This window comes from Flavobacterium sp. LS1R10 (assembly GCF_003968825.1).
Taxonomy (GTDB): Bacteria; Bacteroidota; Bacteroidia; order Flavobacteriales; family Flavobacteriaceae; genus Flavobacterium.
Genome location: NZ_RYDH01000006.1, coordinates 1 through 57,671 on the forward strand (window position 1 = coordinate 1; position 57,671 = coordinate 57,671).

The window sequence follows — 57,671 nt, forward strand, 5'->3', positions numbered from 1 at the left end:
CAAGCTACAATTACTTGCGGCAAAACAACAAAATATTCTGGTTTCCAAATCTTCGCGTTAGGGATAGTAGTGGAAAGTCAATAAAAAAACTGAAATTGCATCATTATTTAGTCAGTAGCATCTTCTAAAACTAGTAAAACAATCTCAACAACAAAAAATTCATGTCGTTAAAAATAATACACACCGCCGATTGGCATCTTGGACAAACCTTTTTGCAAAAATCAAGAATAGAGGAACACCAATATTTTATAGAGTGGTTGTTAAAAACCATACAAACGCAGGCTATTGATGCTATTATTATTGCAGGTGATGTTTTTGATGTTTCGAGTCCTTCGGTAGAAGCCATAAATAAATACCATTATTTTTTATTGGAGGCTTATAACTTAAATGTACAGGTCATCATTATTGGTGGGAATCATGATTCGGCGTCTCGATTAAATTCTTATAAAGATATTTTCAAAATTTTAAATGTAAGTATTGTCGGTGGAGATCTGAACAATGTGGGAGAATTAATCCCAGTTTACAAACGCGGAACAACAAATGCCGCAGCCGTTATTGCCGCAGTGCCTTACCTTCGTGATGGTGATATTCGTAAAATTATCGAGGGCGAAACCGTCAATGAAGCCCATGGTTTATTTACATCGGAAGTAAAAAAGCACTACGATAATTTGTTGAAACAGGCAAAAACGAATTATCCAGGTGTACCCGTTATTGGCACGGCGCATTTGTATGTAACCGGCTGTATTCTAAGTGAATCCGCCGAAAAAAGAATGCATTCTTTAGTGGGCACACTCGGACAAATCCCATCGAGTGTATTTTCAGCCGGATATGATTATATTGCCATGGGGCACATTCACAAACCTCAGATGGTCCAACATCCGGATAATGTGATTGCAAAATATGCCGGTTCCCCTATTCCACTCAGTTTTAACGAACGCAATGATCTTAAAGAAATAACTGTTTTGACGATTGCCGATAATAAAATAGCCCATGAATCTCTGTCCATACCTTTGCAAAGGAGTGTGATACGATTTGAAGGAAAGGCTGATGAAATTATTGAAAAAATAAAATTACATAAACCGTCACAAGTATTGCCAACTTGGGCAGAAATCATAATTACTGAAGCTGTCAATTTTATTGACTTTAATAACGAGATAAATGATTTATGTATTGATAGAAAAATAGAAATTTTGAACCGAACTACTAAGTATACCTCAATTAATAATCAATCAATAAGAGAAGAATATATTGCCGGTACCGATAATAATCCTTTGGATAATATCCCAAAAATCTTTACTATAAGATGCGAAAAGAAAGGAATGAATGAAGAAAGTATTGCCGGAATAATGCCGTTGTTTATGCAGATATTGAATGAAATTAATAACACATATTAGGTTTTCAAAAACATTTTTTGACCCAAGCGATAACCCACCGGCGAAGCATTACAGAATTCTGTCCGATTTCAATAAAAAAATAGCATCTTCTTATGAAATCGCTATGATTCCAAATCACAAACAGGAATGAAGAATGGCGATGCCATATTCCTTTAAAAAGCAAATATTATCTTAGTATGAAAATTTTAAAAATAAACATCAACAACATACAGTCTTTGAAAGGGGTTCAACCCGAAATTAATTTTACCGATGGAATTTTAGCCCATGCGGGTTTGTATGCTATTACCGGTCAAACAGGTGCTGGAAAATCGACCATTTTGGATGCAATTACTTTGGCGTTATACGGTAAAATAAATCGATATGGTAATGACAAACCGAGTTCTGAAATAATCACCCGCAATCAAAAAGAAGCTTATGCAGAGGTTACATTCGAAGTAAGTGACATCGTTTATTTGGCCAGATGGGCAGCTTCATTCAATAAAAATAACAAAATAAATGCGACGGATGACAGAAAACTGTCTAGAAAAGAGAATGGTGAATTTCGGTTAATTGCCGAAAAAGTATCAAACGTCAATCCAATGATAGAAGAAATTATTGGGCTAAAATACGAGCAATTTACCAAATCCATTTTATTGGCTCAAAATAATTTTTCAGCGTTTTTAAAAGCAAAACCGGATGAACGTGCCGAAATGTTGAGCAAAATAACGGGAACACAAATTTATGAAGAAATCTCGAAGAAGGTTTTTGAGCATACAAAAGCCTTTGAAACTGAAATTAATAACCTAAGAGCCACCATAAACGGAAATATTTTAAATGAAGAAGAATTAAATGCTATTGCCGTTTCATTTGAAGAAAAAGAAAATACGATTAAGGAAATAGAACCGAAATTAACCCGAATTCTGGCGGAAATTGCTTGGTTGGCGGCTGTTGAAAACACGAAAACAGAAATCAATCAGCATAAAAATTCGCTTGAATTGGTGAAGCAACATTTTTTAGATAATATCGAATTATATCAAAAATTAGAGCATTACAGCAAAGCAACACTAATTGAAAAAGATTGGCTAGCTTTTCAAAACAGTGAAAAGGAGTGCACTAAAAATACCGTAAACACGCAAAGAACGACTGATGAAATTGAAAGTCTAAATAAAAATTTGGCTACCATTGCACCCGAATTAGAATCTGCAATCAAAAAACTAGAAGAAACTCAAAAAGAGCAATTACTTAAAAAACCATTAATTGAAAGTGCCAAAACAACTTTTGGAGCGATTGCAAATAATAATGAAACCCTAAAACAAAATGCTAAAGATTTAGTAACAGCAAAAAGCAATTTCGATTCAAACCTAGAAGATTTGAAGGCTCAAACAGCCAAAAAATCAATCTTAGATTCTGCAATTGAACAGAACCAAAAAACCATTGTACAACATGAAAAATATGGCTCATGGGAAACAGAGAAGGGAGCTGTGATTTTAAAACGGCAGGATATTGAAAAATCTCAAAAAGAAATTGAATCGTTTAATATTGAAAGTTTACAAAAACAGATTTCTGATTATGATACAAAAAATATTGGGATAGAAAAGTTATTGCAAAACACAAGACACGAAAACACTACATTAAAATCGGAAGTTGATTTATTAGAATTACAAAAAAAGGATTCAGATACCTTAGAAAATTTATCGAAACTAAAAGACAATACAAAAACCGATTTAGAAAACTGGAAGAAATTATTAGAGTATTTTCCAAAATTAGAAAGTCAAAATGATCAATTAAGACTAAATTCTGCCGAATTAATTACCGCTAATTTATCCAGGGAAACTTTAGAAACAGCAATTTTTGACAAAAAAAAATCGCTGGGGATCTTACATGAAAATAAAAACTTAAAACAGTTATTGGCGAGTTTTGAGGAACACCGACACAATTTAAAAGAGGACGAAGATTGTCCGTTATGCGGTTCTAAAGAGCACCCTTATGCCATGAATTTACCTGAAATATTTTCTAAAAATGATATTGACGATAAAATCAAAGATCTAGATTACGAAATTAAATTAAAGGAAAATGAAAAGGAAGAAGCTGTAAAAAAAGCGGCAAGTTCCAGTCAACAAATCATAAACACGAATGCAACTATTGCTGAAATTCAGGAAGCTATTGCTAAATTAAAATACGTTTTACAAGTTGAAAAAGAGTTAAAAATGGAGGATATTGAAGCTGCAATTCTCAATTTGGAAGCTGAATTTGACTTTGTTCAAGCCCGGATTAATAAACTATCGGAATTGAATGCAGCTTATGACCGTGTTAATAAATTGTATTCCAATAAAACCAGCCATTTAAATGAAATTCATTTGTCCGATACTGCCTATCAAACTGCCAAAAAACAAATAGACGAAAAGGAAGTTAACATAGCCGAAAATTTCGCTTTTATAAAAAAGATATTCTATTCCTTTGATGAGAATTTAGAAGAAAATGACATCGCAGCCGTTTCTGAAATCGGCAAGAAACTAGGGGACAATTTAAGAAAACTGAATGCCGGTAATGAAATTTTAAAAGCCAATCAGACTGAAATTGTAACCGTAAACAATGCCATAACGGCGTTTTCAACAAAAAATACCAGTTTAGAAGAGAGTGTTTCAAAGTATATAAAAGAAGATGAAGCGCTTAACACTAAAAAAGGTTTGCTAGAGAATGAATTTAGAAATCAAACGGCCAATTTTGAATTGAAATCACCACAAGAGGAAGAATACCGTTTGCAAATTAAAGGTAAAACGGAACAAGATTCGGTAACCAAATGGAAAGGTAAAAAGGAAATCACCTTGGCTTCTATCAAAAACAAACACGTTGATGTAGGGCAATTGGTTGCCGAAAAATCAGAACTAGATGATGTATTTCGTTTGGCTACAGCCCAATTGAATGATAAGCTGACTGAAAATGGTTTCGAAAACAGTGTCCAATTACAAGAAGCATTAAACTTAGAAAACAGTGCTTTGTTAATTGCACAAAAACAAACATTCGAGACTAAAAAACAACAAATTGAAGGAGCATTGAATGCTAATTTACTCAAACAAGAGGAACTCAATTCCAATCCTTTAACAACTAAATCAGTAGAAGATTTAAATGTCGAAAAAGTGGCTTTAGAGGAAGACAAAACCAAAATAAACCAAGAAATAGGGCAACTTAAGGAGCAAATCAATAATAATAAAAAAATACAGGAGGAAAATCAGCTGATAATTGATGTAATCAAAACAAAAAACAATGTATTCCAGAAATGGGATTTATTAAATAAAACGGTAGGTTCTTCCGATGGCAAGGCTTTTAAAAAATTCGCTCAAGATTTCACCCTTTCCTTATTGGTGCAACACGCCAATAAGCATTTAGAAACCATGTTCAACAGATATGAACTTTTTAAAGATGACACCTCAGATGAAATGGAATTGCAAATAAAAGACAATAATTTTTTTGGTGAAATTCGCAATATTAATTCGCTTTCTGGTGGTGAAACTTTTTTGGTAAGTTTATCGTTAGCGTTAGGATTATCCGACCTTGCGAGTAAGAATACTAAAATCCGTTCCCTTTTTATTGATGAAGGTTTTGGTTCACTCGATCCCGAAAACTTGAATAATGCATTAGACACGCTCGAGTTGCTTCGCCAAAATGACGACCGCCAAATTGGGATCATCTCACATGTGGAAGAATTGAAAAAAAGAATTACCACTCAAATTCAAGTAAAAAAATATACGAGTGAGTTTAGTACTATTGAAATTGTGGATTAACAACGACGAATTAGCACCAGTATAAAGTACCATTTTGTCGCAAATATCTCGTATTTTGCGACAAAATAAAACGATTTAAAATACTGCCAATTCGCATTCTTTTAATTAATCCTCTGCTTCTGTTGTTTTTGAAATCCACTGATTCTCGATTCCCCACTTTTTATTTGGTACAGCAGCAGTTTCAAGGATCAGAGTTCCTCCTTTGCTAATCTCCTCTTGTGTCAACCAATTTCTGTATATTGGCTGGCTGTTTAATTGAGCTGATTGAACATAAAAGTACTCTTTATTATAATTAGACACTTGTATGTGAAATGATTTTCCATTTTCCCAATTTAATTTTACGGACTCAAAGATTGGAGCTGTCAAATAATAAATGGGGCTGCCAATATTTGCCGGAGACAGACCTATACTTCGCATTACAAACCAAGAGGACATCGTACCGGCATCATCATCCATAGTGCGGACATAGGCTTGGGGTTCGTTTTTATAAATCTTTTTTATATTCTTTGGTGATTTTTAGGATTTCAAACTATTTATTGAACAAAAAAATGGTGTCTTAACATTTAAGACACCATCTTTACTTTTATATTGTAGGCAATATTATCTTTTTACTCTAACTACTCTTGTAAAATTAGGATAGTTATATTTCCCCAAAACAGATCTTTCCATTTCTAGTTTATAAACTCCCCATGGTAACTTTACTTCAGTTTTAATTAGTTCAATCTTAGCGGTAAGTGGAACATTATTAGAAACTTTTTCTGTTAGCAACTCATACATAACCCGACCGTCCATTTGTTTAGGAATTGTTAAATTATGTAGATGGAGAACAGTGGGAATTATATCTACATTTGATGTAGGCAAATTACCTTCAAACTTGTTCTTAAAACTAGGGCCATTAGCCAGTAATGCAATATGAATTTCATAAGGGCTAAATCCACCATGACCTGCAACACCTTTTGCGAAACTTGTACCTGCATATCCAGCATCATTTTTGTTATCATTCCAGTTCATGTCTACAAGAACATCTCCTGATCGGCCATGATCCCAATATATTGATTCGAAAGAAAGCGTCCCTTCTACAAAACCATTTACATCTCCTTCTTTTAAAGCTTTTGTATAAATACCCCCTATCCAGTTCTGTTCCTGTAAGGCTGCAACAATATTTTTTATGGTCTTTTCATCATGATCCTTTACATAAACTGCTCCTTCAGCAACCACTACTTCTGTTGATTCCTTGTCTTTTTTTAGTCCTTGCTGGATTAGGAAATCTGCAAGGCCAAGTTTTCCAATATGTGTCACAAAACCATGATCGGAAGAAATGATAACATTAAAGTTTTGATCAAGTCCTTTTAATTGAAGTGATTTTATAATCCTTCCAAACTGCTCATCTACATATTTGATAGACTCAATTGCTTCGGGCGATCCTATTCCGTTTTTATGAGCAGCCGAATCTGGGTCGCCATACCACAATGTACTAACTAAAGGACCATCTAACGTTAATCCATATTTTATAACGGCATCTGTTAACCATTTGTGTTTTCCAAGACCGCTTGGAACTGTTCCAATTTCACTTAGTATTTTAGATTTCATAGTCTCTGGTAAAATCATAGTGGTATTAATGATTGCGCCTCCACTGACCTTATGATTTTGCATTAAAGCTTGTCCTGTAGAACCTGAGCTAAAAACAAAAAGACTTTTACCATTTTGTTCTAAAACTTCTCCCAGCGAAACTGATGTTAATAAATGGTTGTCTGTAGCTTTAGTAATTTTATTTAATTCTTCAGCTTCTCCCGTATTTAAACCTGCAGTTTCATTTATCTGCGGGAAATACACTGTATTCCCCATTAGTCCATGACTTCCAGGGTAACATCCTGTAGATAAGGAGGAGGCATTTACCCTAGTTACAGTAGGAAAAACACTATGATGTTGTTTGCCGTAACTTCCTTTTTTACTGAATAAATATACATTCGGCATTAATTCAGGGGTGATATAATCCGGTCTTAAGCCATCAAAGAATACAACTAATGTTCGAACATTAGATTTTTCAACCTTTTTTTGCGCTAGACTAGTGGTACTAACAAGCAAAGTCAATGATAAGATTAAGAAACTTTTATTTACGATTTTCATAATAGAATGATTTGGTTTTAAATTTAATCCAACTGGAACGCCTAGGTCTTTCTGGCTCTTAGAAGTATTTCCCTGTTTCTATTTCTGTTTTAGTTTTATATTTAAAAATGTAAAATAGTTTTACTTTTTATTTAATTATTTAGCCCACCAAACTTTACTAACGGTATTATCTCCTCCCATTGCTGCTGAGGCTGCTGCAAGATTTTCAGGATTAAGCGATTGTAGATATGTTGGATAAGGCACCCGATTTGGAAATACTCTTTCTGCTGGTATACCCGTTCCTCTTGGCAAAATCGGATATCCCGTTCTTCTTTTTTCAAACCATGACTGATAGTCAACAAAAAACGAAGCGTAATATTTCTGTGTAATGATTCTCTCTAATTGCGCTTCTACTGATGCATTGGTATCATAAACTACGCCCGCTTGTGTAAGATAATTTGAAGGCATAGTTGCGCCCCATTGGATCATTGATGCAGTTATTGCTGAATCATAATGCTGCTTAGGCGATTTTCCGGTATTAAATCCTTTTAATGCTAATTCTGCTTTAATAGACTCTACCTCAGACCAAGTCATCATTATACCCAATTGGGGTAAAGTTTTTATAAGATCATTATAGCTTGTATTGGCTCCGACCTGGTATTCAGTAGTTATAGGATAACCACTTTCTATACCTTGGTATACATTTTGACCGCCAACCATTACTGTTCTAAACCATATAGTTCTTCTTGGATCGTTATCTGTATTCATTTTATTGATGAAGTATTTGGTAACATAGGTACCATCTCTCCACTCCAATTGTCGTGTATTAAAATACGGATTGTAATAAGGGTATATTCCTGTATATTTAAAAATAGCATCATCAGTATTACTAGTAAACACAGGGTATTTTACAGGGTCCGCTAATAGTGCCGTAATTTGTTCATTGATATTAATCTCGCCATTACGTTTCGATAATCGTAGTAACAACCTCATTTTTAATGAATTACAGAATTTTTTCCATTTTACAATTCCCGGATTTGCACCTCCTGAAAGGCTATTGGAATTGTATAAAAGATCACCACCATAAGTCAGCGCTTTAGAGGGATCAAGCAAAGCATTGGCTTGTTCTAAATCACTCAGGATTTTAATATATATATCCTTTTGTTTATCGAATGCAGGTTTAAGGTTGCCTTCAGTTGCTTTAACGGCTTCTGAATAAGGAACATCTCCATACAAATCTGTGATAATAGAATAAGCCCAACATTTATAGATCATCGAGATCGCTTTATAGTTATTCTCTCCTAATGCTTCGGATGTTCTATTAATATCCTCTATGTCTGCCATATAACCATAGAAACTTGTCCATATTCCTGCACCAGGATTAATTACATATCGATGCACTCCCTCTCCCGAGGGACTAGATCGTGGTGCATCAACTTGCATCAACTCATGGGTAAGATTTCGAGAAGCAGTGATACTAGAGTTAACAATTCTATATTGCAACTGTCCCAACATAACTCCCGGTGTGATCTGTTTAGGTCGGTTTGGATCGGTATTTATATCCTCAAAATCTTTGGTACAAGAGGATAGTAGTACTACAAACAAAAAAAGAAAATTATATATTTTATTCATTTTTATCATGATCTATTGATTTAAAATTTTAGAGTAAGATTAGTTCCTATAGTTCTCGTGGAGGGAAATTGAGCTAATTCAACTCCTGGTGTCAGTGTCCCATTATTTAGATTTCCTCCTTCAGGATCAAAACCAGGAAACTTAGTAAAATTAAACAGGTCTCTTCCGAAAAAAGCAAGACTTGCCGATTTCATTCCTATCTTTTTCAAGAGGGTTTTCGGTAAGTTAAATTCGATCCGAACCTCTCTAATCTTAATAAAAGAAGCGTCAAATATATTGGTCTCTCCATTACCGATGTTATAATAATTTTCATAATAGGAACTAGCGGCTACTCTTACAGTGTTTGGAATATAAGTTCCGTCCGATTGTAAAACGACTCCTTGTCCTACAATTCCGCCATCACGACCTGGAAGCGTTACTCGGGTTTTCCCTAAGGTATTATTCTTATGATTGGTTTGCGAATACATACTTCCTCCTTTTTGTCCGTCTAGAAGTACACTCAATCTTACTTTTCCAATGGTAAACTCATTCATGATTCCTGCTTTCCAGTCAGCAAATGCATTTCCTCTTATTTTCAACACTGGATCCAATGTTGCAGGCAAACCAGCCGAAGTATATATAATCTGCCCGTCAGGAGATCTCTGGAAACCTCTACTGTACATATCTCCCATTCTTCCTCCAACTCTAGCTTCTATGCTTACATTATTCTCGTGGTTATAAATAACTTGGTTTGTAATCCCTGGAGCCAATTCTTTTACATAACTTCTGTTTCTACTCCAAGTCAAGGTGGTATTCCATTTGAAATTATTTTTGGCTATTATTTTTCCTGTTACAGCTAGCTCCATTCCTCTACTGTTTATTAAACCTGCATTTACGGTTGCATTAGAATAACCCGTAACTGGATCTAATGGAATTGCTAAAATCTGATTGCGACTATTATTATTGTAATAGGCCATATCAATTGATAATCGGTTTTTAAACATCCTAATATCAATTCCAGTTTCTATACTTGAAGTTATCTCTGGTTTTAAATTTGCATTAAATAAGATCGAAGTATTCGTAAAGCTATTGCCATAAATCCTGTCATAATACTTATCAGTTTGATACGGTCTTGTGTCATTACCAACCTGGGCCCAAGACAATCTAAATTTAGCAAAAGAGAAAATAGAGGGAAGATTTGTCATTTCGTGAATCAAGAAACTGGAACTGATAGAAGGGTAGAAAAAGGAATTGTTACCATATGGCAAAGTGCTTGACCAGTCATTCCGTCCCGTTACATCTAAAAATATTTTTTCCTGATAGGAGATTTGTCCTAAACCATAAAAACTGTTAATCGCTTTCTTTGTTTTTAAAGGATCTGCAACAGCTTGATCCAAGCTATTTGAAATTTGGTATATTCCAGGCTGCGATAACTGATCTGCATAAAGTCCTACAAAATCATAGTTTTGCCTCATTGAATTGGCACCTGCAATAATGCTATAATTGATATCCTTATTTAGCGCATTCTTATAAGTTAACAGTGCATCTGTATTTATTTCATAACTAAATACATTTTGTTCTCTATACATTCCACGAGCATATTTAGTCATACTAAAAGGACGTTGTTGTGATCTGAACTCATTTGACATATCTAGTCCAGAACGGACCATCAATTCAAGTTTATCATTAAACTGATAGGTAGCGGACAAGTTTCCAATTACCCCGTTTTTATTCATTTTGTTTAGCATTTCATACATACCTAGATAAGGATTATCAGGTCCCGTATTAAAAGGATTTTTTTGTTTTACACCTACTAGGCCAGGCTGCCAATAAGGTTTAAACCATTCCGGCTTAATGTTTGGAGCGGTACCAATCATTAGAAAATACATTATGGATTGATTGTTGTAACCTGCAGCTGGTAGATTATCACTTTTCTTATTCGTATAATTTACTTTACCATTTATTTTTAACTTCTCAGAGATTTTTTGATTTATAGATAAGGAGGCATTTAATCTTTCGAAACCCGTATTAGGAAGAATCCAATCATTTTTTAGATGAGTAATCGATAATCGAGTAGAACCGTTTTCATTCCCACCTTCTAATGCGATACTATTTGATTGTGTCGTTCCTGTTCTAAAAAATCCAGAAATATAATTTTTGTTGGCAACCCATGGTGAACGTTCAGTAGGTTTGCCATTTGCAGCATTAGGATTATATTGAAAATAAGATTGACCATCAAATCTTGGCCCCCAGGCTCTTCCTGCTCCTACATTTGTACTTGTATTTAGTCCGTCAGCACTATCTAAATAAGAATAGTATTTATCAGTTCGACCTTCTCCATATTCAAATTGATAATCCGGCCAACGATTCACTTGATCAAAACTAAAATTACTACTTATTGTTACTCCTATTCCTCCACCTTTAGTTTTGCCAGACTTGGTAGTAATAATAATTGCGCCACCTGCAGCTCTTGTTCCATAAAGTGCCGTTGCACCTGGCCCCTTCAAAACTGTTATTTTCTCAATATCTTCAGGGTTAATATCTGATAATGTTGAACCAAAGTCAACTGGACTATCCTGAGAAAGGTGTGATGAAAATCCTGTGCCGGTGATCTTACTACTTACAGGTACTCCATCCAAAACAATCAAAGCTTGATTGTTATCAAGGTTAAGTGAGGATTCTCCACGAAGAGTTATTCTAGAGGACCCCATTGGACCAGCTCCGCTTCCCTGAATATTTAAACCCGCGACTTTGCCAGATAGAGAATTCACCCAATTATTTGATTTGGAGTCAGTTACTGAATTTGCACTAAGAGATTGTGCTGAATATCCTAGCGACTTTTCTTCTCGTTTTATCCCTAATGCTGTTACAACCACCTCTTTTAGAGCCGTTTCATCTTGTCCTAGTATTACTTTAATTTCAGTCTTATTTTCTATATTGATTTCTTTCGTTTCAAATCCTACATAACTTATAGACAAGACTTTTGTATTTGCTGGAACACTAATCGTAAATTTTCCGTCAAAATCAGTTGTTGTAGCTATAGAAGTCCCTGATACAAAAACAGATGCCCCAGGAATAGGTAAATTAGACTCATCTAAAACCAAACCTGTAATTTTTCGATTTTGCTGATTCTTTTTCGGAATACTTTTCGGGATACTTTTCGGGATACTTTTTGGAGTAATATCAATAAGCTCTTTTACCAGAACTCCATTTTTTGTGACTTTAAAATCAATATTTGCCTTGGTTTTCAAAACCGTTAAGACTTGATTTAAATCTTGGTTATTTATCGTAATTGAAATTTTCTTTTGAAGAAAATTTTGGTCTGACATATAAATAAACTTATTATTTATTTGCTGTTCTATAAGAGTAAAGGTTTGCTTTATGGAAACGTCTTTTAGATTTAAATTGATTTGTTCTTTTTTAACTGCAATATTTTCAATAGCATTTGTATTTGAAGTCTTTGAATAAGATATCCCATTACCAAATAGAAGCAATAAGGATACCGTTAGAATAATTTTTTGTTTCATTTTACCTGTGATTATTTATTGTTATTTTTTACAAACCAAAACTGATCTTAAAATAGCTGGTTTTCTACTAATTATTAAATGGAGTTCAGCAAACCTCTTTTTTTATAGGATTCTAAAGCCCTACTAATATACTTTAGAGCAATAGCGATATGATTTTCAACCGTTTTAGGAGTGACGTTTTGGATTTCAGCAATTTCTTTGTATTTTAAACCATCTATTCTACTGAGTTCAAATGCCTGACGTGATTTTTTAGGAATAATATCTAATATTTCACGTATCAAATTAGTTTTCATTTCTTTTTGTTCATTTTCAATAATCTCCTGCTCCCTACTGGGCGAAAATATAGAGTTTATAGTTTTTGTTTCTTCGATTTGTTGGTGAAATGGCTCTGATTTTCGTACTTTTTTTAAACTATTTTTCACAATTACATAGATATAAGATTTAGGGTTTTTAATTGTATCAAGAATATTTCTATTGGTCCACAACTGAATAAAAATATCAGCCACTTTTTCTTCAACAAGGCACGAGTTCGATTCATAACTCATTCCAAAACGGCACAGAGGCGTGTAATACCTTTTAAAGAAAAGTTCCATCGCCTCGTATTGACCGTTCTGAATTTGCTTAAATAAATAATCGTCTGAAAAACAATCACTACTACCCATTTTTGTTGCATTAATTTTCATGGTACTTGGATATCTCGATGTTGTTTTGAATAGTTTTTGTGATGCTTACCTCTGAAATAAACTCCAGAGACGTTATAAATTCATCAATTGTCTGGTTTTTAAAAGCTCCTTTTATATGCTGATTTGCAATGTCAGCATCCTTAATGATAAAATTTACTCCATAGAATTGATTGATTTTTGGGAGTGCATCTTCAAATTTTTCATCATCCAATATAAGTATATTGTCTTTCCAAGCAGCAACCTTATTCACATCAAAATTCCTTTTGATCACTAACTTGGTTTTAGAATTCCATACTAATTCTTCATTTGGCAATAGGTTAATTTCATCCTTACTTTCTTTAAGCAATACGTTTACTTTTCCTTTTGCCAAAGAAACAGTTTGATCAATGGTATTGCTACTGACATTAAATTCTGTTCCTAAAACTTTCACATCAAAACCATTTGTATGTACAACAAAAGGAGAATTAGTATTCTTCGTAACTTTAAAGAAAGCTTCCCCTTGCAACCAGATGGCTCTTTGTGTACTGAAATCACTGGAATATTTTATTTCACTGCCTGAGTTTAAAATAACGGTGCTGCTATCCGGTAACTTAAAAGTTAGCCGCTGCCCATTAAGTGCAATTTTATGATTGATATACCCCGAAGGAGTCATTCCTATGAAATAAAAACTTAGACAAAAAACCATAAGGAAAGCCATAGAAAAAACAACCTTCTTTTTTATGGAAACTTTTACCGATTTTGTCTTTTCTGGTTTATTATATTTTGTGATGATTTCCTCAAACGAAATAGTTCGCATAGGCACTTCACTATTGGGATAATTCATCCAAATGGTTTGAAAATTTTCAAAAACAGCAAGGAGATCATTATCTAAAGAAAGCTCAATTTCAAACACAGATCGCTCTGCTATAGACATTTCGTTGGTAAGATACCGCACACATTTTTTTTCTTTCTGACTAACATTCAACATAAAAAATTCTCTTTACTAATAGGAGTCAAAATAAGAGAAATACCCCTAGTTTTCAATACCATCAAATCGACACGATATCGTTAATGAATTGTTAATCGTCCGGTTTAAATCAGCTTCGAATAGCTGAGCTTGAGAGAACACGCAAAGTCACAGTACTAAAAGAGATATCAAAAAAAAAGCAATAACCTTCATTTATAAAAAAAGATCCATGATTAATACTTTCAAAAGAAACAACGAAAAGATATTTCCCATTGAAAAAAGCCTATAGTATTGCAACTGGGACAATGAATTTATCACCACTGGAAAAGCCAAGTCTTATTAGCGTGGAAAATAGTAAATAAGGGACTTACGTACTATTAGATACATTAAAAAATACTTCCATTTCATAAAACGGAACAACATAATAAATAGGGTTTTAACAGCAAGACATTCATTTAACTTCTTTTTTTATCGGACAATAATGGTTACTTTTATAAAAATTATTCAGGCTAGCCTACCACCAAAAAAAATGAAATGAAATTAACCAACCTGTTTTTCACACTGCTGATCGTATTTACTAATACCAGTTTTAAACCGGTACCCGCGCAAACAATTGTACCAACACCTGTTCAAAAACCTAGGGAATTGTATCAACTCAAAACCTATATTTTCAAGACAGAACAACAAGAACAAACAACTGACAAGTACCTAAAAGAAGCTTATTTGCCGGGATTAAAAAAACTAGGAATCAAAAATATTGGGGTGTTCAAGTTAAAACCAAACGCCACAGATACCTTAAAAAAAATTGTGGTACTGATTCCGTTTTCCACTTTGGAACAATTCCTTGCACTTGACGATAAACTAGCTAAAGACAAAACCTACATAACTGCCGGAGCAGCCTATTTGAATGCGGTTTACAATGAACCTTCATACTTAAGAATAGAATCCGTTTTGTTACAGGCTTTTTCAGACCATCCTTTCCTGACAAAACCCGCTTTGAACAGCACAAGATCCAGTCGTGTATACGAATTGAGAAGCTATGAATCAGCCACAGAAGCAATTTACGCCAACAAAGTAGCCATGTTTAACGGAGGAGGAGAAATAAAACTCTTTGATCGATTAGGTTTTAATCCTGTTTTTTATGGCGAAGTGATCTCTGGTCCCAAAATGCCAAACCTTATGTACCTCACTACTTTCGCAGATCAAACAAGCCGAGAAGCACATTGGAAATCTTTTGTAGATTCGCCGGAATGGAAAGCCCTAATTGCCATGGAAAAATATAAAAATAATATTTCCCACATCGACATCACTTTTTTGTATCCAACTGAATATTCTGATTATTAGTTTTGCTTCTGGAAATCTAGCAAAACCAACTACAGGTAGTTTTCTTTTAATCCTACATAGAAACCAAAAAAAAATAAAATACCTCTCTTATTTTCTGTTGGAATTTGGTTTAATGTTCAGAGGTCTTTCCTTTATGAAAACGGCTATGGAAACTCAGGTACAAGACCTAAAAACGGTTAATGAGCCTTAAATTTATATCAAAAATTTAATGCCATATTTTTTTGATTTTATACTAACTTTCCTTTTTTTAATTTTGAACTTTGTTTACTTATTCCATTTGTACTTGAAATTGCAATTCTGATTTAAATTGGTTATTTTTAGCCACAAAATAAAACCACTTTTGAAAAAATATTTAAAGAAAAGTTTAAAAATTTTCCTTTGGATAATAGGATCCCTAATTCTATTGTTCTTAGTCTTGGTTGTGGCCATCCAAACTCCGTCTGTTCAAAATTATGTCAAAGAAAAAGCAGTAACCTATCTGGAAGGAAAAATCAAAACTAAAGTTACTATTGACCGAATAGAAATTGGATTTCCAAAAAAAATAATGCTGCAAGGTGTTTATTTTGAAGATCAAAAAAAAGACACCCTTTTTGCTGGAGAAAAACTAGCTGTAGATATTAGTCTTTTTCAATTGATGAATAATAAAGTCGAAATTAATTCCGTTCAGCTCGAAGGCATCACCACTAATTTGAGTCGAGATTCAAAAGCAGTTTTTAATTTTGATTATATCCTGAATGCATTTGCCTCGTCAGAGGAACAAAAGAGCGATTCGCCACCCATGCAATTCTCTGTATCCGAAATTAAGCTCGACCGAATCCAGTTAACGTATTCCGATGCGATTACCAAAAATTATCTATCTACCAATCTAAATCACTTTGAAACGAAAATTAAAACTTTCGATTTAGAACAAATGAATTTCGAAATTCCAAAGGCTAAAATCAATGGACTACACTTTAAATTAAAGCAAGGTTTGGTTCAGAAATCCGCTGCTAAAGAAGTTCCCACAGGAAATACACCGGAACCCGTTTTCAAATTAAAACTAGGAGAAATTGATTTTGCAAAAATTGATTTTGATTACCAAAGTGAGGGAACAAAGTTATCTACTGCTTTTTATTTGAAAAAACTAGTAGCTAAAATTGACCGGTTGGATATCAATAACAAATTTGCACTCCTTGAAAGTATTGAATTATCGGGTCTAAAAGGAGCTTTGGCTTTTGGTAAATCAGAACCCGTTAAAACTAAAAAAAATCCTGCTTCGGAAGAAGGCAATAACTGGCAAATCAAAATCAAGAATACGGAAATCAAGCGAGTAGATTTTAGGTATGACAACAACAATGTTGCGGCTGTTGCCAAAGGCATGGATTACAACCATTTGCATCTTACTAACTTAAACCTGCAAATTGATGCCATAAATTACGGCTCAACTAACATATCCGGAGTAGTAAATTCCTTAATCGTTAAAGATCATAGTGGTTTGAATATCCAATCCTTCAACGCAGAATTTTACTATGGCAAAAAGAATGCGTTTCTCAAAAAACTGTATTTAAAAACACCGCAGACAGAATTGAGAAATGAAATCAGAATTGGATATCCATCTCTTGCCGCTTTGGCTGATACTCCGGGAGAATTGGGTCTGATTGCTTACTTGAAAAAAAGCAAATTGGGTGTCAAAGATGTGCTGCTCTTTGTACCAACTTTAGCAAATACAGACCCATTTAAGAGTAATCCCAATGCCATCTTGCTAATCAACGGTGACATAACCGGAAAATTGAGTGCTATCACATTCCCATCTATGGAGATTAGCGGCATTGGTACTACAAAAGTAGCAGCAAGCGGCAGCATAGTAGGTTTGCCAGATGTAAATAAAGCCTATTTTGACTTGAATATCAAAAACTTACAATCAGGATCCAAAGATTTTATTGGTTTTTTACCCAAAGGAACAATCCCAAATTCGATCCAGTTGCCTCCGCAGTTCAATGCCAAAGGAACGTTTAAAGGAACCATTGCTAATTTCAATACGAACCTGAATCTGTCAAGTAGTTTTGGTACCGCCAAGATTAAAGCGGCGTTGAATCAAAACAGAAAAAATTACGAGAAATATGATGTTCAAACCGAGTTTACAAATTTTGATTTGGGACGCTTTATCAAAAATGATTCTATTGGAAAAATCACTCTGAAAGCAACCCTAAAAGGAACTGGATTTGATCCAAAAACAGCCAATGCCTCTTTGAATGGCAACATTCTAAAAGCAAATTACAACAAATACACCTATCAAAATTTAAGCTTAAAAGGAAACGTTCGCAACGGAAATTTCAATGCTACTGCCTACGCAAAAGATCCTAATTTAACGTTTGATTTAGTGAGTAACGGAAGCTTTAGAGACAAATATCCTACCGGAAAATTAAAACTGAATGTGGATATTGCTGATTTAGAAAAACTAAATCTCCATGCAGGACCACTAAAAATAAGAGGCGTTGTAGATGCTGACATTCAATCCGCAAATTTAGATTATCTCAACGGAAGTGTAAGTGCAAACCGCATAAGCATCACTAATGCAACAGAACAATTTGAGATAGACTCGATCACTCTTGTTGCAATATCTACTGCTCAAAAGAATACATTATTGCTGAGTTCCTCGCTTGCAAATGCAGAAATAAAAGGAAAATACACGCTGTCTAAAGTTGCTACAGCATTAACAAACTCGATTGCTAAATATTATGACAAGAATCCTACTGCTAAAAAAACAGTGGTAGGAAAGCAACAATTTGCTTTTCAAATTGGTATCAAAGACAGTCCTCTTTTAATAAAATTAATTCCTAGCATAAAAAGTTTGGAACCCATTAGCATCAGCGGAAGATACAACTCTGTCAACGACTCAATTGTTCTTAATGGCGCTGTTCCAAAATTAATTTATGGAGAAAACACGATAACCAATGTAATTTTCAAACTAGACACACAAGCAAATGCACTTGTTTACAGCTTAATTATAGACGACATTCAAAACAAACAAATTCAGCTCCCACATACGAGTATTACAGGTAAAGTAGCGCAAAACATCCTGGATTACACCTTACAGCTGAAGGATGCAAAAGACGCAGAACGATATGGCATAAGCGGAACACTAAAAGCGGCAAACGGAAATAACGAAGTTCGTCTTGACCCCGCTAAACTACTGCTGAATTATGAATCTTGGACAATAGCGGATGCTAATTTGATTCGGTTTGGCAAAAAAGGAATTTACGCAGATAATTTCGAATTAAACAAGAACGGCAGCACCATTCGCATTCAATCACATTCTGAAACTCCTAATGCGCCGATCACTATTGATTTCAAAGATTTTGACATTAAAACGATTACGAGTTTTGTGGAGAAAAAGGATTTACAACTGAGTGGTAAGATCAATGGAAACGCAGTGGTGAAAAACACAACCACATCGCCCATTTTTACTTCGGATTTAAATATTGAAAATTTTACGTTCAAAAAAGATACCATTGGAACTATCAGTATAAAAGTAAATAATGCCATTTCCAACCAATACGATGCTGTTGTTGCTATTACAGGTCAGGGAAACCAAGTCAAATTAGAAGGAAACTATAAAATAAACAACAGTAGTTTTGATATGAATCTGGATATTGAAAAGCTGAATTTAAAAAGCATTCAAGGTTTTACGTTAAGTAATATTACTGAAAGCACCGGTTTTTTGAATGGGAATTTTAAAATCACTGGGAATACCAGCCAGCCCAAAGTAATTGGAGAATTACAATTCAATGAAATTGGTTTCAAAGCCACGCCGCTCAATTCTAAATTTAAGTCGTTAAATGATAAAATTATCTTTACTGAAAACGCTATTGTTTTTGACAATTTCATTATCAATGATGAGAGAGACAATGATTTAGCCATCAACGGAAAAATTGACAGTGCCAATTTTAGTAATTTTGGGTTCGATTTAGCCCTGGATGCGGATAACTTCAAAGCGGTCAATTCTAAAGCGAAAGACAATGATTTGTATTATGGAGAGCTGTACTTAGACAACCATTTAAAAATAACAGGAAATTTAGACAATCCTATTGTCGAAGGAACCATACGTATTAATAAAGAGACTAAATTCACTATTGTTTTGCCCCAATCAGATCCTTCAATAGCTGATAGGGAAGGAATTGTAGAATTTATTGACCAAGACAATCCAAAATTAATGGAGACCATTGTTCTGGAAGAATTCAGCAGTGAATCCACTATAAAAGGGGTTAACGCATCCGTAAACATTGAGGTAAACAAAGAAGCTGAATTATCAATGGTAATTGACAAAGCCAACGGGGATTTCTTGAAATTAAAAGGCGAAGCGCAATTAAACGGAGGAATTGATCCTTCAGGAAAAACAACGCTGACCGGACGCTATGAATTGTCCGAAGGGAGTTATGAAATGAACTTTAACGCCATCAAAAGGAAATTTGACATCAAAAAAGGCAGCTACATTCTATGGACAGGAGAGCCCACAACTGCTGATATTAATATAACTGCAATTTATAAAACAGAAGCGGCTCCCATTGATTTAGTCAATGACCAATTAGGAAGTGTTACCACCGAAGTGAGAAATACCTACAAACAAAAAATCCCTTTTGAAACCGCATTAAAAATGAATGGTGCTTTGCTCAAACCCACTATTTCATTTGATATAGTTTTGCCGGAGGGGAACAATAGTGTTTCAACAGAGATTATAAATACCACTCAGGCTAAACTGACCCAATTGCGTCAGCAACCTGATGAGCTGAACAAACAGGTTTTTGCCTTACTGCTCTTGAATCGTTTTATTGGAGAAAACCCATTTGCCAGTCAATCCGGCGGAGCAACCGTTTCCTCACTGGCCAGAGAAAGTGCCAGTAAAATTTTATCCCAACAACTGAACAACCTCGCCGGTGATTTAATTCAAGGAGTAGAGCTGAATTTTGATCTGAATACGTCCGATGATTATACTACCGGGCAACGCGAGAACAAAACAGATCTGAATGTAGGCATTTCAAAAAAATTGCTGAACGACCGATTGAAAGTTACTGTTGGCAGCAGCTTTGGGATTGAAGGGCCCCAGCAAGCCAATCAAAATACCAATAATATTGCCGGCAATGTTTCCTTAGATTATCAACTCTCAAGAGATGGAAGGTATAAAATGAGAGCCTACCGCATAAACAAATACCAAGTGGCGCTGCAAGGGGAAGTCGTCGAGACTGGAATTGCCTTTATAATCACTTTAGATTATAATAAATTCAAAGAATTATTTACAAAAAGTGAAGCGAAGAAAGCAAAGTAAAAAAAATAAATAAAAGTTTTTTTACCATTAAGAAATTAGACCAATTAATTTTCCTTAATAAAAACCTAATCTCTTAGTGGTTTAATTTTTTTTAATAAATAATAAAATTAATGAATAATAACCATTTAGTATCTTTTCTTTTCTTTGCAATGTTGGCTTCATCGTGCAGCAACACTCGCTTTTTGCCAGAAGGAGAGCTGCTGTATACCGGTGCTAAAGTAACCGTAGAAGGAAAAGAAACCTCTAAAAAAGAAAACAAAGCATTAAAAACCGCTCTTGGAGAAGTGGTAAGACCAAAACCCAATTCCTCGATTTTAGGATTGAGGCCTAAGCTATACATTTATAACTTGGCTGGGACGCCAAAGAAAGAAAAAGGATGGCGCTACTGGTTAAAAACTAAAGTAGGCGAAGCCCCTGTTTTATACAGTCAAGTAGACTTAGAATACAACAAAAACGTTTTACAAAATTTCACAGAAAACAATGGCTATTTCAATACAAAAACAGCGGCTGATTCAACACGACACGGAAAAAAAGCAACTGCAGAATATCTTGTAAAACCCGCAAAACAATACAAAATCAGAGCCGTCAAATTCCCTGTAGACTCCGCAGTGATTTCGATTGCTGTTCGCAATACCAGACTTAGAAGTTTGTTAAAAAAAGAAGAAGGATACAGCCTAAATACCATCAAAGAAGAAAGAATCAGAATCGATTCTAGGCTAAAAGAAAAAGGATTCTTTTATTTTAATCCTGATTATTTAAAAATACAAGTAGACTCAACGGTTGCAGATCATCAGGTCGATCTTATTGTAAAGATAAAAGAGGAAGCTCCGAAACTAGCCGAAACTCCGTACAAAATTAATAAAATTATTGTATATCCAAACTATTCTATTAGTTCTGACAGTTTAAAAATCAGTATCGATACCATTACAAAATATAATGATTTAACCATTATAGATCCAGAAAATTTATTCAAACCAAGGATTTTTGATCGGGCTTTATATTTTAAAAAAGGGGATCTATACAACCGTAGCGATCATAATTTATCATTGAACCGATTGGTAAACCTAGGTACTTTCAAATTTGTGAAAAATCAGTTTAAAGTTTCTGATACACTCGGAAATTATTTAGATGCCTATTATTACCTGACGCCATTGCCTAAAAAATCGCTTCGGATGGAATTATTGGCCAAAACAAATTCTGCTAATTACACCGGAACCGAACTCAATTTAAACTGGAGCAATCGCAATGCGTTCCGGGGTGCTGAATTATTAACAATCTCAGCTTTTGGGGGTGTAGAAGTGCAAGTTTCGGGACAAAATAATGGTTTCAATGTGTACAGAGTTGGTACCGAAGCTAATTTAATTTGGCCCCGATTTGTATCCCCTTTTAAGCTAAACCCGTCAAGTGGTTTTGTTCCAAAGACAAAAGCAACATTGGGATATGAATTTCAAAACAGAACCAATTTATATTCCCTACAAACATTCAAAGGTTCTTTTGGTTATTTATGGAAAGAAAACGAACGAAAAGAACACCTTTTAAATGTTACCGAAATCACATACGCCAGTCCGCAAAACATAACTAATTTGTACCATGAACAAATTGCAAACAACCCTTCTCTGGAGAAAGTGGTTGAGAAGCAATTACTATTTGGACCATCCTATTCCTATACGTACACTAATACTTTACAAACGAGAAAGAAAAACACTTTTTACTACAAAGCTAGCCTTGATCTGGTGGGAAATATAGCAGGATTAGTTTCAGGAGCAAATATTCGAAAAGGAGATACTATCAAATTATTTGATGTTCCGTTTAGTCAATTTATCAAAATAGAGCAAGATTTCAGACATTATTTAAAATTAGGAAAAGAGTCTCAATTAGCCAGCAGAATCATTGCAGGAGCCGGATTTACGTATGGAAATTCAAATGAAATGCCTTTTATCAAGCAGTTTTTCATTGGTGGGACCAATAGTTTGCGAGCCTTTAGAGCCCGTTCCTTGGGACCTGGAAGTTTTGATGGAGCTGCAGCTAACACCGGCACTTTTTTAGCAGATCAATCCGGTGATTTAAAACTAGAGTTTAATACCGAATACCGAACTAAAATATATGGACTGGTAAAAGGAGCTTTGTTTCTAGATGCCGGAAATATTTGGTTACTGAATGAAAATCCGGATAAACCGGGAGCAAAATTTTCCAAAAAATTCCTGAATGAACTGGCCGTTGGAGTTGGAGCCGGATTACGCTTTGATTTCTCTTTTCTGATTCTGAGAACAGATCTTGCTTTCCCGTTACGCAAACCGTATTTACCAAATGGAGATCGCTGGGTTTTAGATCAAATCAGTCTGGGAAATAGTGCCTGGAGAAAAGAAAATTTAGTTTTCAATCTCGCAATTGGTTATCCTTTTTAGAAAAACAATGAAACAAAAAAAGAGCTCGATACCTCGTGCTCTTTTTATGTAACCTATCTTGTACACTCTTTAATTGACTAAGAACAATGCATTGCTGAACAATAGATTTCCATTTTCCCAAAAACCTCTGAATAATGGATTATCTACCATATAAATTACAGATCCATCGCCTTTTTTATCAACTGCAAAGCTCACGGTATTGTTCAGTTTCTTTTTGATTTCATTACCTACAAAACCATAACTCTTATAATCTTTAGGAACATAAGCAACATTTATGGCTTTTTTCAATAGTGAATAATGTCTGTCATCCGTTTTTAGACTGAAATATGTATCGCCTAAACCAAAAGACATGGGATGTGTTTTATTCAATAGGTTTTCAATTATGGCTCCGGGAATCGATTTAGAAATATACCTGCGTTCTGAATCCTGAAAATCTAAGAAGCGTTCTTTTAGTTCCTCTTCTTCAGCGGCTTTCTCAGAGCTTAATTTGTCTTCTTCAGTTGCAAAAGGACTTAACGCATATCCTTCTTTTGCTTCAAAAAGGGTAAGCGCACTATTCATTGCAATCACTTTTCCACCGTTTTTAATCCATTCGCCAATTTTCTTTTGTTGGTCATCTGAAAAATCATAATATCCGTCTGCTAAAATCAGTGTGTTGTAGTTAAAAAGATTAAATCTATTGAAATTATTTACTTCAACCACACTCACCGGATATGCAATAGTTTCTTGCATATAATACCAAGCGGCACCAAACTCTGTAGAGCCCACCCCTTTTCCGGATAATAAAACTACTTTAGGCGCTTTCAATAAATTAAAATTTTCGCCGCCTACATCTTTAGAATTAGACGAAAAACCTGTAAGTATGTAATTATAATCGGTTTTTATTTTTACGAGTTCACTAATCGTTTTTTCAAAATCAACCACTTTGGGATTATCCGCTTTGGTCACTAACAGTCCACCCGGCTCTACAATCACATCTCCAAAAATGGCTTTTTTCATCGCAGACCTCACTTTGATATTATTTTGGTGCAACAAAGACAACACCTGAGCTGAAATTCTGTTATTCCAAGGAATATGAAACGCATAAGCATTTTTAGGAACGATCTTTTCTTTCACTTCAATAGTTGCTTTAGTCTTTATGTCCAGACTATTTTTTAACGCATAACCTTCAACACCGTACGCCAAGGGCAAAGCCCAAGAGGTAATATCATACGATAAACTGTCATTCAACTTTTGGTCCGGTTCAAAAAGCACTTGTGCTAAAACAGCTTTTTGTTGATCTACTTTTACAATTAAATCATTGGGTTCAATAGTAAAACCTTTATCTGTTTTTGTATTGTAATTGAATCCGGATACTTTTTGACTGGCATCAGCGTAACTGAATTCTACATTATTTTTTTTCAATAAATCCGCCATTTGAACCAACTTCGGATTATTTTTCATCACATACATTTTATAATTTCCCTTCACTGTTTTTCGGGAATTATTCATAAAACCTCTGAAACCTTTCAGCAAAACATCCGCTTGTGCGGCGGCTGATTCTACCACCGTCAGGACTGCCGTAGCGTGATGTGTCAATCGGTCTTGTATCGTCAAGGTGATTCCGTTGCCCATAGTAACGGCTCTCCCCGCACCTATTCCACCTTGTTCCATCGTCATACCAACCGCGCCATTGTATGTAGGATACGTATCCCCATAACTTGGATAAAACAAATCAAAACGTTCACCGGTGTTATACATCCAGTTTTGAGCATCAAATTTTTTAGAAATATTTTTACCTAAAGTGTAGTGAAAATCTTTCTGGTATTTCTCAATATATTCGTGCAAAGGTTCCGCTGAGGGTGGAAAAAAATATGGAGAATCGTATCCCATTTCATGCACATCTGTATGAACTTGTGGCATCCATTGGTTGTACAGCGCAATACGCTGTTGGGTTTCCGGTTGTGTTTGCCACGCCCAGTCTCTGTTTAAATCAAATATATAATGGTTGTATCTACCGCCCGGCCACACTTCCATGTGCTCTCTGTCTGACAATTCCGGATGCGTTTTTTTACCTGAAATTTCTCTTAACCAATTTCCGTATCTGGAATATCCATCGGGATTGATGCATGGATCCAGTATTACAATGGTATTCTCTAACCACTTTTTAGTATCGGCATTCGAAGGATTTACTAATTCGTACGCCACGGTCATAGCACTTTCGGTTCCGGCAAATTCATTTCCGTGCACATTAAAACTCAACCAAACAATTAATTTATCGCCAATCATTTGTGATTTATTTTCGGATAAACCAATGGCTGCCAAATTGTTATTCCTAATTTGTTCCAAATTAGCCAAATTCTCCGGGCTCGATATAAAGTATACATTCAAATCCCTTTGTTCCGGCGTTACACCATATTTCTGGTGTTTGATAAAAGTAGACTTTTCCGTAAGATGCTTAAAATAATTTTCAGTCTGATGGTAATAGGTTATTTGTTTTCCGTAATTGGGTATAAATTCAGAAGGACTTTGCACTTGCGAATGAACACTCAGCACCAAAGTTAGCAGTAGATAAAAAGAAAAAATAATCTTTTTCATATTGTTTTGGGTTAGTTAAGCTTCAAAAATAGCCATTTACAAAGTATTGCACAAGCTAAATTTTGGATTAAAGAAATATTGATTTTAACAAAGTATTAGTTTTGCTAAATCCTTTTTTTTGAAGAATACTAACAATACAGCAATATTAATTATTAAAAAAACAATATTATTCTATTTTCAATTCGTATCCTTGCTACATTCTATTATATTTGCAGGTAACAAAAATTTACACTTAACATGGAAGAATGTATCTCCGTTTTTGATATGCTAAAAATTGGTGTTGGACCTTCGAGTTCACACACACTTGGGCCTTGGAGAGCTGCCGAACGCTTTCTTAGTGAATTGCGAAACGAAAATTTACTTCATGCGGTCAACAGGGTGAAAATAGATTTATACGGTTCCCTTTCCTTAACTGGCAAAGGACACGCCACGGATTTAGCCGTAATGCTGGGTTTGAGCGGACAAGATCCAGAATACATTCCCATAGAAAATATTGATGCAATTATCAAATCCATTGAATCAAAAAACAAAATCAACTTAGGAAACGAAAAGCCAATTGCTTTTTATTTCCTCCAAGACATCGTTTTTAATAAAAACTTCCTTCCCTTTCATGCCAATGGAATGACTTTCACAGCCTATATGACTGATGATCGTCAATACGTTTCTACCTTTTATTCTATTGGTGGCGGATTTGTAGTAAAAGAAGAACGCATCAACGCTAAAAAGAAAATTAAAATAAAATGTGCTTTTCCATATCCAATTGAGAAAGCGGCAGAACTACTGGATTATTGCATAAAAGAAAACAAATCGATATCGGAAATCATTTATGAAAACGAAAAATCAATGCGTTCCGAAGCCGTTATCGATCAGGAACTAATACGCATTTGGCACACGATGCTCGAATGCATGTACATTGGTTGTCATTCCGAAGGGATTCTTCCCGGCGGACTAAACGTGCGTCGCCGTGCTTTTGACATGCACCAAAAACTAATTGGTTTATCCAATTATAATTCCCCTCAAACCTGGCTTGAGGAGATCAGAAAAACAGAAGTGAAATTCCGCCAAATCCTGAAATGGGTTTCCTGTTTTGCCCTTGCGGTAAATGAAGTAAATGCCGCTTTAGGACGCGTGGTCACTGCTCCAACAAATGGAAGTGCAGGCGTAATTCCGGCCGTTTTAATGTATTATTTAGTGATTGAAAACCACAATGCAGGAGAAAAAGAAATCAAACAATTCCTGATGGTTGCCGGTGAAGTAGGCAGTATTTTCAAGAAAGGTTCTACCATTTCTGCGGCAATGGGCGGTTGTCAGGCCGAAATAGGCGTTTCATCTTCCATGGCTGCTGCCGCTTTATGCGAATTGATGGGCGGAACTCCTGCACAGGTTTTAATGGCTGCCGAAATTGCCATGGAACATCACTTGGGGTTGACCTGTGATCCTATTGGCGGTTTGGTTCAGATTCCCTGCATCGAAAGAAATACTATGGGTGCCATAAAAGCCATTAATGCCGCTGAGTTAGCCCTGGAAACCGATCCGAAAAATGCCAAAGTCCCTTTAGACAAAGTCGTGGACACGATGTGGCAAACCGCCAAAGACATGAACAACAAGTACAAAGAAACCTCCGAAGGCGGATTAGCCATCACCGTGAATATGTCAGATTGTTAATTTACGTATTAAACAAAAAAACAATGAAAATCAATTGGGTAATAGTTGGACTTGTACTCTTCTTCGGAATTGCTTTGATAGTATTTCTCATCAGAAAAAATCAAAAAGACAAAAAGAAATACAAACAGTTCTTGAATAAAGATTTCAAAAAAACAACTGAAGAAGATTCTGACTGGAATGATGATACGCATTGATGAATATTTTAATCATTTTAGAAAAATTTAGAAATAAAATCCAATAACGTATTATTAAAAACAAAAACTGCTTGCAAACAGATCCGTAAAACGGATACAACCAAAGGAAATTTCACTAGTACCATATTTTCTCTTTTAAACTTAAAATAATCCAGAAAAGCACCCTTTAAACACTTGGCAGATGGCGACTCGCTTAAATTATAATCGACTTTAACGAAAATTTACAACTATTAAGCAAGAAAATAGTGTAATTATGCAAAATGATTAAACAAATTCGACATACTCTTTTAACTCGATATTTTTGGGGTTTCATGTCGTTATACCTGCTGAACTGCTTTGTTGATTCCCCGGATGCGCAACCAAATTATTTACCTGAGGATCTGACCCACAATGATCTGGAAAGCATTATTGAAATAGTCGTTGAAAAAATATTAGGATTCGAAAATGCCATACCTGAATACGATGATAATGATACCAATCAAGATTTTGCTGCAAAAAGTGCTTTTTTTATAGATTTTTTTGTAGTACCAAACAGTGCAATTAGTCTTTATAAAAAATATTTATATTTAAAAAAGGGGAAATTAGCTGAACAAAATTCGATTCCTCCGACCCCGTATTTTGAAATACACACGCCTCCCCCTAACATTTAATTTGTTATTTAGATCATTAATCCCTGCCTTATTTTCTCATGAAAACTAGGGTTGCAATTCGTATACTAAAACATAAAACAAATTAAAATGGCTCTTCAATATTTAAAAACAGCGGTATTTACTCTGCTATTAACGGTACTTACGGGTACACATTCTCAAGCACAAACAGAAAAAAACCAACAAAATACGATCAAAGACAGTCTTTACATTCAAGAAGTTGAAGGCAAAAAAAAACGTCCAAAAGTGTTACATGCTGAACCTCTGTACATCGATCTCATTAGAGATTTGGGAGCCCGAAAAGGAGAAAAAGAATGGAATTTAGGTCTCGGTTTGACAGACAATATCACTCATGATGAATATACTGCACTGCTAGAATATGAATGGGCTCCAATTGATCGATTAGGACTTGAAGTAGAATTGCCTTTTTCAATTTATTACCCTACTTCCGTCAACGGAAATTCGCCGGGAAGTAACCTGAATAGTATAAAACTAGCGGCACAATATACCTTTTTTGTTTCAGAAAAAAAGAAAATATCAATGGCTGTTGGCTATATTCACGAATTTCTATTACCCAATTTTAACAACTACAGCAATAGTACTTTAATAACCGGAAATGGATATAATCCGTTCTTGGTGATTGCTAAACGCTGGGGACAAAATTTTCATACCCTTTTATACACCGGGCCACAATTTACGCACCACTTTTCAGATAATACAACACAGACGAACTGGCAGATTAATTCAAATATCCATTACATGATCCCCGGAACGCGAAATTTTATTGGACTGGAGTTTAACAAAGAAATTAATAATGCTGATTTTGATATGACAATCCGACCTCAAATGAGAGTAGAAATTACAGATAATTTACTAATAGGCATAGTAACCGGAATTCCTATAAATAGAGAAAACCAGCGGTTTAGCTCCTTTTTACGACTCATTTATGAACCTTCGTCGCATTAAAAAAACAGTGTTTTTTTGATGCAAGTTAGTAGGATCCAATACTAAAACCTTAAAATAAAGCGACCTTTCTTTAATTAATATTACCACTAGACTAGCCGGATTTTTTTAAACACAATCCGGTTAATCAGTGATAATTAGCGGGATAGTGTCAAGAGTCTTTTTTTGCAGCTGTTGTAAAACTCTCTCTTAATACAACAACGCACAAAAATGAAATCCTATTTGTTTTCATAGGATTAAATTATATATTTACGTTCGTAAAGAACCTTAAAATTCTTGAAAGCACATGTTTTTAGCTGATTTTACGCCATAAAAACGAAAAACATAATATTCTAAAAAACAGGCCTGATATGAAATGGACAATATCCTTTTATCTTATACTAGCACTAAATTTGATAGGTTATAGTCAAAATAATGATGAATCTGAGAGCATCAAAAAACTACTTGAAAAAGAGTCTGCCACATGGAGAGCTGGCGACAGCAAGGGACATACAGACTGCTGGTACATTCAGCCCTACAGCCGAATATTAATTTCAACTGGAGACGGAACCGTACTCGACATTCCACCTACGGCTATGATTAATACAAATCCGGAAGCAATGGGTAACGGTGGCTATTCTGTAAATACAAATTACAAAATGAGTATTCAGAAGGACAACGCCTGGGTAAGCCACAACGAAGAGTCAACGGCCAAAGATGGTAAAAAAACGTTCTCGTATGAAATTCGGTTATTAGAAAAAATTGATGGACACTGGAAATTAGTGGGGCAATCCATTCATATTTCTAAACAAACAGGTGAATAACTTGTAATTGAACTGCAGCTTACACTTTTTTTTTAATTAACACTCGGCAACTGTCTATTAATCACAAAAGACAAATACATCAACATTAATCAAGGTTCTGAATCTGCATTATGCTTTTTTAAAGCGCGCTTAATCATGGAAAAACATGCAGAAAAGCCATAGATTTCATTATAAATATCCAAAACTAGGTGCGTAAATACGTTAATACTACTGAAGAAACTACTTTACAGCAGATTTTTTATATCGTTTTCAAAGCTGCAATAAGCAAATCGATATCTTCTTTAGTATTATAATGGCTGAATGAAATGCGCAAACTTGGTTTCTTTAAATCGTCATTCGAAAGCATTTCGGCTAATACATGAGACGGTTTTATACTCCCGGACTGGCAGGCGCTACCGCGGGAAACTGCTATCCCTTTCATGTCTAAATGAAACAAAATCATCGCTGTCTTTTCGTCTGAAAAAGGCAGTAAAACATTTAAAACCGTGTAAAAACCATCGCTATTCCCATTAATTTCGAAACCTGGAAAATCAATTTCAAGCTTGGTAATTAAATAACTCCGCACTTCAGAAATGTGCTTTCGTTCCGTTTCTAAATTGGTGTATGAAAGTTCCAGAGCTTTTGCCATTCCTGCAATTTGATGTAGAGCCTCAGTCCCGGCGCGCAATCCTTTCTCTTGTTCGCCACCAAAAAATAAGGGTTGCATTCCTGAATTTTTTCGAATAAATGCAAAACCAACGCCTTTAGGTCCATGAAATTTATGCGCACTGGCCACGATAAAATCTATAGATAAATTTTGCAAATCTATGCCGGTTTTCCCTATGGACTGTACGGTATCCGAATGAAACAAAGCACTGTGCTCTTGACAAATACGGCTTATTCGTTCTAAATCTAAAACAGTTCCAATTTCATTATTCACATGCATCAAACTGACTAATGTTTTCTTATCCTGTGATAATAACTCTACTAAATCAGTAATATCAATTGCTCCATTTGGCTTTATTGCTACATAATCAATCTGAATGCCATACTCTTTTTCTAAAACTAAAGCCGTGTACAAAACCGCATGATGCTCGATTTTACTGGTAATGATTCGTTGCACTTTCAAGTCCTTAACGGCTGACCGAAGAATCCAGTTATTGGCCTCGGTACCACAGGAAGTAAAAATTATTTCCTGCGCAGTGGCATTCAGGTTTTTGGCAATTGACTTTCTGGAAAGCTCCAGAACATTTTTTGCAGAACGCCCTAAGCTGTGCGTTGAAGATGGATTTCCATAATCTTCCGTTAATACTTTAGTCATTTCCTGGATTACTTCGGGACGAATAGCAGTTGTAGAAGCGTTATCGAGATATACTTTTTTCATTTTTTAAATTATAAAATTATTTTAAAACTGGTATTTCTGAAGGGACGAGTTTTAATTTTCGGGGAAAAAGCAGTTTTTCATTAAAAACAACAATTGAAACCAAAATCAGCAAATAAGAAAACAATTGAAGCGAGCTAACCTGCTCGTTATAATAAAATATAGCCAACAAGAAATTAATAATCGGGTTAATATAAATCATAATTCCCACCGCGGAAGAGTTGATTCCTTTGAGCGCATAGAGATTTAGAAACAAAGGGATAATCGTAAAAAAAAACACAATCAGGAACATGTAGCCGTAAAACAGAGGCTCTACAGGAATTGTTCCACTGTATTTTGGATAAAAAGGGAGCAGTACAAGTGCCGTAAAAATCAATTGAATCGTCAGGCTGAGGAATTTATCTAAATCATTATTTTTACGTTGACTCACTAAATACAGCGCATAAGTAGCAGCCGTAATAAGACTGTAGAATATATCCTGAAAATGATTAAAGGATAATAAAACGCAACTAAATACACTAATTAAAACAGCAATCCACTGCCATTTGCTCAGCGTTTCTTTCAACATGAAAAAGGCAAAAACAGTTGTTACAATTGGACAAATTAAATACGCCAACGAAGCCGCATTTACACTTACGTGATTCATCACATAAATGTAAACAAACCAGTTTGAGGAGAGAAATATACCTCCGCCAAGTGTTAGCATAACAACACTCTTCTGTTGTTTGGGAGGTATCGTCTTGAAGTGATTCCAGTTTTTACGCATTACATTTCTACGGAAAACAACATTGATCAACACCATGGTAATGGCACTAAAAAACACTCGGTAAAATAATATATCCAGCGACGGATAATTGTGTAAAGGCTTTAAAGCAAAACTAAAAAAACCCCAAACAAAAAAAGCTAAAAAAGCAGCCGAATAATATTTGTTAAGTCTCATCTATCGTATTAAATTTAGACAAAGATACTGATTTCAATCGGCTTTAAATTCTCACTATCTTTCAATTTTACAACTATAAAACAGGTACTTTATCACTTAATTGATAGTTGCTAAAACACAATATCCTGTTAAATAATCTATTTTTAAGCGGTTATGCATTTGGAATAAATTAAAAATTCTATTTTTGTTTTAAATTTTATAAAATGAAAAGAATTGTTAGCCTGTTGGTTTTTGCATTGCTCCTAAACGGATGTGATGATGGAGATTTAATTCAAGAAACCATCACTTTTGAAGATGTAGCCACACAAAATTGCACGACAAATGGGATCATTTATAAATTAAAAGATAGCGAAGCGTTAATTCTTGAAATAAAAAATGTTGTTTTTCCGACAGAAACAAGTGTGCAAGAACTGGATATCAATGGTACAAATCGAGTTTTTTACCGTTTTTATAACGGAACTGTCACAAATGCTACAATTTGCGAAAGTATTCCTCCAGCAACACCTACAGTTACAGGCCAATGGACCGCAACTGGCGGGACAATTGTAATAACTACAACGGCAATAAAACCCCTAAATCCAGATGATAACAGTACTAAAATTACAGGATACAATCATAATATAACGTTCAAAAACATCACTTTTGATAAAGGAAACGGAACGCAAGTGTACGAAACATTCTTTTTTGGAGACTATCAAATAGCAGCAACACCGCTGCCTTTTAGTTTTAATAAAACACTGGAACAATGTGCTACTTCCAAACAATTATACGATTACAACAGCAGTGAAGCGCTAATTCTGGATATTGATGCCAGTTTAATCGTGAATGCCGTAACACCGCTGAACACTCCTAGAACCGGATTGATAGGCGACACAGAAAACAAACTGACGTATCGTTTATTCTCTGGCTTGGTTACAGGAAATTATTTTTGTAATACTACTTTTCCTACTACTCCGACATTTAGTGAAGAATGGATTGGAGTGTCAGGAATAGCAAATACCAGCGGTATTATAGAAGTAACAACTACAACAAATGGATCAGGTTTTAGACATACTGTAGTGCTGAAAAAAGTAAAAATGAAGAAAGGAAACAGTGATTTTATTCTAGGTGATGCTTATATTTATGGAGATTTATTGACTACCAATTAGGGGCCAAAAAACTTATATTTCAGATAAGAAAAAGTTGTTTTCAAGGCTACAAAAATGGTCTTATTTAAGATGATTTCTCCATTGAAATTTACTTAAATTAGACCCTTTTTTTTTAATTAAAAATCCAAAAATGAACTTACATGGCATTTTGTTTAATGAAAACTTCTGTTGCTCCTTGACCGTATTTTTGATAATTACCTTCTTGAAAAGCGATGTTATCATACCGTCCCAATAAGAAATCCAGCTCTGCTTTCAAGACTCCTTCCCCGACTCCATGTATAAAAACAATCTTTGGAATGCGATTTTTAATCGCAAATTCAATATGGCGTTTTGCTGTTTCAGTCTGTAGCGTCAGAATATCATAATTCGACATTCCGCGTTTATTAGGTACCAGTTTTTCAATGTGTAAATCAAATTCAGGAGCTGGAATTTCGTGTTTAGATTTCCTTTCTTTTACAAAACTACGGGGTTTTGGGATCTCTTTCTCTTTTGCAATTTCACTTACATTTATTCTTCTGATTGAATCCATTAAGTTACTGGAATCGTTTATTTTAAGTAATTCATTGACAATAAATGTCATCGTAAAACCATCCTCCGTTTCTATCGTAACCTGCTGGTCTTTGACTGACAACACTATCCCATTCATCGCTTCATCCAGCACGGAAACTTTATCTCCTTTATTGAACATTTTCGTCTTCTTTTTCTTGATTTTTACTCGGAGTTTTAGCACTCAACTGCATCATTCCAATCATAAAAACTACAATTGCAACAACCATGATGTACACGTTTTTTTCGGCACTCACCTGCTCGTATAAAGCAACTGTGATGGCGAGAATCATTATGGGGATTATATATTTTTTCATCTTTTAAAATATCAGATTCCAAAAGTACTGAATTTAAAATTACTCTATTTACTCTTGATAAAATTTCTTACTTTTACGTATACTTGTAAAAAAGAAAAAAAATTGAATATAGAAAAATACATGCTCCCGTGTTTCAGTAAAACACTCTTTGGAATAGAGTGTTTGGGCTGTGGTTTTCAGCGAGGATTTTTATTGCTTTTACAAGGCGATTTTGGAGGTGCCTTCGATAGGTATCCGGCAATTTTCACGACCTTATTATTTCTGGGAATTCTGGCTTTGAATTTCATAGACACCAACAGAAACTACAAAAAAATAATTATCGGCGCCGCTGTCCTTAATGGTGTTTTTATGATTGCAGGGTATTATTTTAAACACTACTAATGAGTTTCTTTTTATCCCCTTTACAGCAACAACAATTATTTGATTCGGGCTAGGATATCATTCATCATTTCGATTTGTACTTTCTGAATTTCAATTAATTCTTCTTGCTGATGCATAATCAAATGATCCAGTTTTTCATGAAGCATTCTGATTTCAAGTTCTGATTTCAAATTAATCATATAATCTTTTTTAGCTCTTTCCCGATCTTTTTCTTCCTGACGGTTTTGGCTCATCATAATTACCGGTGCTTGAAGTGCAGCCAAACAGGACAAAATTAAATTCAATAAAATAAATGGATACGGATCAAAACCTTTATTCAGCAGAATATAAATATTAGCCAAAATCCACAACAAGATAAACACCCCAAAAAGAATGATAAATTTCCAGCTTCCGCCAAAAGCAGCTACCTTGTCTGCCACTTTTTGCCCTACGGTTCGATCACCATTTTCATCCTCTACAGTATTCACCAGCGATTTATCTTCGCTTAAGGAACCGATTACTTTAGCCTCCAGATTAGACAATTCCCCTATTTCGACCAATAAATAATTCGAAATATATTTTTCCCGATACCTATTAAGTTCACTTATTGCTAATAATTTATTGGCATCAAAATCAGGATAATCATTTTGAATAAGTGCTAATATTGGGTTCCGTATGGTCTTAGCAGCTACTTTATCCGCTATTGGGAATACCTTTTTAGAAATGTCACTTATAAAAGTCGAATTACTTTTCATAGCTAGTTATTTATTGGCTAATTTAAAAAACACTTCTATCGAAACTAATAATCAATTTGTATACCTTGAAAATATAAACAGTCTAGCAATAGCTGTTTATATCTTAAAATTGTAAAAAAAGCTATTGATTTAATTTTTATTAATTCCAATTAACGGATATAACAAAAATTTCAATTGCATTCAAAAGCGATAAATTTAACAAAAATGTAGCAATAAACAAGATAGCTTTATTGACTAAAAACAAATAATCCAAAATTGTTCAATACCTTTACCATTCGTTTTAAAAACCATGAAAATGCCACTGAATTATAAAAATATTCCTTTCTGCTATTGTTGTTGCTATTTTTAAAATAAGCTTGTTAAAAATAGTTTTTATAAACGAATACTTATCAAATTTAGTCAATACTCGGATTATTACAAATCAAACACAACACACCCAATAGCATGAAATCTCAAACAATACTAGATTTAATAGGCAATACACCTTTAGTTGAATCTACCCATTTGATACAAAATGACAAGGTAAAACTTTTACTGAAACTCGAAGGAAATAATCCAGGCGGAAGCATAAAGGATCGTGCGGCATACAACATGATCAAATCAGCATTAGAAAGAGGAGAAATCAAAAAAGGAGACAAGTTAATTGAGGCAACCAGCGGCAATACCGGAATTGCTTTGGCAATGATTGCCCAATTATTCAATATCGAAATCGAATTGATACTGCCGGAAGATTCCACTATAGAACGTACGCTTACTATGCGTGCTTATGGAGCTACGGTCATTCTAACGCCTGCTGACACCGGAATAATTGGTTCCAGAGATTATGCTGATAAAAAGGTAGCCGAAGGCGGATACATAATGCTCAATCAGTTTGCTAATGATGACAACTGGAAAGCACATTACAAAACCACAGGTCCGGAAATATGGAATGATACGGAAGGAACGGTAACCCATTTCATATCAGCAATGGGAACTACAGGGACAATTATAGGAACGTCAACGTATTTGAAAGAGCGGAATCCAGAAATTCAAATTATTGGTGCGCAACCCAGCGACGGTTCGCAGATTCCGGGAATCAGAAAATGGCCTCAAGAATATTTACCTAGAATTTTTGATGCTTCAAAGGTAGATACCATCATTGAAATTTCGGAACAGGAAGCACGTGCTATGACCAAACGTTTGGCACTTGAAGAAGGCATTTTTGCAGGAATGAGCAGTGGCGGTTCCGTGGCTGCAGCACTAAAAATAGCAAATACAATAGAGTCCGGTGTGATTGTCGCTATCATTTGCGACCGAGGCGATCGGTATTTGTCTTCCGATTTATTTGATTAAATACCAATACACTATAAAATCAACCTTCCTTTTCTCTATCTTTCGGATAAGAATGGAAGGTTGTTGCGTTTTACTGCACTACCACTTATTTACTGTTTTCAAAATTTCTAATCCGGTTACAAATGAAAAACATCCAATTTATTTACAGCATCTTATTTTTATCAATCGTTATGGGAGAAACAATACAGGCGCAGGACTGGCCAAATTTAAGCAAATACCAAGAGCAGAATGTTGCGCTGAAACCACCAGCAGCTGGACAACAACGAATTGTCTTTATGGGTGATTCCATAACCGAATTCTGGAGTGCAACCAATTCTGAATACTTTTCAGGAAAACCATATATAAATAGGGGTATTAGCGGTCAAACAACCCCGCAAATGCTCATCCGTTTCAGAGCTGATGTTATTGCTTTACAGCCAGCCGCAGTACTCATTTTAGCAGGAATCAATGATATTGCCGGAAATACAGGCCCCACAACATTAGATAGGATTGAAAACAATATTATTTCGATGGTTGAATTGGCACAAGCAAACCAGATCAAAGTTATTTTGTGTTCCGTATTACCCGCTTTTGATTTTCCTTGGAAACCCAATCAAAATCCGGCTGAAAAGGTTATGGAGCTTAATCAATTACTAAAGAAATATGCTGATGCGAATGGAATTATCTACCTGGATTATTTTTCGGCAATGGCCGATGAGAGCAACGGATTAAAAGCTGCCTATTCCGGTGATGGAGTACATCCTAATAAATTGGGCTATCAGGTAATGGCGCCTCTGGCTGAAAAAGCGATTGCGCAAGTTCTAGCAATGAAACACTAAAGCACAATTTTGTGCCTAAAATCTTTTCCTTTTCCCTAACTTTGAGAAAACTAAAAAAAATTAGATGAAATCAACCTCAATTCTCTGTTTGTTCCTACTATTATTCATTACTCATGCCAATTACGCACAAACCACCGTCGATGATCCCGAAATAAAAAAAATGGTGGCTGAGGTACAATCGGAAAATATGGAAGCTACGGTTCGAAAACTAGTATCTTTTGGAACCAGACATACATTAAGTGATACAAAAAGTACTACTCGCGGTATTGGCGCAGCGCAACGCTGGGTTAAATCGGAATTTGATAAATATGCTTTGGCTTCTGGCGGCAGACTAACTTCGGTTATTGACTTTTTCACCATCAAAGCAGATGGAAGACGTATTGCCACCGACAGCCAATTGGGTAATGTCATGGCAACCTTAAAAGGAACTGATCCTACGGACGATCGTGTATTAATTATAAGCGGCCATTTAGATTCCCGTGCTTCGGATGTCATGGATGCTAAAATTGATGCGCCAGGTGCTAATGACGACGCTTCCGGAGTAGCCGCCATGATGGAACTGGCCCGTATAATGAGCCAAAGAGAATTCCCTTTTACACTGATTTTTGTGGCTGTAGTTGGTGAAGAACAAGGATTATACGGAGCTAAGCATTTAGCGGATGTTGCCAAAGAGGGAAAATGGAATGTTATTGCCATGATCAACAATGATATGATTGGAAACAGTTTATCCAGCGGTACTTTATTACGAGACAATACTAAAGTGCGCGTTTTCAGTGAAACAATTCCATTCTTAGAGACAGAAGCCGAGTCAAAAATGCGTAAATCGACCAATCGTGATAATGACAGTCCATCCAGACAACTAGCGCGATACATCAAAACGGTTACCAATCAATATGTGGAGCAACTGGATATTAATTTAGTGTATCGCAACGACCGTTTCTTACGTGGTGGGGATCATACTCCTTTCAGTCAAAATGGATTTACAGCTGTTCGTTTTTGTGAAATGAACGAAAACTACGACCACCAACATCAAGATGTTCGAAAAGAAAACAACATCCAGTACGGCGATCTTGCAGAATTTATGGACTTTGAATACATGAAGAAAGTAACCTGTTCTAACTTGGCTACGTTCAGTAATTTGGCTTGGTCTCCAAAAGCACCAACAAACGTAGGAATTGAAGTAAAGGATTTGACTAATTTTTCTACTTTAGTTTGGACCGCACCTGAAGGGAAATCGGTTTATGGATACAACATTCTTATTAGAGAAACGGCATCCCAACATTGGGAAAAAACAATTTTTGTACAAGATACTAAAGCTGAAATCCCATATTCTAAAGACAATTTTTTCTTTGCTGTTCAAGCAGTTGATGCATTAGGACATTCCAGTTTACCGGTTTTCCCTTTGCCAATTCGTTAAAACACTAGAAGGTTTTAAACAATTAAAGTAATTTTTTATAGTCACGTTTTTATTAATGAATATTACTTGATGGTTCAACACAACAATAAATAAAAAAACGTTTGCTTATGCAAACGTTTTTTTTTATGTTTCCCATTTATAAATTAAGTATAAATGGTAAATATCAATGATCCGAAAATAATTAAATCAACTCTTTAAAATATTGCAGTAAAATACTGTCGTTTTTCAAGGTTGGTGTGAAAATTTCCAAAATACTTGGTTTTTCATTTTGAGCATACAAAGCAGTCAAACTTATTGCTAAACTCGCCTCATCACTGGCAATACAGTATTCAAAACCATACATTTTAGCCAAATGTTCCGCAGTTAAACAATGTGAAGTTTCAAAGAAGGTATTAAAAACCGGTGTTTCTTTGTGTCCGGGTAAAATCCTAAATATTCCTCCTCCACCGTTATTAATCAATATAATCTTGAAATTTTTTGGAATGTAATTGTTCCATAATGCATTGCTGTCGTACAAAAACCCTATATCACCTGTTATAAAAACCGTTTGTTTTTCATTGGCAACAGCCGCACCAATAGCCGTAGAAGTACTACCATCGATTCCGCTGGTACCGCGATTGCAATATACTTCAATTGAAGGATCAACAGCTACTAATTGCGCATACCGAATTGCTGAACTATTACTGATTTGCAATTGACTGTTCGTTGGTAAACACTGCATCACTTTTTCGAAAACTTTAAAATCTGAAAAAGGAATTTTGTTTAAATAAATATCACTTTTTAGCTTTCGCAGCACTTTAACCGCGTCTAATTGCTGAAAATAATTACTTTCTGTTGTTTTTGTAAGTGGCAAGAAAGTATCAAAAAAAACATTTGGGTCTGCTTCAAAATGTTTGGTCAAAGCGCCAAACGTGTCGTAAGCTCTTAAAGAATCAATATGCCAATGGTGTTTTGGTTTGTGTTTTCTTAAAAAAGCCTTGATTCGTTTTGAAACGACCATTCCTCCAAAAGTGACTAAAATTTCCGGACGAAAATTTTCAAAATCGGCATTCGTAAAAGGCGTAATTATTGTGTCTATAGTATTGATGAAAGTATCGTGATGCACGTTAGAAGTTGTTTCAGTCAGCACGACTATCGACACGTCTTTGGCGAAGGCCTCAATTATTTTTTGGTTGATAGCATTTGGGGCATTCACACCAACCAAAATCATTTTTTTAGTGGAATTGTTCCAAATTGTTGCAAATTCCGAAACGTCTTCTATGGAAATCGTCTGAGTCACTTTTGCGGAAGCGATACTATTCACTTCGATTGAAAGTTCCGAAACGGTTTCATACAATGGTTCTTCAAAAGGCGCATTGATGTGAACGGGGCCTTTTTGAGTGATGGCCGCATTGATCGCCGCATTGATTTTTAAATCATTTGCCACCAAAACATCCTCATGCAAATTAGCATTGTATAGCGAATGGTTTTCGAATACATTTTCTTGCCGAATCGTTTGGCCGTCACCAATATCAATCTTGCTTTGGGGCCTGTCTGCCGAAATCACAATCATAGGAATCTGGCTGTAAAATGCTTCCGCAAAAGCCGGATAATAATTCAATAAAGCCGACCCAGAAGTGCACACTAAAGCCGCTGGTTGCTTGGTTTGTTGTGCTATTCCCAATGCAAAAAAAGCAGCCGAACGCTCGTCAGCAATGCTGTAACATTGAAAAGCGGGATTGTTTACAAAACCAATTGTGAGCGGGGCATTACGAGAACCTGGAGAAATAATTATGGTAGTAATTCCTTTGGCCAAACAGATTTCAATAATGCTTTGTGCCAAAGGTATTTTAGGGTAAATCATTGTTTTAGTTTGAAAAAAACAAAGATACAAAGATGTGAAGGTTTTTCTCTAATCTTAAATAGTTTTCTTAAATTTGAAGCAAAATATATTCTTTATGGAAATCAAAATAAGACCGGCAGTTTTTACCGATTTAGATACAATATTGGAGATCATCAATCACCAAATACTGCACAGTACTTCGATTTATGATTATGAGCCCCGTGATTTTGAAACCCATAAATTGTGGTTTGAAGACAAAATAACTAATGACTTACCTGTTATTGTTGCTGAAACTGAAAATGGAACAATTGGGTACGCTACTTACGGAACTTTTCGTCATAAAATAGGATATCGTTTTACGGTAGAACATTCTGTTTATGTTGCGGAGGAGTTTTTAGGAAAAGGCGTTGGGAAATTATTACTGGCTGAACTAATTCAATTGGCAAAAAAACAAAAATACCATACAATGATTGGCGTTATTGACTCCGAAAATAAAGGCAGTATCGCTTTTCATAAAAAATATGGGTTTGAAACCGTTGGCGTTATTAAAGAATCCGGCTATAAATTTGATCGTTGGTTGAGTTCCGTTTTTATGCAATTGATTTTAGAATAATTGAATTTGTACCAGCATATAATAGTTTATTTATTAAACATGTTAGGCTTTAAAAAATTTATAACTTTAAGACTTGCCACTTTATAGTATATTTGCACAACTAAAAATTTCATGGACTACACCTTACTCTCCTCACCTTTACAGGGATTTACCGACTTTCGTTTTAGAAATGCCCAAAACAAACTTTTTGGAGGAATTGATACATTTTACTCGCCTTATATTCGATTGCACGGAAAGATGGTAATAAAACCTTCGTATGAACGAGACCTGCTTCCTGAAAATAATCTTGATTTAGAAGTTATTCCGCAAGTGATAACAAACGATGCCGATGAATTTTTATTTGTGGCCAAGTACGTTCAAGAATTGGGATATAAAGAATTAAACTGGAATTTAGGCTGCCCGTATCCTATGGTTACTAAGTCTGGTATGGGTTCCGGCTTGATCAGCAATCCCGATAAAATAAATACTATCCTTCACAGAGCGCATACTGAATCGGATATTATTGTCTCTATGAAAATGCGTTTGGGGTATGAAAACAGTGAAGAAATACTGGATGTTTTACCTATTTTAGATACCTATCCAATCAAGAACATAGCGATTCATGCGCGTATTGGCAAGCAATTGTACAAAGGTGGCGTAAATCTAGATGCATTCCAGCATTGTGTTGACAACACCAAGCATAAATTATATTACAATGGCGACATAACCTCCGTGGCTAAATTTCATGAAATGCAGCAACGCTTCCCAACCATTGACCATTGGATGATTGGCCGAGGATTAATATCAGATCCTTTTTTACCAAGTATGATAAAAAACAATACTTCAGAATATCCTGCAAACAAAATAGAATTATTCAGTGCGTTTCACGATACTTTGTATGCTATTTATAGCGAATCACTTTCTGGATCAACACATATTTTACTGAAAATGTACCATTTATGGGAATACTTTTCGGCTACGTTTTCAAATCCGCACAAAGTTTTAAAGAAAATAAAAAAAGCACAGAGTATTCGGAATTACGAAGCAGCTGTAGCTGAAATTTTCAAAAATGAAAAATTCTAAGGAAAAAAATAAACCATTAAGAAATTAAGAAAAACTAAGCTCTGATTCTTAATATAACTTAATTTCTAAATAGTTAAATTTAATCGAAGCTACATTAATACTAAAAACAGCAAAAAAAGAGATTTTCATTTGACTGAAAATCTCTTTTGATTATTTACATAATAATTAGCAAATTAGTTACATAAAATTATGCTTTAATCCAATTCAATACTTCCGGATCCGTTACTAATGTTCGTGGAGCGATCACTTTTTCTAATTCACCTTTTTCATTGATTAGGTATTTTTGAAAATTCCATTCTACAGTGGAATCTTGTAATCCGTTTTTAGATTTTTGAGTCAAAAACTGATAAATAGCCGCCATATCCTCTCCTTTTACAGAAACTTTGTCCATCATAGGAAACGTAACACCGTAATTCATTTGACAAAAAGTAGCAATTTCATCATTGGTTCCTGGCTCTTGTGACGCAAAATTATTAGCAGGAAAACCCACAATCACTAATCCTTTGTCTTTGTATTCTTTATATGTAGCTTCAAGATCTTTGTATTGAGGTGTCAGTCCACATTTTGAAGCCGTATTCACAATCATGATTTTTTTTCCTTTCAAAGAAGCAAAATCAAAACTGTTTCCTGATAAATCTTCTACTTTAAACTGATAAATGGTTTCTTTTGCAATTGGAGCTGTGTTCATATTTATTTCAGATTTTTTAGGTTGTGCCTGATTTTGGCAACTAAATAACAGTAAAGCGCAAGTAGCTATAAATACACTATTTTTCATAATTGAAATTTTTTATAAAATTAGATAAATATTTGTTTTGTCAAAGTAATTTTTTGTTAAACAACAGTTAAAAAAACAAGGAGCCTAACATTATAAAAATGCTAGACTCCCAAACAAATAAACAACAAATCTTACTGTGGTATTTAAAAAGTATACGTTATTTTTCCTTTCATGAAGAAAGGCGTTCCTGGAGTTAAATGAATTTCTTCGACACTTTGTGGTTCATTTTGTAATCTGGATTCAGTGGCAAACTGGGTTTCGTTCCATTCAGTATCAAAAATATTTTCTACTGAAATTCCAAAATTCATATTCTTATATTGATAGTTAACATTCAAATCGGATATAAAATAGCCTTTGGCAACAATCGAATTATCTTCATTTGCCGGGCGATTTTTTAGATACCGATACCGAATTCCTCCCGAAAAACCATTCACTTTTTGGAAACTTAATCCGCCAGTTGTGGTAAAATCCGGTGCTAACGGAATGTAATCCTGCCCTTTGGGCTCATCAATACTTCTGGCATAAGTATAATTAGCATCCGTATCAAAATACAACCAATCGTTCAATTGATACCGCAATCCTAGTTCAGCACCCATGCGTCTTGATTGTCCGCTTGGTTCAACAATTCCAGCATCTCCCACATAAACAAATTCTTGTTCTAAGTACAAATGCCATAAAGTGGCATTGACAATCAATTTTGGAAATGGTTTAAAAATGGTCCCTATATCCGTTCCTATTGCAGTTGGTAGTATTTGTTTCCCATTGTTTTGAACCACCACACGGGCATCATTCGAATGGAAACCCATTCCTGATTTTATAAAAAACTGCAAATTGTTATTTTGTGAATAAATAAAATTCAGTTTTGGAGAAAACTTTACTTTCGATTCGGATGCTGTTTTATAATTTTCAATCAATTTATCCTGATAATTGAATTTGAAATAATCCAATCGAATGGCCGGATTAATTATCAGTTTTCCAAAAGTAAACTCAGAGTTCAAATACGTAAACAAATTAGACTCATCAATATCTCCTAATTGTATATTTTTAAGAACGGTTCTTCTATTCAACGTATGCGAAAGTTCCGTATCAGTAGTGGCATCCGTACGGAAACCAGCTCCAAATTGGAACAAAACATCGGTATCATTCCATTTCGTTTTCTTGTTCAACTCAGCATTCATTCCATAAATATCCCTGTTTTCCTTCTGTTTAATCTGGTCCCCATTGATGGGGTCATTTAGGAAAAAAGTAAAGTTAGAATACAATTCAAAATCATATTTTGAATAAAAAGCATTTGCTTTCAGAACTGTATTTTCATCAATAGGTTTACTCAAACTGGCATTGAAGTTCGTTCGGGATGTATTTCCGCCTTCAGTATCGTCAACAGAGCCAAATCTTGAAATCGTTCCATCATCAATCAGCCGTTGCGGAATTTGGCCTGAAGCATCCCATTTGCTGGAAAAGCGAGAAGCCAAGATGGAAAACTTGCTGTTATCTTTCAAAATAGCCGAATATTTTCCTAATATGTTAATTCGGTTAAAATTCTGAGGAGATTCAAAGGGACCGTCTGTCAGGATATACTCTGTGGCAATATAAGCACTTTGTGTTTTTTGATTCCCTAAAAGGTTAAAAAGCCCAACTGTTCTTAAGGTATTGAATTGTCCGACTTCGATACCAATACTGCTTTTTTCGATTTTGTCTTTAGTTTGGAAAGCAACGTATCCCGCCGTAGCAAAATCCCCTTTGTTGGCATAATACGTTCCTTTTCCAAAATCTATTTTTTCTACTGTTTCCGGAATTACAAAATGCAAATCGGCATAACCTTGACCGTGAGCGTGAGACACCATATTTACCGGCATTCCGTCTACTGAAATGGCAATATCTGTACCGTGATCAATATCAAAACCTCTTAAAAATATTTGCTCTGCTTTTCCCCCACCGGCATGTTGTCCGATAAATAATCCCGGAACTTTTCGAAGAATTTCCTGCGACGAATTTACAGGAGTGGTTTCTAAATCTATTTTTGAAATGACATTCATCGCCGAAAGTTTTGGTTGGATAACAATTTCATTCAATCTAAAAATATCGTCTTCCATCACAATTACCTCCTCGGAAAAATTCAGGATGAAATTTGTTTTTTTATACCCTAAAGCAGTTATTTTGATTACATCTCCCAAAATCGTTTTATCCAAACTAAACAATCCAAATTCATTAGTGTGGGCATGACTTTCAGAATTTGTATTGACTAAATAGGCATTTTCAATTGGATTTCCATCACGATCCAAAATTTTTCCCTTTTGAATTTGGGCGTAAGAGGACAGCCCAAAAAGGGAAATCAATACTAAAACAATATTTTTCATAATGAATTATAATTGGTTTACCTTTTTCTCAAAGTTAGGCCCCAATTCATACAAACTAGACAGTAATTCGTCCTTAATAGGTTTGGTTTTGAGTGGTAAATTATTCGATTTATAAATCATCGCTAAATGGTATTGAATCTTTGGCTCAAAGGATTTCCCTGCTACATGAAGCTGAGCAATTTCTAAAGCCTTTTTATTATCGCCTACATTTAAGTACGCCCAGGCCAATAAATCATAAGAATCAGCAGTGGGCCTGTGTGCTACTTCAATCTTAGCAATTTCTATTGCTTTTTGCGCCGTTTTTTTGTCCTCAGCATAAATCAAAGCATTATATTTGTTGTACATCGCACCATAATTATTTTTCTCCATCATCGAAAAATAAGCGTTTCTATTTTTTATTTCTTCACTTTTATTTCCTTCAAATTGAGCAATTTGAGATTTTAATAAATAAAAATCTGGGGTGTTGTGTGTGGTGGCAATAGCATCAATAATTCGATTCGCCTCTTCAGTATTTCTTTCTTTCGAAAAAACAATCCAGGCAATTCCTTTTAGAGCATAGGAATAATTAGGATCTAGTGCTACTGTTTTTAAGAAACTGTCATACGAATCCTGAATTCTGCCAGCGTGACCATAAAAATCACCTAAGTTCGAATAGGACCAAATTTTAAGCACTTTATTATCTTCTTTCTCAGCAATATCTCTGGCTTTTTCCATAAAAGTGATAGCTGTTTCAAGATCGCCTTTGTGATCGTTCCATTTTGCCAAGCGAATCAAATAATCAAAACTATTCATATCCCTAATCACATTCAAATTTTTGACTGCTTCCGGATAATTCCCAAGTTCCATTTGAACGTCGAAAAGTAATTTCTGAGTTTCTTTTTTTCCTTCACCGATTGCTAATGCTTTATTAGCTAATACCAATGCTTCTTTAAAACGATGCTGAGAGATATAATTTCTTGCTAAAGATCGAACTGTTGACACTCTGGAATAATCATAGGCTTCGTTCGATTGTACTAATAATTCTTCCGTTTTATATAAGTTTTTAATATCGCCTGTATATTCAAAAAGGGTACTATAATTAGCTGCTATCTGACTTAGATAACTGATTTGATTGGGTGCTGCGTCGAATTTTTTTTGCCAAAAATCAATTTCATTCTGAGCAAAAGTGACTGATTTATTATCTTTTAAACCCAGATATTTCGTGTAATCATCTGCATTTGTAATTTGTTCTGATTTAGTCTCGCAACCGAATATTAATAGGATTGTGAAAACCAAAAATGGAATTATTTTTAAAGTTTTCATACTCTAATTATTTTGTTTGTTTGTTTGTTTGTTTGTTTGTTTGTTTGTTTTAAAAATAAAAAAACAGAGCGAAGATTATTAAATAAAGCGCTCTGTTTTTTTAAGAAAATACTACCAAGCAGAAGCTAGGTAAGGGAAAGTTGTGCTAAATGTTTTATCATTTGAATTCACATTATCTTTAGTAAGCCCTGGATTTGAAGTACCCGCTGATCCACCAAAAATCAATAATAATTCCACATCGATTACATCATCAGCCAAAGCTCTTCCTGTCAAAATATTAGTCCCATCAAAGAAAGTTGTTTTTTTTGTTTTAGAAACTCCTAATACATCTGTAGCTAAAAGACCGGTAAACTGAGCAGCCGTTTGTCCTAATGCATTAGTGGTATACCCTGGATTCAAGGCCATTAATCTAGATTGAAAAACAGATTGATATTTAGCACCCATTACTGAAGGAATGGTACCGTTAAATTCATCTTTAGGAGATCCAGAAGCAATAAATACAGTGTTTATTGCCGGTCTAGCCATTTGATCTTGCTGTACAAAAGTACCTGTGAAATTAATACTTGGTTCAGAAACAGAATCTGAATCGTTATTATCACAATTTACTGAAACAACTGCAGTTATTAATGCGATTGTTATAATTTTGAATTTATTTGTTTTACTCATGACGTTTGTAATTAGTTATTTTAAAAATCGTAGATTCCGATTTCATACTTTAAAATTAAAATAGTTATTGTTTTTTCTTGGTTTCTGCCCAAACATTTACTGTTCCTGAAGTACCTAGCATTGCTTTAGGAACTTCTACAACTACTGAAAGCACATTAGTCCCTGCAAAAGTATCTGTTCCAGGATTCTTGAATCCAGTTGCTGTACCAGCAAGAATAGCTTTAAATTGACCTAAGTCAAAAAAGAAGGGATCGTCTCTTGGTCCTGCAAAAAATTTCATTCCATTATTCTCTGCCGTTAATGCAGCAGCTCCATAAGAAGATATGGTAACACTTCCTGAGGCAGCAGCCGTTTTAATCGTGCTTGAAGTTCCTGGAGTACCTGGAGCTACCGGACCAAAGAAATACATCTTGTCATCTCTTTTGATAGCTTGGATCACTAAATCCTCAACATTGTCACCATTGTTGTCAATATTAATTTCGATCATTGTGTTTTCATCGAATTTTGCAGCACCAGTTGCATTTGGACTTAACAAGCCTTGTGTATTTACAGCAAAAACTAAATTATTAGTGTCTTGCCCTTGAAAAGCGTACACGTCAGTAATATCATTTGCACCACCCGATGCTGTAGCAGGAGCATCAATGTGATCCGCAGCTACTAAAATTAAGCCTGAAACCGCCACTAGCGAAAGACCTAAAATCATTTTTGATTTTTTCATTTTATTATAAATTTAAAAGGTTATACAAGCATTTACGGGATTGTACTTGATTTGGTTTTTTTTAACCCTAAAAAAAAATAGACTTTTATTTAAGTTGCTTACAATCAATATTTTAAATACTTAAATAAAATTAAATTATTTTAAAAATTATTTTTTTTGGTATTACTAATCATAAAAAAGGTCAATTGTAAAGTAAGATTGTATAAATTTGTAAGAGATAAATAAAAAATAGTATGAGCCAAGAAGAATTATTAGTATTAATTTATAAGAAAGATGAAAGGGCATTTACACATCTATATGATATGTATTCGAAAAGCTTATTTTCCGTGATCAATGTTCTCGTAAAAAACCGAGAAGAAGCTGAAGATGTACTTCAGGATGTATTTGTTAAAATCTGGAAAAACATTGATTCCTATCATGAAAGTAAGGGCCGGTTCTACACATGGATTCTAAACATTGCCAGAAATACCTCTATTGATAAATTACGCTCTAAAAATTTTAATAACAGTCAAAAAAACCTTTCTTCAGATAATTTCGTAAATCATTTTGAAGACAGCAACAAACTGTCTGACAAAGTGGATACAATAGGGTTGCAGGAATTTGTAAAAAGACTAAAACCAAAATGTATTCAAATAATAGATTTACTTTTTTTTAAAGGTTACACCCAGCAGGAAGCTTCGGATGAGTTGGCAATACCTTTAGGAACTGTAAAAACACAAAATAGAAATTGTATTAATGACCTACGAAATTATTTGAAAGTATAATGGAAACAAAAGAATATATTGAATCAGGAATTCTGGAGCTTTACGTTTACGGTTTACTGAGTGAACCCGAAAACGAAGAAGTTACCACTATGGCGAAAAACAGTCCGGAAATAAATGCAGAAATTATTGCTATTGAGAAAGCGATTATTGCTATATCATCCAGCTTTTCACCCTTTCATTCTGTAGCTAATTTCGAAAAAATAAAAGAAAAGCTAGAACTTAAACATGCTCAAGTCATACCATTACAACCTACTAACAATAGAGCTCAGTACATTGGTTGGGCTGCAGCTATACTATTATTAGTTGGTATTGGGTACCAATACAATCAACTGGATCAGACCAATACACAAGTTGCTACTACAGCAATTGAGAAAGCTAAATTAGAAAAAGAATTTAATGTCTTAAAATTAAAAAATACAACAATTGAAACGAGTTTAGCCGTTGTAAGGGATACTAAAAATACAGTAGTAGCTCTTGGAGGGCAAACTGTAGCTCCGGAATCCTTTGCAAAAGTATACTGGAATCAAGACACCAAAGTGGTTTATATTGATGCTGCAGGCTTGCCAGAACCGCCAGAAGGAATGGTATATCAGGTTTGGGCGTTAAAATTAAGTCCGCTGACTCCTACCAGCATTGGATTATTAGAAGATTTTGATGTAAATGAACAAAAATTATTTGCAGTAAATAATGCTAATGAAGCGGAAGCCTTTGGAATTACATTAGAACCCGCAGGCGGAAGTTTGACTCCTACAATGGAACAATTATACACCTTAGGAAAAGTATAACTAATTCCTTTTTTGGATCAATATAAATAGGCTATCTCAAAAGGACAGCCTATTTATATATTCAAATTAACAGAATAAGCATTCTATTTTTACGATTTTCTGGTTTTTAATCCATACTATGTAATTTCAAAAACCTGTTTTTAAAGCCTTTCATCAAAAGCAAATAAAGCTTTAGCCTTCTTCAAGACAAGACTTAGTGCCGCTAGGCCATCTATTTGACGAAGTAATTGAAGTGAGTATACATCAAATTATCCTCAAAGCACAACCAAATCCGAAAAACAAGAAGTTATTCCGGGAGAAAGAAATTCCTATTCCATCGCTGCTTTTTACTTTTTATCAAACTCACCTCCTTGAGAGTGAAATAGATCTTTGGAAATCATAGGTTTTCCCAATTCGAAATACAAACAATAGTGACTGGTTTATTTTTAATTTGAGACAACCCTTTTTTTATATCATTTATTCTCCCTAAATTTAGTCTTTAAAACACCTTATCATGGCAAATCTTTATGATGGAAAAATGGCCTCAATTTTTGACGCCATGTACCAAACCTTTATTGATTATGATGCAGAATATCAATTCTATACCAATTTAATTAAGGAACACGAGTGCAAAACAGTTTTGGAAATTGGCAGTGGAACAGGCAATCTAGCCAAACGGTTTTTACAAAATTACATCGATTATATTGGTTTGGATTACAGCCAAAGTATGATTGCAATTGCCAAAAAAAGAAATGAAAATGGGATTTTTATTCTGGGAGACATGAGGGATTTTAAACTACAAAAACCTGTTGATTCCATATTAATTACGGGACGCTCTACCAGTTATTTGATAACAAATCAAGATCTAAATAATACGTTCTGTTCTATTTATAAAAACCTGAGTAAAGAGGGAATTCTCATTTTTGACTTTATAGATGCTAATAGATTTATCCCTTTTATTAAAGAAAATCCTGTAACACTTCACGAAGCTACCTACCAAGGAATAGACTACTATCGCAACAGCAAGTGGAGAACAACTGCCTTAGAAAATTTCATGCTGGATTGGACAGCACTTTATTACACCATGAAAAATGATAAAAAAGAAATAATTGCCGATGATTTTTCTACCGTTCGTGTTTTTACCTTAAACGAAATACAACTATTTTTATATTTAAATGACTTTGAAATCATTCAAACCATCGATAGAAAAACCTACGCTTACGATACGTATGTTATTGTTGCACGAAAAAAATAGAAAAAAAAATCCCGAGCATCAGACTCAGGATTTATATCAATACAAAATTATTTGCTATTCGTTGTGTAAAAACGCTTGTCTGTTCAGTAAAGTCTCTTCGCTTTCTACATGATTGTCATCCGGAATACAGCAATCTACCGGGCATACGGCCGCACATTGTGGCTCATCGTGAAATCCTTTACACTCCGTACATTTTCCGGGTACAATATAATACACTTCGTCAGAAATTGGAGTTTGAGCTTCATCGGAATCTACTTCGGACCCATCAGGCAAAATCACTTTCCCTTTCAGTTTTGTTCCGTCTTTGTATCTCCAATCGTCTGCTCCTTCATATATTGCGGTATTTGGACACTCGGGCTCACAAGCACCACAATTGATACATTCGTCTGTTATAATAATTGCCATCTTTTTATTGTTTTAAAGTCAAAATATCGAAGGTAAAATATCAAATGTTCTTTTGACATTAGGACTTTTGACTTTCGACATAATTATGCTTATTTTTGTGCAAAATTACAATCAAAACTATTCATAAGCAAACATTATGACATTAGAAACAAAAAAAAGTGTTTTTGTTGAATTAGGGAAATTTTTAAGTCAGTTTTCCGAAAACAACACGTTAAAAAATCCGACTGTTTTGCACAACGAAGCGTTTTTTGATGCTTTTGTTGACTTGATACAATTATCGCAATCGCATAATGGCTGGTACACCCCAGAAAACGTCTATTTCTCGATACATTCTTGGGCAGAAGCTCTGACAGAAAAGAACTTAAACCAATGGCTTTCCAGTTATACTATTCCAATACAAGAATCTAAAAACATCGCCTTAATTCTTGCCGGAAATATTCCGTTGGTGGGTTTTCACGATTTTCTATCGGTTCTAATTACAGGAAATAATGTGTTGGTTAAAACATCGTCAAATGACCAGCATTTATTACCTTTTTTAGCTAAATACATCATTGCAGTACAACCAGGATTAGCTAAGAATATTACCTTTGTAGATGGAAAATTAGAGAATTTTGATGCCGTTATTGCCACAGGAAGCAACAACACAGCCCGTTATTTTGAATATTATTTTAAAGACAAACCGTCTATTATTAGAAAAAGCAGAAATTCAGTAGCGGTTTTAACCGGAAATGAAACCCAAGAACAACTTACTGCTTTAGGCGAAGATATTTTTCGCTATTTCGGATTGGGTTGCCGCAATGTTTCTAAACTTTTTGTACCAAAAGAATATTCGTTTGTCCCATTTTTTGAAGCCATATTTGTGTACCAAGACGTCATTCATTACGAAAAATATGCTAACAATTACGATTACAATAAGGCGGTTTTTCTGATGAGTAATTTCAAATTACTGGACAATGGATTTCTGACTTTAAAAGAAGATCAAAGTCATGCCTCGCCAATTTCAAGTGTCTTTTATGAGTTTTATGACGACATTAATGAATTAAAAACAAAATTAAAATTAGAAAGTGAGCAAATACAATGTGTTGTAGCGGATAGAACGATTGATGACAATGTGGCTTTTGGACAAACTCAAAATCCCCAATTATGGAATTATGCAGATAATACCGATACTATTTCGTTTTTGTTAACAATATAGCTGAAAAAAGTACAATTATTCCGAATTAATTAACGTTTTTTAAACTCCTATTGTCGAAATTTGCACTTTAATTTTTTGGACATAAACTACACCATGAAAAAACACAACTACAGCGCAGGACCTTGTATTTTACCGCAAGAAGTTTTTGAAAAATCAGCACAAGCTATTTTAAATTTTAATGATTCCGGATTATCCCTTTTAGAAATATCACACAGAAGCAAGGATTTTGTTGCCGTTATGGACGAAGCGAGAACACTGGTTATTGAACTTTTAGGACTTGAAGGCAAAGGCTACAGCGCCTTATTTCTGGCAGGCGGAGCGAGTCTAGAATTTATTATGGCTCCCTATAACTTGATGAAAGAGGGCGGAAAAGCGGCGTATCTTGATTCCGGAACCTGGGCAGCTGGTGCTATAAAAGAAGCTAAGCTTTTTGGTGACACAGTAGTTGTTGCTTCCTCAAAAGACGAAAATTACAATCATATTCCAAAAGGATACGCAGTACCAGCAGATGCTGATTATTTTCACTGCACGAGTAACAACACTATTTTTGGTACACAAATGAAGGAATTCCCGGCATTGGACATGCCAATTGTATGTGACATGAGCTCTGATATATTTTCACGACAATTAGACTTTTCTAAATTTGATTTGATTTATGCCGGAGCCCAAAAAAATATGGGACCAGCAGGAACTACCCTGATTGTTGTAAAAGAAGAAATCTTGGGTAAAAGTGGTAGAATAATCCCAAGCATGTTGGATTACACTAAACATATCAAAGCAGAAAGTATGTACAATACACCCCCTGTTTTTCCGGTTTATGCTTCCTTGTTGACCTTACAATGGTTGAAAAATCTTGGTGGTATTGCCGCTATTGAAAAAATAAACAATGCTAAAGCAGCGTTGATTTACGGAGAAATTGACAGAAACCCATTATTCAAAGGCGCTGCAGCTGTTGAAGATCGTTCGAACATGAATGCTACTTTCTTATTAAATGATGAAGCACATGCTGCCACATTTGATGCAATGTGGAAAGCAGCGGGAATTTCAGGTTTGCCCGGACACCGTTCAGTAGGTGGTTACAGAGCTTCTATGTACAATGCACTCCCGTTAGAAAGTGTTCAAGTATTAGTGGATGTAATGCAGGCTTTGGAAAAAGGAATTTAAAAATTAAAATATTGAATGATTTAAAGATTTGAAAAATCAATTTTTAATCAATCACTACATTAAACAACATAGATTGAATCTTTAAATTTTTCAATCTTTAAATATAAAATACAAATGAAAGTATTAGCCAATGACGGAATTTCTAAAAGTGGAATTCTAGCTTTAGAAAAAGGTGGATTTGAAGTAATAACAACAAAAGTAGCACAGGAACAAGTGGCTAATTTTGTAAACGAAAATAATGTAAGTGTGGTCTTGGTACGAAGTGCAACTAAAGTTCGGAAAGATATCATTGACGCTTGCCCAGGGCTGAAAATCATAGGTCGTGGTGGTGTAGGTATGGATAATATTGATGTGGATTATGCTAAAAGCAAAGGAATTCACGTGATTAATACTCCAGCTTCATCCTCAGAATCAGTGGCTGAATTGGTTTTTGCACATTTATTTTCCGGCGTTCGCTTCTTGCATGATTCCAACAGAAATATGCCGCTTGAAGGAGATACCAACTTTGATGGTTTGAAGAAAGCTTATGCGAACGGAATTGAACTAAGAGGAAAAACACTGGGAATTGTTGGAATTGGCCGTATTGGTCAGGCTACCGCTAAAATGGCGTTAGGACTAGGAATGAAAGTGATTGCTGCCGATAGTTTTATCCCGCAAGTAGATGTTAAAGTCGAATTTTTTGACGGACAAGCTATCACGACCACAATCGTTTCTCAATCATTAGAATCTTTATTCAAAGAAGCTGATTTCATTACGTTACACGTTCCTGCCCAAGATGGTTACATCATTGGAGAGGCAGCACTTGCTATTATGAAAGAGGGTGTAGGAATTGTAAACTGTGCCCGTGGCGGTGTTATTGACGAAGTTGCATTAGTAAAAGCATTAGACAGCGGAAAAGTATTATTTGCAGGATTAGACGTTTTTGAAAATGAACCAACTCCTGAAATGGCTATTTTGATGCATCATAAAATCTCGTTGACTCCACATATTGGAGCGGCAACAGGAGAAGCACAAGATAGAATTGGTACTGAATTAGCTTCCCAAATTATTAGTATATTAGGTTAGTGTTTTTCAAATTAAATATTTAATGAGAGGCTGTTTGATACAAACAGCCTCTTTTTTTGTTTAAAATCCTACCAATCAATGATTTGTTTTTCGTAACTTTATAATTCAATTTTTTATCATGAAAAAAAGTTACTGCATCATTATCGTCATTTTTTGTGTGATTTTGGGATGCACATCTTCTAAAACTGCATTTCCAAGTACCGAGAAATCTGTTGCCGCTCAAAGCGACACAGTTCGTATTGCAAATGAGGAACTGGAATACGAGGTGATAATTATTGATCCCGGTTTTAGCCTTTGGCTTAACTCAAGGGCTTTTCCAAGAAATTATCATTCCCAACCTTTTTTGGAAAGCAAAAACCAACTTTATGTGATGGAATGGAATAGTCGGGTGTTGCAACCGCAACGCTATGATCCCAATTTGTATGAATTGACAATCAATTATGACCATAACATTGATTATGGGTATGAAGTAAATTATTTGATCTACAATTATATGATTTATTTTCAAAACACGCATAAACAAAAATTCTTTGGTTTTGTCCCCATCAGATAATGTCACTATCTTTGTATTGATTATAAATAAAAATGAACAAACTGAAACAGCGTTGGGGGATTGAAACTAATTTCCAACTTACCCTTATATTTATTGTTTTTGCAATAACCGGATCCGCATCGGCATGGTTGTCCGAACCTTTTTGTTTTTGGCTGGGAATTACTTCCGAAGAATTAGGGCATTGGTTTACTCCTGTTCGGTTAGTTCTAATTTTCCCCATCTATCAAGTATTATTAGTGTTAATAGGCTTTTTGTTCGGACAGTTCAAATTCTTTTGGACTTTCGAAAAAAAGATGCTTAAACGCATGGGATTAGAATTTATTTTTAAGAAATAACTAAAAACGCCTCGAATTACGAGGCGTTTTTGTTTTTAATTACATACTTGTAAATCCAAGTTAAGGTAAAGGTGGGAATAAAATCCGAAAACGGTAAAATTTCTTCCAGAAAAGTAATCACTCCTCCTACCCGTCCAATTGTTCCTTTATACATCCATGTCATCAAAAAACCGGCTAGAGGAGCCCAAATTACATCTGAAAACTCCCCTATAAAAGGAACAACGAACGAAAGCATACCGATGGCATCAAACAGAATTCCTAAAAAGAGATTTCTGGTCTTACTGCTTTCTGCGCTAACGGACACCTGTTCTGTCATAGAATTTTGATTTTATTTCGGAATGCGTACAAATCTAGTGCCAATTATTTTTTGAGTTTATCCTGATATATTTTTTTTAATTTATCAATTTTGGGTGTGATCACATAACTGCAATATCCTTGTGTTTTGTTCTGATTGTAGTAGTTTTGATGGTAATCCTCCGCTACATAAAACTTCGTTGCTGATGAAATTTTAGTAACAATTGGTTTTCCAAATGTGTTTTCCGTAGTCATCAAAGCCATATAATCCTCGGATAACTGTTTCTGGAAAGGATTGTGGTAAAAAATTTCACTTCGGTATTGCGTCCCAATATCATTCCCCTGACGGTTCAAGGTTGTAGGATCATGTGTGGCAAAGAATATTTCCAATAGCTCTCCAAAACTTATTTTATTAGGATCAAACGTAATTTCAATCGCTTCGGCATGACCAGTGTCACCAGTACCTATTTGCTGATATGTAGGATTTACTGTGTTTCCGCCTATATATCCTGAAACTACCTTGCTCACGCCGTCTAGTTGTAAAAAAACTGCTTCGGTACACCAGAAACAACCTCCCGCAAAGGTTGCAACTTCCATTTTGTTTTGTATTTCCATATTTTTTGTTTCTATACTTTTAGGCAAAGTACTATTTTTTTCTTTTGCACAAAATGAAAAAGGCAATAGTGCTAAAAAAATCCCAATTATTTTATTCATAACCTATGATTTAAGATCAAATTTATTCATTAAATCGTTGTGAATATCCACTCTTAACTAAAGTTTATAGTTTGTCAAAGGAAAATAAACGGTGTTCCAATTCATAATCATGAAAATCTTTGTTTCTTTGTAAAAATAGATTATAATGATACAAGCCAAAAATTTACATAAATATTACGATCAACTCCATGTGTTGAAAGGAGTTGATTTACATATTCAAAAAGGAGAGATTGTCTCTATCGTTGGTGCTTCAGGAGCCGGAAAAACAACACTTTTACAAATCCTTGGTACTTTAGACAAGCCAAGCCTTGAAAACGGAATTGAATTGCGCATCAACAATGAGGACATTCTGACGATGAATGACAAAAACTTATCCAAATTCAGAAACTTAAATTTAGGTTTTATATTCCAATTTCACCAATTGTTACCAGAATTTAGCGCATTAGAAAATGTGTGCATACCTGCTTTCATTGCTAATAAGCCCAAAGTTGAAACGGAAATTGAAGCTAAAAAACTACTGACTTATCTTGGTCTTTCCCATAGAATGAATCACAAACCCAACGAGCTTTCCGGCGGGGAACAGCAACGTGTGGCGGTGGCCAGAGCGCTTATTAATAAACCTGCTATCATTTTTGCTGATGAGCCTTCCGGGAATCTAGACACGGCTTCTGCTGAAAACCTACATCAATTATTTTTCAAACTGCGTGATGAACTGGGACAAACGTTTGTAATTGTGACACACAACGAGGAATTAGCCAATATGGCCGACAGAAAACTAATAATGGTAGACGGTTTGATTAGTAATTAGGAGCTATTTCCAGCTATACACTCTATCTTTTTATTTTTAAAGAAAAAATAAAAAGGATGCCGTTTCTATCTGGGCTATACCTTGAAAGAACTAGCTGTACTTCCTAAAACAAATTAGTA

47 protein-coding genes are annotated in these 57,671 nt (G+C 34.9%); 26 read left to right on the forward strand and 21 right to left on the reverse strand.

Annotated elements, in window-relative coordinates:
• The first annotated feature begins 161 nt into the window (after window positions 1-161).
• Both sbcD and EKL96_RS11025 read left to right on the forward strand, forming a co-directional pair.
• Complete coding sequence (sbcD, locus tag EKL96_RS11020) at window positions 162-1,394, forward strand: exonuclease subunit SbcD (protein WP_126462181.1); 1,233 nt, start codon at window positions 162-164, stop codon at window positions 1,392-1,394.
• Window positions 1,395-1,570: 176 nt separating this feature from the next.
• Entirely contained in the window at window positions 1,571-5,155 is a 3,585-nt protein-coding gene (locus EKL96_RS11025; protein WP_126462184.1) for an AAA family ATPase, read from the forward strand.
• A gap of 105 nt (window positions 5,156-5,260) precedes the next feature.
• Here EKL96_RS11025 and EKL96_RS11030 read toward each other — a convergent pair whose 3' ends face one another.
• The 6 genes from EKL96_RS11030 to EKL96_RS11055 all read right to left on the reverse strand — a co-directional run bounded on the left by EKL96_RS11030 (window position 5,261) and on the right by EKL96_RS11055 (window position 14,049).
• The gene (locus EKL96_RS11030) at window positions 5,261-5,611 is read right to left on the reverse strand and encodes a glycoside hydrolase domain-containing protein (RefSeq protein ID WP_233579297.1); all 351 of its coding nucleotides are present in this window, start codon (window positions 5,609-5,611) and stop codon (window positions 5,261-5,263) included.
• A gap of 144 nt (window positions 5,612-5,755) precedes the next feature.
• A complete protein-coding gene (locus tag EKL96_RS11035) occupies window positions 5,756-7,282 on the reverse strand; it encodes an alkaline phosphatase family protein (RefSeq protein WP_126462186.1) in 1,527 nt (508 codons plus the stop codon).
• 135 nt (window positions 7,283-7,417) lie between these two features.
• On the reverse strand, window positions 7,418-8,893 hold the full coding sequence (locus EKL96_RS11040; RefSeq protein ID WP_126462189.1) for a SusD/RagB family nutrient-binding outer membrane lipoprotein: 1,476 nt from the start codon (window positions 8,891-8,893) through the stop codon (window positions 7,418-7,420).
• Window positions 8,894-8,913: 20 nt separating this feature from the next.
• Complete coding sequence (locus EKL96_RS11045) at window positions 8,914-12,399, reverse strand: SusC/RagA family TonB-linked outer membrane protein (RefSeq protein ID WP_199739620.1); 3,486 nt, start codon at window positions 12,397-12,399, stop codon at window positions 8,914-8,916.
• 74 nt (window positions 12,400-12,473) lie between these two features.
• Window positions 12,474-13,082 (reverse strand): sigma-70 family RNA polymerase sigma factor, encoded by a 609-nt coding sequence (locus tag EKL96_RS11050; RefSeq protein WP_126462192.1) that lies wholly within the window; start codon window positions 13,080-13,082, stop codon window positions 12,474-12,476.
• Window positions 13,072-14,049 (reverse strand): FecR family protein, encoded by a 978-nt coding sequence (locus EKL96_RS11055; RefSeq protein WP_233579298.1) that lies wholly within the window; start codon window positions 14,047-14,049, stop codon window positions 13,072-13,074. The genes EKL96_RS11050 and EKL96_RS11055 overlap by 11 nt, the downstream gene beginning before the upstream one ends.
• A 513-nt stretch (window positions 14,050-14,562) precedes the next feature.
• Here EKL96_RS11055 and EKL96_RS11060 point away from each other — a divergent pair.
• The 3 genes from EKL96_RS11060 to EKL96_RS11070 all read left to right on the forward strand — a co-directional run bounded on the left by EKL96_RS11060 (window position 14,563) and on the right by EKL96_RS11070 (window position 23,079).
• Window positions 14,563-15,372 carry an NIPSNAP family protein gene (locus tag EKL96_RS11060; RefSeq protein WP_126462195.1) on the forward strand — a complete coding sequence of 270 codons (810 nt, stop codon included), beginning with the start codon at window positions 14,563-14,565 and terminating at the stop codon, window positions 15,370-15,372.
• Between the two features lie 340 nt (window positions 15,373-15,712).
• Complete coding sequence (locus EKL96_RS11065) at window positions 15,713-20,674, forward strand: translocation/assembly module TamB domain-containing protein (protein WP_126462198.1); 4,962 nt, start codon at window positions 15,713-15,715, stop codon at window positions 20,672-20,674.
• A 110-nt stretch (window positions 20,675-20,784) separates the two neighbouring features.
• The gene (locus EKL96_RS11070; RefSeq protein WP_126462201.1) at window positions 20,785-23,079 is read left to right on the forward strand and encodes a BamA/TamA family outer membrane protein; all 2,295 of its coding nucleotides are present in this window, start codon (window positions 20,785-20,787) and stop codon (window positions 23,077-23,079) included.
• A 69-nt stretch (window positions 23,080-23,148) separates the two neighbouring features.
• On the opposite strand, the gene EKL96_RS11075 is transcribed toward EKL96_RS11070, so the two are convergent.
• A complete protein-coding gene (locus EKL96_RS11075; protein ID WP_126462204.1) occupies window positions 23,149-25,656 on the reverse strand; it encodes a M14 family zinc carboxypeptidase in 2,508 nt (835 codons plus the stop codon).
• A 237-nt stretch (window positions 25,657-25,893) separates the two neighbouring features.
• Here EKL96_RS11075 and EKL96_RS11080 point away from each other — a divergent pair, with 237 nt between their 5' ends.
• The 5 genes from EKL96_RS11080 to EKL96_RS11095 all read left to right on the forward strand — a co-directional run bounded on the left by EKL96_RS11080 (window position 25,894) and on the right by EKL96_RS11095 (window position 29,928).
• Entirely contained in the window at window positions 25,894-27,321 is a 1,428-nt protein-coding gene (locus EKL96_RS11080; protein ID WP_126462207.1) for an L-serine ammonia-lyase, read from the forward strand.
• A gap of 23 nt (window positions 27,322-27,344) precedes the next feature.
• The gene (locus EKL96_RS14315) at window positions 27,345-27,515 is read left to right on the forward strand and encodes a hypothetical protein (protein ID WP_197037241.1); all 171 of its coding nucleotides are present in this window, start codon (window positions 27,345-27,347) and stop codon (window positions 27,513-27,515) included.
• 260 nt (window positions 27,516-27,775) lie between these two features.
• A complete protein-coding gene (locus EKL96_RS11085) occupies window positions 27,776-28,165 on the forward strand; it encodes a hypothetical protein (RefSeq protein WP_126462210.1) in 390 nt (129 codons plus the stop codon).
• Between the two features lie 87 nt (window positions 28,166-28,252).
• On the forward strand, window positions 28,253-29,128 hold the full coding sequence (locus tag EKL96_RS11090) for an HAEPLYID family protein (RefSeq protein WP_126462213.1): 876 nt from the start codon (window positions 28,253-28,255) through the stop codon (window positions 29,126-29,128).
• A gap of 347 nt (window positions 29,129-29,475) precedes the next feature.
• Window positions 29,476-29,928 carry an endo-arabinase gene (locus EKL96_RS11095; RefSeq protein WP_126462215.1) on the forward strand — a complete coding sequence of 151 codons (453 nt, stop codon included), beginning with the start codon at window positions 29,476-29,478 and terminating at the stop codon, window positions 29,926-29,928.
• A gap of 238 nt (window positions 29,929-30,166) precedes the next feature.
• Here EKL96_RS11095 and EKL96_RS11100 read toward each other — a convergent pair whose 3' ends face one another.
• Window positions 30,167-31,291, reverse strand: a complete 1,125-nt coding sequence (locus EKL96_RS11100) for a cysteine desulfurase family protein (RefSeq protein ID WP_126454500.1) — start codon at window positions 31,289-31,291, stop codon at window positions 30,167-30,169.
• A gap of 16 nt (window positions 31,292-31,307) precedes the next feature.
• A complete protein-coding gene (locus tag EKL96_RS11105; protein WP_126462217.1) occupies window positions 31,308-32,228 on the reverse strand; it encodes an EamA family transporter in 921 nt (306 codons plus the stop codon).
• Window positions 32,229-32,431: 203 nt separating this feature from the next.
• Here EKL96_RS11105 and EKL96_RS11110 point away from each other — a divergent pair, with 203 nt between their 5' ends.
• A complete protein-coding gene (locus EKL96_RS11110; RefSeq protein WP_126462220.1) occupies window positions 32,432-33,376 on the forward strand; it encodes a hypothetical protein in 945 nt (314 codons plus the stop codon).
• Window positions 33,377-33,512: 136 nt separating this feature from the next.
• Here EKL96_RS11110 and EKL96_RS11115 read toward each other — a convergent pair whose 3' ends face one another.
• Both EKL96_RS11115 and EKL96_RS11120 read right to left on the reverse strand, forming a co-directional pair.
• Entirely contained in the window at window positions 33,513-34,064 is a 552-nt protein-coding gene (locus EKL96_RS11115; protein WP_126462223.1) for a Smr/MutS family protein, read from the reverse strand.
• Window positions 34,054-34,239: a hypothetical protein gene (locus EKL96_RS11120; protein ID WP_126462226.1), complete on the reverse strand. Its 186-nt coding sequence runs from the start codon at window positions 34,237-34,239 to the stop codon at window positions 34,054-34,056. Before EKL96_RS11120 ends, EKL96_RS11115 begins: the two co-directional genes overlap by 11 nt.
• A gap of 102 nt (window positions 34,240-34,341) precedes the next feature.
• Between EKL96_RS11120 and EKL96_RS11125 the strand changes: the two genes are divergently transcribed.
• Window positions 34,342-34,620, forward strand: a complete 279-nt coding sequence (locus tag EKL96_RS11125; RefSeq protein WP_126462229.1) for a DUF2752 domain-containing protein — start codon at window positions 34,342-34,344, stop codon at window positions 34,618-34,620.
• A 35-nt stretch (window positions 34,621-34,655) separates the two neighbouring features.
• Here the strand turns inward: EKL96_RS11125 and EKL96_RS11130 are convergent, their stop codons facing one another.
• Window positions 34,656-35,354 (reverse strand): DUF1003 domain-containing protein, encoded by a 699-nt coding sequence (locus EKL96_RS11130; RefSeq protein WP_126462232.1) that lies wholly within the window; start codon window positions 35,352-35,354, stop codon window positions 34,656-34,658.
• A gap of 444 nt (window positions 35,355-35,798) precedes the next feature.
• Between EKL96_RS11130 and cysM the strand changes: the two genes are divergently transcribed.
• The 3 genes from cysM (at window position 35,799) to EKL96_RS11145 (ending at window position 38,921) form a co-directional block, all read left to right on the forward strand.
• Entirely contained in the window at window positions 35,799-36,686 is an 888-nt protein-coding gene (gene cysM / locus EKL96_RS11135) for a cysteine synthase CysM (protein ID WP_126454514.1), read from the forward strand.
• A gap of 122 nt (window positions 36,687-36,808) precedes the next feature.
• Window positions 36,809-37,504: an SGNH/GDSL hydrolase family protein gene (locus EKL96_RS11140; protein ID WP_231507432.1), complete on the forward strand. Its 696-nt coding sequence runs from the start codon at window positions 36,809-36,811 to the stop codon at window positions 37,502-37,504.
• A 64-nt stretch (window positions 37,505-37,568) separates the two neighbouring features.
• Window positions 37,569-38,921, forward strand: coding sequence for a M28 family metallopeptidase (locus tag EKL96_RS11145; protein WP_126462234.1), 1,353 nt, complete (start codon window positions 37,569-37,571; stop codon window positions 38,919-38,921).
• A 181-nt stretch (window positions 38,922-39,102) separates the two neighbouring features.
• Here EKL96_RS11145 and menD read toward each other — a convergent pair whose 3' ends face one another.
• Window positions 39,103-40,764 carry a 2-succinyl-5-enolpyruvyl-6-hydroxy-3-cyclohexene-1-carboxylic-acid synthase gene (gene menD / locus EKL96_RS11150; RefSeq protein WP_126462237.1) on the reverse strand — a complete coding sequence of 554 codons (1,662 nt, stop codon included), beginning with the start codon at window positions 40,762-40,764 and terminating at the stop codon, window positions 39,103-39,105.
• A 94-nt stretch (window positions 40,765-40,858) separates the two neighbouring features.
• Between menD and EKL96_RS11155 the strand changes: the two genes are divergently transcribed.
• Both EKL96_RS11155 and EKL96_RS11160 read left to right on the forward strand, forming a co-directional pair.
• Window positions 40,859-41,356, forward strand: a complete 498-nt coding sequence (locus EKL96_RS11155) for a GNAT family N-acetyltransferase (RefSeq protein WP_126454520.1) — start codon at window positions 40,859-40,861, stop codon at window positions 41,354-41,356.
• Between the two features lie 111 nt (window positions 41,357-41,467).
• The gene (locus EKL96_RS11160; protein WP_126462240.1) at window positions 41,468-42,418 is read left to right on the forward strand and encodes a tRNA dihydrouridine synthase; all 951 of its coding nucleotides are present in this window, start codon (window positions 41,468-41,470) and stop codon (window positions 42,416-42,418) included.
• 187 nt (window positions 42,419-42,605) lie between these two features.
• Here EKL96_RS11160 and EKL96_RS11165 read toward each other — a convergent pair whose 3' ends face one another.
• From EKL96_RS11165 to EKL96_RS11185, 5 genes are all read right to left on the reverse strand, one after another.
• Complete coding sequence (locus EKL96_RS11165) at window positions 42,606-43,193, reverse strand: glutathione peroxidase (RefSeq protein WP_126462243.1); 588 nt, start codon at window positions 43,191-43,193, stop codon at window positions 42,606-42,608.
• A 143-nt stretch (window positions 43,194-43,336) separates the two neighbouring features.
• Entirely contained in the window at window positions 43,337-45,550 is a 2,214-nt protein-coding gene (locus EKL96_RS11170) for a TonB-dependent receptor (protein ID WP_126462246.1), read from the reverse strand.
• 6 nt (window positions 45,551-45,556) lie between these two features.
• Window positions 45,557-46,852 carry a tetratricopeptide repeat protein gene (locus EKL96_RS11175; RefSeq protein ID WP_126462249.1) on the reverse strand — a complete coding sequence of 432 codons (1,296 nt, stop codon included), beginning with the start codon at window positions 46,850-46,852 and terminating at the stop codon, window positions 45,557-45,559.
• 111 nt (window positions 46,853-46,963) lie between these two features.
• The gene (locus EKL96_RS11180; protein WP_126462253.1) at window positions 46,964-47,518 is read right to left on the reverse strand and encodes a DUF4331 family protein; all 555 of its coding nucleotides are present in this window, start codon (window positions 47,516-47,518) and stop codon (window positions 46,964-46,966) included.
• Between the two features lie 64 nt (window positions 47,519-47,582).
• Window positions 47,583-48,236, reverse strand: coding sequence for a DUF4331 family protein (locus EKL96_RS11185; RefSeq protein WP_126462256.1), 654 nt, complete (start codon window positions 48,234-48,236; stop codon window positions 47,583-47,585).
• 233 nt (window positions 48,237-48,469) lie between these two features.
• Here EKL96_RS11185 and EKL96_RS11190 point away from each other — a divergent pair, with 233 nt between their 5' ends.
• The 3 genes from EKL96_RS11190 (at window position 48,470) to EKL96_RS11200 (ending at window position 51,019) form a co-directional block, all read left to right on the forward strand.
• Window positions 48,470-49,000 carry an RNA polymerase sigma factor gene (locus tag EKL96_RS11190; RefSeq protein WP_126462259.1) on the forward strand — a complete coding sequence of 177 codons (531 nt, stop codon included), beginning with the start codon at window positions 48,470-48,472 and terminating at the stop codon, window positions 48,998-49,000.
• On the forward strand, window positions 49,000-49,785 hold the full coding sequence (locus EKL96_RS11195; RefSeq protein WP_126462262.1) for an anti-sigma factor domain-containing protein: 786 nt from the start codon (window positions 49,000-49,002) through the stop codon (window positions 49,783-49,785). The genes EKL96_RS11190 and EKL96_RS11195 overlap by 1 nt, the downstream gene beginning before the upstream one ends.
• Window positions 49,786-50,278: 493 nt before the next feature.
• Window positions 50,279-51,019 (forward strand): class I SAM-dependent DNA methyltransferase, encoded by a 741-nt coding sequence (locus EKL96_RS11200; RefSeq protein ID WP_126462264.1) that lies wholly within the window; start codon window positions 50,279-50,281, stop codon window positions 51,017-51,019.
• 54 nt (window positions 51,020-51,073) lie between these two features.
• Here EKL96_RS11200 and EKL96_RS11205 read toward each other — a convergent pair whose 3' ends face one another.
• Complete coding sequence (locus EKL96_RS11205) at window positions 51,074-51,424, reverse strand: 4Fe-4S dicluster domain-containing protein (RefSeq protein ID WP_126454541.1); 351 nt, start codon at window positions 51,422-51,424, stop codon at window positions 51,074-51,076.
• 136 nt (window positions 51,425-51,560) lie between these two features.
• Between EKL96_RS11205 and EKL96_RS11210 the strand changes: the two genes are divergently transcribed.
• The 5 genes from EKL96_RS11210 to EKL96_RS11230 all read left to right on the forward strand — a co-directional run bounded on the left by EKL96_RS11210 (window position 51,561) and on the right by EKL96_RS11230 (window position 55,736).
• Window positions 51,561-52,619 carry an acyl-CoA reductase gene (locus EKL96_RS11210; protein WP_126462269.1) on the forward strand — a complete coding sequence of 353 codons (1,059 nt, stop codon included), beginning with the start codon at window positions 51,561-51,563 and terminating at the stop codon, window positions 52,617-52,619.
• 93 nt (window positions 52,620-52,712) lie between these two features.
• Complete coding sequence (serC, locus tag EKL96_RS11215) at window positions 52,713-53,783, forward strand: 3-phosphoserine/phosphohydroxythreonine transaminase (protein ID WP_126462272.1); 1,071 nt, start codon at window positions 52,713-52,715, stop codon at window positions 53,781-53,783.
• Between the two features lie 114 nt (window positions 53,784-53,897).
• Window positions 53,898-54,848, forward strand: a complete 951-nt coding sequence (locus EKL96_RS11220) for a D-2-hydroxyacid dehydrogenase (protein ID WP_126454547.1) — start codon at window positions 53,898-53,900, stop codon at window positions 54,846-54,848.
• A gap of 118 nt (window positions 54,849-54,966) precedes the next feature.
• Window positions 54,967-55,401, forward strand: coding sequence for a DUF6146 family protein (locus tag EKL96_RS11225; RefSeq protein WP_126462275.1), 435 nt, complete (start codon window positions 54,967-54,969; stop codon window positions 55,399-55,401).
• Between the two features lie 32 nt (window positions 55,402-55,433).
• Complete coding sequence (locus tag EKL96_RS11230) at window positions 55,434-55,736, forward strand: DUF6787 family protein (protein ID WP_126462279.1); 303 nt, start codon at window positions 55,434-55,436, stop codon at window positions 55,734-55,736.
• A gap of 16 nt (window positions 55,737-55,752) precedes the next feature.
• On the opposite strand, the gene EKL96_RS11235 is transcribed toward EKL96_RS11230, so the two are convergent.
• Complete coding sequence (locus EKL96_RS11235; protein ID WP_126462282.1) at window positions 55,753-56,052, reverse strand: hypothetical protein; 300 nt, start codon at window positions 56,050-56,052, stop codon at window positions 55,753-55,755.
• A gap of 44 nt (window positions 56,053-56,096) precedes the next feature.
• Window positions 56,097-56,744: a peptide-methionine (S)-S-oxide reductase MsrA gene (gene msrA / locus EKL96_RS11240; RefSeq protein ID WP_126462285.1), complete on the reverse strand. Its 648-nt coding sequence runs from the start codon at window positions 56,742-56,744 to the stop codon at window positions 56,097-56,099.
• A gap of 145 nt (window positions 56,745-56,889) precedes the next feature.
• Between msrA and EKL96_RS11245 the strand changes: the two genes are divergently transcribed.
• Window positions 56,890-57,552, forward strand: a complete 663-nt coding sequence (locus EKL96_RS11245) for an ABC transporter ATP-binding protein (protein ID WP_126454557.1) — start codon at window positions 56,890-56,892, stop codon at window positions 57,550-57,552.
• The last annotated feature ends 119 nt before the right edge of the window (window positions 57,553-57,671 follow it).

Bases quoted from the DNA above. Each gene is read 5' to 3' on its own strand.
- sbcD (WP_126462181.1), top strand. From the start codon at position 162: ATGTCGTTAAAAATAATACACACCGCCGATTGGCATCTTGGACAAACC.
- EKL96_RS11025 (WP_126462184.1), top strand. From the start codon at position 1,571: ATGAAAATTTTAAAAATAAACATCAACAACATACAGTCTTTGAAAGGG.
- EKL96_RS11030 (WP_233579297.1), bottom strand. From the start codon at position 5,611: ATGGATGATGATGCCGGTACGATGTCCTCTTGGTTTGTAATGCGAAGT.
- EKL96_RS11035 (WP_126462186.1), bottom strand. From the start codon at position 7,282: ATGAAAATCGTAAATAAAAGTTTCTTAATCTTATCATTGACTTTGCTT.
- EKL96_RS11040 (WP_126462189.1), bottom strand. From the start codon at position 8,893: ATGAATAAAATATATAATTTTCTTTTTTTGTTTGTAGTACTACTATCC.
- EKL96_RS11045 (WP_199739620.1), bottom strand. From the start codon at position 12,399: ATGAAACAAAAAATTATTCTAACGGTATCCTTATTGCTTCTATTTGGT.
- EKL96_RS11050 (WP_126462192.1), bottom strand. From the start codon at position 13,082: ATGAAAATTAATGCAACAAAAATGGGTAGTAGTGATTGTTTTTCAGAC.
- EKL96_RS11055 (WP_233579298.1), bottom strand. From the start codon at position 14,049: ATGTTGAATGTTAGTCAGAAAGAAAAAAAATGTGTGCGGTATCTTACC.
- EKL96_RS11060 (WP_126462195.1), top strand. From the start codon at position 14,563: ATGAAATTAACCAACCTGTTTTTCACACTGCTGATCGTATTTACTAAT.
- EKL96_RS11070 (WP_126462201.1), top strand. From the start codon at position 20,785: ATGAATAATAACCATTTAGTATCTTTTCTTTTCTTTGCAATGTTGGCT.
- EKL96_RS11075 (WP_126462204.1), bottom strand. From the start codon at position 25,656: ATGAAAAAGATTATTTTTTCTTTTTATCTACTGCTAACTTTGGTGCTG.
- EKL96_RS11080 (WP_126462207.1), top strand. From the start codon at position 25,894: ATGGAAGAATGTATCTCCGTTTTTGATATGCTAAAAATTGGTGTTGGA.
- EKL96_RS14315 (WP_197037241.1), top strand. From the start codon at position 27,345: ATGAAAATCAATTGGGTAATAGTTGGACTTGTACTCTTCTTCGGAATT.
- EKL96_RS11085 (WP_126462210.1), top strand. From the start codon at position 27,776: ATGATTAAACAAATTCGACATACTCTTTTAACTCGATATTTTTGGGGT.
- EKL96_RS11090 (WP_126462213.1), top strand. From the start codon at position 28,253: ATGGCTCTTCAATATTTAAAAACAGCGGTATTTACTCTGCTATTAACG.
- EKL96_RS11095 (WP_126462215.1), top strand. From the start codon at position 29,476: ATGAAATGGACAATATCCTTTTATCTTATACTAGCACTAAATTTGATA.
- EKL96_RS11100 (WP_126454500.1), bottom strand. From the start codon at position 31,291: ATGAAAAAAGTATATCTCGATAACGCTTCTACAACTGCTATTCGTCCC.
- EKL96_RS11105 (WP_126462217.1), bottom strand. From the start codon at position 32,228: ATGAGACTTAACAAATATTATTCGGCTGCTTTTTTAGCTTTTTTTGTT.
- EKL96_RS11110 (WP_126462220.1), top strand. From the start codon at position 32,432: ATGAAAAGAATTGTTAGCCTGTTGGTTTTTGCATTGCTCCTAAACGGA.
- EKL96_RS11115 (WP_126462223.1), bottom strand. From the start codon at position 34,064: ATGTTCAATAAAGGAGATAAAGTTTCCGTGCTGGATGAAGCGATGAAT.
- EKL96_RS11120 (WP_126462226.1), bottom strand. From the start codon at position 34,239: ATGAAAAAATATATAATCCCCATAATGATTCTCGCCATCACAGTTGCT.
- EKL96_RS11130 (WP_126462232.1), bottom strand. From the start codon at position 35,354: ATGAAAAGTAATTCGACTTTTATAAGTGACATTTCTAAAAAGGTATTC.
- cysM (WP_126454514.1), top strand. From the start codon at position 35,799: ATGAAATCTCAAACAATACTAGATTTAATAGGCAATACACCTTTAGTT.
- EKL96_RS11140 (WP_231507432.1), top strand. From the start codon at position 36,809: ATGAAAAACATCCAATTTATTTACAGCATCTTATTTTTATCAATCGTT.
- EKL96_RS11145 (WP_126462234.1), top strand. From the start codon at position 37,569: ATGAAATCAACCTCAATTCTCTGTTTGTTCCTACTATTATTCATTACT.
- menD (WP_126462237.1), bottom strand. From the start codon at position 40,764: ATGATTTACCCTAAAATACCTTTGGCACAAAGCATTATTGAAATCTGT.
- EKL96_RS11155 (WP_126454520.1), top strand. From the start codon at position 40,859: ATGGAAATCAAAATAAGACCGGCAGTTTTTACCGATTTAGATACAATA.
- EKL96_RS11160 (WP_126462240.1), top strand. From the start codon at position 41,468: ATGGACTACACCTTACTCTCCTCACCTTTACAGGGATTTACCGACTTT.
- EKL96_RS11165 (WP_126462243.1), bottom strand. From the start codon at position 43,193: ATGAAAAATAGTGTATTTATAGCTACTTGCGCTTTACTGTTATTTAGT.
- EKL96_RS11170 (WP_126462246.1), bottom strand. From the start codon at position 45,550: ATGAAAAATATTGTTTTAGTATTGATTTCCCTTTTTGGGCTGTCCTCT.
- EKL96_RS11175 (WP_126462249.1), bottom strand. From the start codon at position 46,852: ATGAAAACTTTAAAAATAATTCCATTTTTGGTTTTCACAATCCTATTA.
- EKL96_RS11180 (WP_126462253.1), bottom strand. From the start codon at position 47,518: ATGAGTAAAACAAATAAATTCAAAATTATAACAATCGCATTAATAACT.
- EKL96_RS11185 (WP_126462256.1), bottom strand. From the start codon at position 48,236: ATGAAAAAATCAAAAATGATTTTAGGTCTTTCGCTAGTGGCGGTTTCA.
- EKL96_RS11190 (WP_126462259.1), top strand. From the start codon at position 48,470: ATGAGCCAAGAAGAATTATTAGTATTAATTTATAAGAAAGATGAAAGG.
- EKL96_RS11195 (WP_126462262.1), top strand. From the start codon at position 49,000: ATGGAAACAAAAGAATATATTGAATCAGGAATTCTGGAGCTTTACGTT.
- EKL96_RS11200 (WP_126462264.1), top strand. From the start codon at position 50,279: ATGGCAAATCTTTATGATGGAAAAATGGCCTCAATTTTTGACGCCATG.
- EKL96_RS11205 (WP_126454541.1), bottom strand. From the start codon at position 51,424: ATGGCAATTATTATAACAGACGAATGTATCAATTGTGGTGCTTGTGAG.
- EKL96_RS11210 (WP_126462269.1), top strand. From the start codon at position 51,561: ATGACATTAGAAACAAAAAAAAGTGTTTTTGTTGAATTAGGGAAATTT.
- serC (WP_126462272.1), top strand. From the start codon at position 52,713: ATGAAAAAACACAACTACAGCGCAGGACCTTGTATTTTACCGCAAGAA.
- EKL96_RS11220 (WP_126454547.1), top strand. From the start codon at position 53,898: ATGAAAGTATTAGCCAATGACGGAATTTCTAAAAGTGGAATTCTAGCT.
- EKL96_RS11225 (WP_126462275.1), top strand. From the start codon at position 54,967: ATGAAAAAAAGTTACTGCATCATTATCGTCATTTTTTGTGTGATTTTG.
- EKL96_RS11230 (WP_126462279.1), top strand. From the start codon at position 55,434: ATGAACAAACTGAAACAGCGTTGGGGGATTGAAACTAATTTCCAACTT.
- EKL96_RS11235 (WP_126462282.1), bottom strand. From the start codon at position 56,052: ATGACAGAACAGGTGTCCGTTAGCGCAGAAAGCAGTAAGACCAGAAAT.
- msrA (WP_126462285.1), bottom strand. From the start codon at position 56,744: ATGAATAAAATAATTGGGATTTTTTTAGCACTATTGCCTTTTTCATTT.
- EKL96_RS11245 (WP_126454557.1), top strand. From the start codon at position 56,890: ATGATACAAGCCAAAAATTTACATAAATATTACGATCAACTCCATGTG.